The sequence below is a fragment of the Actinacidiphila acididurans genome (genome assembly GCF_016918855.1).
GTDB classification, from domain to species: domain Bacteria; phylum Actinomycetota; class Actinomycetes; order Streptomycetales; family Streptomycetaceae; genus Actinacidiphila; species Actinacidiphila acididurans.
Genome location: NZ_JADKYB010000010.1, coordinates 114,937 through 172,607, shown reverse-complemented (window position 1 = coordinate 172,607; position 57,671 = coordinate 114,937). Strand labels below are relative to the sequence as shown.

The following is a 57,671-nucleotide window of genomic DNA, read 5'->3' as shown; positions in this document are numbered from 1 at the left end:
CCAGCACCCGCGTCGCCAACGCCGGCAGCAGCAGCAACTCGGACAGTCCCTCCATCAAAAAGGCCCGGGAAGAAAACAGCAGGGCACTCTTGGTGGCATCCAAGTAGCGATCGAGGTGCTGGACTTGGCGACTGTCCAAATTCAGCTCGGGTACGGGCAAGGGCCGTGCCTGCCATCCATCGGAGGGTTTCGCCCGCCACCTGGTCATCACGACTAGGTCCTCCACGCTGGCCGCAGCAGACAAGATGGGGGAGTGGGTCGTCACCACGATCTGGATGTGGCCAGCAGGCTGTGAGGGATCCTGGATCTGCTTCTCTCGTGACTGGTGGGCACGGCGCCGCAGATAGCGCAGCAGCAGCGTCTGCAGTTGGGGGTGGAGGTGGGCTTCCGGCTCCTCCACCAGCAGCACCGTCAAGTCCGCCTCCGCGGCCGCGTCCAACTCGGCCATCACCGTGGCAATGAACAACGTGTTGGCATACCCCAGGCCGGATGCCGCCAACGGAGACGCGGCAGTACCGGCGTCACCCAACAGCACACGCAGCGAGCGGGCGATCGACGCGAAAGTCGGCTCCGCCAGGCCCAGGTCGCTCTCCTGAGGATGGGCCCCTGCCGTCAGCTCACCCAGCGGGCGGTTGATCTTGTCCCGGACCGCTGTGACATCGCTGTCGGCAGCGACCCCCTTCATCTGGCCGGCGATTCGCTCCACGAATGCGTCGACGCGCTGGTTGTCGCCCAGCAGACCGCGCAAGATCATTCTTACTCGATCCCCACCCGCCGAGGCCAATTCCCTTTCGGCGTCCCGCAGGGCAGGCAGGTATACGTGCCGCACTCCGCCTCGTGCGCTCAGCTCGCCGGATACCGGCTGCCCTGCGCCCTGGACCCACACCGTGCTGCCGCGGCGACTGCTGGCCTGCGGCGGGGTATAGGACACCTGCCACCGGGCCAGGCGCTTGTCTGTAGATCCGCTCTGGTGGACCAGCGCTTCCAGGTAGGCGCCGCTCTGCGCGGGGACGATGTCGGCCACGTCCAACTGCAGGCTCGGACCGTTGGCCTCCGCCGTCGCCCAACGGATGAGGTCGCCCTCTTCGAAATACCGCGATCGCCTGCCGTCCAGAGGATCAGTCAGCAGTCGCAGCGCGTCGATGACCGTGGACTTGCCGGCGTTGTTCTCACCGACGAGAACGGTGACGTCTTGCCGCAAAGGAATCCGAGCGCGCTCACAGGACCGGAAACGCTCGATCAGCACCTCAGATACGTACACCCTGCCCCCACACCCAACTTCAAACTAACGCAGCACCAGGGACCATGGCACGTCACAGGGCCGGACCGGCACGCCCCCACTGAGCGCCCGACACACGGACCTTAGTCCAGTCGCTCACCAGGCACGGCGTTCGGGGTGGATCACTGCGCTTGGTGACGTATACGGCAGATCAGCAATCTCCGGTCGCTATCTCACCCCCGATGCCCTCGCGCGGCAGGTATGAGCTTCCAACATCTGTGACCATTGGCGTCTGGACCCACGCTGGGGCGGCGCGTTCCCAGGCGCGCCCGTGGTCAGGACGGATCGTTGTAGCCGGGCAGGCCCAAGGGAGCAGGGACCAAGGGGGTGCCGTCGTCGGGAATCTCGGCGTGGAAGAGGCGGAAGTGTTCGCCGTTGCGGGGACGGAAGACCACCTTGGTTCCTGCGGCCTTCCCGGAGTTGAGGGCGTTGATGGCTTGGCGGCCGTTGTCGGCGACCACGCGGGTGTGGAACAGGTGAACGGGGCCGATGTTCAGGGTGTGATCCCCGATGGTCATCTCGAAATCAGAGGGGCCCCGTCCAGGCCGTCACCCATATGCACAACCTCACCCTCAGCGCATGACCACGCCGACCCACAATCAGGCCCCGACCTGCCTGGCCACACTCTTCTGCAACATCCTTTAGGTGTCGTTACCGTCCTCGGGTACGTCGACGCTGATGCTTGCAAGGTTCGCCTTGCGGTGCTTCGCACCGAAGCCGTCCTCGGGGATCAGGTACTTGTCCGGTGGGAAGTCCCAGGGCAGGGACCAGGTCATGGCCTTGCCGCGCATCCCGTTGTCGCGCGTGATGACGGTGATCTGGCGCGGTGCGATGGCCTGCTGCAGGTGGGCCGCGCGGGCCACGGCTTCGTCGTCGTTGTTCGGCAGGCGTCGGTGCCCAGGCTCGTCGCGTAGGACCTGGACGTGGGTGCCGTCGTGCAGTTCGAAGCGGCCGTGGGTGGACAGGCCCTTGAGGACGTCGCCCAGCAGCTCGTAGACCCCGCGTGCCCGTTTCCTGATCTTCTCGCTGCCCTCGGAGTAGGACTTGGTGTCGATCTCCTCCACCACCACGTGCGGGATCACCAGCGTCGCTGGGCCCTTCCCGCACACCCGAGACCACGGGATCTTGTCGAAGCGCTGACAGTGCAGCAGGGTGTTCGCGTCCACGACCAGCACACGCTGCCGGTAGCTGCGGTAGTCCTCCACGGTTTGCCGCATCTGGTTCTGCAGTTCCATGAAGTACGTCGCCAGCTCGTCCAACTCCCAGTGCAGCAGCAGCGCGGTTCGGTAGGGCGTCAGGGGGCTGTGCACGATGTGGCTGTAGTGCTCGCCGCGCAGCCGCGCCGGCACCGCCGGGTCGGCGAAGACACCCGCCAGTTGCCGGGCGGTTGTCGCGGTCCACTGGGCGTACTGCCGCAGCGTCACCACCAGGTCTGGCCCGGCCAGCTTTGAGGGATCCACGCCCGCCAGCGTCGGCTGGGCGAAATACGGGACGGAGTTACGGACGTCGTTGAGCCCGCCATGGACCAGGTCGTCGAGGAACTTGATCGCCTTCTCGCAGGTGACCCCGGGCCGCAGCAGCATGGACGACTCCCTTGCCTTTGGGTTGCCGCACCGTTGCGGGCGGCTTCGCCAGCCACATCGTGGCAGCCGATCCCCGCAGGCGGCCACCGAGATCCACGGGTCTGCCGCACCCTGGCGCTCGTTGAACCAGCCGAGACCGGGGCGAGGACTCTGACAGGTCGTTAGCGGTACCCCGGGTTGTGACTGGGCGGTTCGTGACCTTTTGGGTGGATCTGGTGTCGCCTGATGGTGTGGCGGTGGGGCGGATTCTGCCGATCCGTGGTTGTTGGTCTGGTGATGTGATCGGATGAGTGAACGCAAGCCGTATCCGAGTGACTTATCGGACGAGCAGTGGGCGTTGATCGAGCCTGTGATCACCGCGTGGAAGGACCGGCAGCGCTCGGTCAGCGGCCACCAGGGCGCCTACGACATGCGGGAGATCGTCAACGCGATCCTCTACCAGGGGCGGACCGGCTGCCAGTGGGCCTACCTCCCGCACGACCTGCCGCCCAAGAGTGCGACGTACTACGACTTCGCCGCCTGGCGGGACGACGGGACCGACCAGGTCATTCATGAACTCCTGCGCTGCCAGGTCCGTGAGCGCGCCCGGCGATTAGAGGACCCGGCCCTGGTGGGTCCTGGACACCCAGAGTCTCCATGTGGCCGCCGGGGTCCCCGCTTCCACGACCGGCCACGATCCGGTGAAACGAGTCCCGGGCCGCAAGCGCGGCCTGGCCGTGGACGTCCTCGGCCTGGTCATCGCGGTCGTCGTCCTGGCCGCGAACGTCTACGACAACACTGCGGGCATCGTCCTGCTGGACCAGGTCGCCGAGCACACCGGCCACAGCGTCCGCAAAGCCCTGGTCGACCAGGGCTTCAAGAACAAGGTCGTCGCGCACGGCGCCGGCCTGGGCATCGACGTCGAGATCGTCGCACGCAACCCGCAGGACAAGGGGTTCGTGCCGCAGCCCAAGCGGTGGAGGGTCGAGCAGACCTACGGGATCCTGATACTGCACCGGCGCCTGGTCCGCGACTACGAACACCGCCCCTCCTCCTCCGCCTCCCGCGTCTACTGGGCCATGACCCACGTCATGACCCGACGCCTCACCGGCGCGAACACCCCCACCTGGCGCACGGTGCAAGCGGTGGCAGCGTGAACATCCGGCCTCTGCTCGACGCCCTGGACCTCCAGGAAGACGCCGCCCGGGCCCTGGCCGACGACCTCCGCGCACAGATCGACGACCTGCAGACCCGGCTACGGGAGGCCGAGACGCACCTGGAGCACCTCACCATCACCCGCAAGACCCTCACCGGCCTCGCCGACCGGCTCCCGGCCGTCACGCCGGAGCTGCCCGAGCACCCGGACTACCCCCGCATCCTCGCCGCCTTCAACCACGCGGCCGGGCCGCTACGGGCCAAGGACGTCTGCGAAGCCCTCGGCCACGAACTGCTGCCCAAGAACGTCGAAGGCACCCGTGCCAAGCTCAAACGCCTGGTCAAACTCGGAATCCTCACCGAGGCCGACACCGGCAACTTCAGGAAGCAGTAGCCGACCGAGCACCACGACCACCGTCTTCGGCGTGGTTGCGTTGCGCCGCCTCCATCCCCCGCTCGTGAAGCGACCTGTTGAGTCTCCGCCGTGCGTGGACATCCGTGAAAGCGCGCTCTGCGAGTTCCGACAGTCGTTCCGCACGGGCGAGCAAATCCATATGCCACAGATGGTTGTCGTGCCTGTAGGGATCGGTGGAGTAGCACTCGGCGTGGGCGCTTACCAACGCGATGGCCTCATCCCAATCCCGGCGCCGTTCCGCTGCCCTGGCTTGCCCGTACCAGTCCACAGGACGAGTATCGCGCAACGCTGCCTCGTACAGCATCGTGGGAAGTGGTCGCCGATGCACGTCCGCCAGGAGCAAGCCCCCCACCGCCACTTGCCGAATACTCTCAGAACGCCCTCTGATGATCTGTTAGGCACAGAGTGTGGTCGCATTGGTCGTCTTTGTCAGCCGCACCGGCTGACCTCTCCGCTCGTAGGCGGTCCGGGGGGCGCCGAGCACTTTGAGTTGTACCTCCGGCGTCGTTCTGATTCCCATTACGAGTGCCTCCAATTCCCTGTCGATGGCCGTCACCGTGGCAGCGGCATGGCCGCGCTGTTCCAGCAGCAGGCCGCGCAGCCGGTGCAGGTGCGCGACCGCGTCGGTGGCTGGGTCGTCCACCAGATCCAGGAAGGACATCCCGTCCAGATCATCATCAATGCCCTGTGCGGCACTCATGGCTGAACCCCGCCGCGGGGCCGCTGCGCCCTACGCTGCCGCTCCCGGTGCGGGCAGTCATGCCGCGCCTCTTCTCTCGGTGAGGGCCTGCCAAGAGGCAGGTCCTCACCGCGCACACCGTCAAGCGGTGCTCAGGGGACCGAGACGGGGCACGCGGCCCGCGAAGCAGTCCGCTGGTCTCAGCCCTTCTCGCCGGGCCTCGCGGTGAGTCGGCGTACGGCGCGCCTGATCGAGCCAAGCTCCTTCAGCACCTGGTCCATCGCGGAGTCCATCAGCATGACCGGATCGTCAGCGGCCCAAAAGCGCACGACCTGTGCCACCTGATGCTTCCAGAACTCGTCCTCCTCGGCGGCTTCGAAGCCGAGCTGTGACGCTAGGTCGGCAAAGCCGGACCCAGGTCGGCCGGTTGCCTTGCGAATGACAAGCGCCGACAGCAGCGGCCGACCATGCTGGTGCTCGTACACGCTGATGTGGCCGAGCTTCGGGTAGAGTCCGCGCATCTGACCCCGCGACGTATAGGGGTCCAAGCCGTGCGGATCAACGCGCTGTACAAATTCCTTGTAGCCGATGCAGGCGGAAAGCGGGTCGACCGGATCGCCGGCCTTCGCAAGGGAACGCAGAAGGCGGTGCATGTCGCGTTCGATGGGTGTGAGCGTAAGCACGCAAACTCCTCATAAGGAGAGGACCCGTAGGTCCGGATGTCCGTGGACGCAGCGCCCGTGAGCGTACTTTGACGGTAACTTACTGCGTTCGGTCCCGCTAGTACTCCAGTTGCGGTTCTCCATTTGTCCTGGTCACAGGGCCCTTTTGGAGCCTAGTTGGCTGACGCGTTGTCAGGTCGGTGGTGGTTCGTGACTCACCCGATCGGGCTGCGTGCGGCGCTGGTAGTGGCAGTGTCGGGCGATGGCCTGGTGGCGGCGGCGCCAGCTGGACCAGTGGAGTTGGTGTCTGGGTGAGGAGTGCCGGGCTGCGCGGGGATGGGCAAGGTCCAGGAGCCTTCGGACTTCTGCCACGGTGAGGGGAACGAGGCCGCTCGAACCGTTTCTCCGGCCCCCCTTTCAAGGGCATGGGCTGCCATCGCGGCCAGGAAGGCGTGCGCGAGCATGGCCAGGGTGATGTGGCGGTACCAACCGACGTAACGGCGGACCTCGTACTGGTCCAGGCCGCACTCGTTCTTCGCGGCCTGGTCGGGTAGGACCGCCGCATTGCTGCGGCGGTCCCCCCTCAGAACCGTGCGGGCCCGTTGTCCGAGCACACGGCTCAAGCAAGCCCTTCAGGCTCGCCGGCAGGTCGAGGCGCTGGCCTGCGTCTGCGACGTCGTTCGGCCCAGTAGTCGGTCAGGGCGGGGTCGTCGACGGACGCTGTTCCCTTGACCATCTGATGCCGGACGATCTTCGTCCAGGAGAACTTGGTGAGGTAGTGGCCGCTGTCGCGGTCACCGAAGACCCACCGGTCCCGCCTGGCCTTGTTGAACATGCCGAAGTAGCGGGTGATGACCCAGCGTTTCGGCTTGTTCGCGTGCGTGTGGGTCGCCCATTTGTAGATGAGTTTCCACATGTAGGCGTCCAGCCCGTGGAAGACCCGACTGGACACCACGCTCCGGTAGTAGGCCGCCCATCCCCGGATGATCGGGTTGAGCTTGTGAATCACCGCTTCAGCGTTGGCTCCTCGCAGAGCCTTGACTTCGGCGGCCAGCCGTTTCCGGATCCGTCGCACGGCTGCCGTGCTCGGCTTGATCAGTAGCACCGTCCCGCCGCGGTAGCGGCGGATGTTGAAGCCCAGGAAGTCGCAGCCGTCGTTGAGTTGGACAATGTTCGTCTTGTCCTCGTTGAAGACCAGACCTCTCGGCTTCAGCCAGGTGGCCAGTCGTGCCTTGGCCTGCTCCGCTTCGACTCTGGAGTGAGCGAAGACGAGCAAGTCGTCGGCATACCTGATCAACACCGGCGAGCCCGGTATTGTCTCACCGGCATGGCTCCCGCCGGTGTAGTAGCGGACTCCGGCAGCCTTCTCCATCCCGTGGAGAGCAATATTGAGCAGAAGAGGGCTGATCACGCCTCCTTGAGGTGTTCCTTCCTCGGTGGCGGTGAAGCACTCCTTCTCGATGACTCCGGCTTTCAGCCATCGGGTCGCCATTCCCTTTGCGGGGAACGTGCCCAGCATCGTGACGAGGTGCTCGTGATTGATGCGGTCGAACGCCGCTGCCAGGTCCGCATCCAGAACCCACTGTCGCTTCGGACTCTTTCCGTGCGCGACGGTGAATATTGCCTGGATCGCGTCCTGGCAACCCCTGCCCGGTCTGAACCCGTAGGACTTGGGCTCGAAACGGGCCTCCCATTCGGGCTCCAGCGCGTTGACCGTCCGTGCTTGCAGCACCCTGTCAACGATGACGGGAATCCCGAGTGGACGCCGCTTTCCGTTGCTCTTCGGAATGTAGACACGCCGGGCAGGCCGGGGCTTCCGCGAAGCCGAGCCGTGCTGGATCCAGGTGGCCAGTTCGGCCTTTCCTGGGGCCGTGAGCACGACTCTGCCGTCGACGCCCGCCGTCCGGCGGCCAGCATTGACCTCCGTCACCCGTCGCACGCTGACCAGCGTGTTGCTGCGGCTACGGAGCATCAGCTTCTGCAAATTGCGGACCCTCTTCAGGTCCCCTGCCTGCGACGCCGCGAAGATCCGCTGGCGCAGACGGCGTACGTTCTCCTCGGCCGCATCCCAATCGATGGCATGCCAGTTGAGGAAGTCGTCTTCCGGTCCGTTCACCGCGCCGACGTGTGGCGTGGCGTCTAACGTGCCCTTCAGTTCCGTCGTCTTTGTCATTGTCCTCTTCGCAGGCTCACCTGACCCACGTCAGCACCCTTGCGGGTCGGGTCACCCGGACCCTATCCGGCCAGTTATGCGGGACGACCGGTGGAGTTGCCAGTCGTACTGTCCCGGATTCCTGCTTCCTTTCGGCAACCGGCATTCGCTTCTTGGGCCATCCTGTTCCCGCCAGGGGATTCAGCGTTCCTTGCGGTCGGCCTACCCGGTGCGCGGGGCAACCGGGACCCTTGCGGGGTTTCCACGTTCTGCTTGAGCGAGATACGAGCGGGGTGGGTGCCCTCTCTACCCCGGGACGGCGGTGCTCTCCCGGCTGTCTGCTTCTCACCAGCCGGCGCCTGCCGCTTTCCAACGGCCAGTCCTGTACTCCGCTGAAACATCCCATCTGGCGGAGTTCGAAGTTACGAGGCATAGCCAAGGGTTCATTCGCATTCACCCGTCCGCTCATTCCCCTTGCCTGTAACCCCCGGATGGAACGGGAGTCCTTGGGCTTTTCCCCCGGGCTTCACACCCTCCCGTTACCAGGAACGCACGCCGGGGCGGGGACAGGCCCTGAGCACTGGCCCGGAACTACACCCTCTTCAACAGATCCTCCTCTCGGTGAGTTCACTCAGCTCAAGCAACCTCGTGTCGCACGAAGGCTTCCTCGATCGCCCAGCGTGTGCCGGCGATGCGCACCAACTCGGCCACCGCGGTGCTGGCGGGGGCGTAGGCCAGGTAGTAGGCGATCTCGTCCCGGGGGGCCAGGCTGCGGCGGGCCAGCACCCACCGGTGGTGGGCGGGTGTGTCGCCGTCGAAGTCGTCGATGGCGGGCAGGCGGGCGGCTGCCCGGTCGTAGACGCGCGGGCCCTTTGCTCCGTCGCCGCAGGAGTGGCGTTCCCACACCTCGCCGGGCGCCTGGGCGACAGCGAAGTCGATCCGGCCCACGGCATGGACGTGCTGGGACTTCGGCATCGCCAGGACGTAGCCGACGCTGGCTTCCTCCAGCATCCGGCGGAAGCGCCATTCCTGGCCGTAGGCGGAATCCGCGGTCACCCAGGCGATGGGCAGCGGCGAGGCCAGCGTCCGCCCGGAGCCGGCGGGATCGCCCCCACCTGAAGGGGCCAGACCACCGGTAGCTGGGTAGTAGCGTGCTCGTGGTGGTGGAACTCCTTGACGTATCCGGCGGCCACACTTCCGCCGGCCGCCTGCACGACGCTCGCGGGAGTTGCTTCGGCTGCAGGTCCCGTGCCGCGCGTCGACAGTGGGTTGAGGGTGCTGCCGGACTCGCTCAGCCCTGGGCCGGCGGGTCGGCAACGGAGGGTTTCCCAGCGGCACATCCCCCATCCGAACGGCCGCCGCGCTCGCGTGCAGTTCGGTGCACGCGGTTGCTGCCCCATCCGCGTCCCCGGCCTCTCCCTGCCAGCGGGCGACATCGCCTCGGGTGGTGAGGGTGTGGGGATGGTCGGGTCCGAAGATCCGCAGATGGTCCTGGAGCAGTTCAGCGTACGCGGCAGCAGCGCCCGCGGCATCGCCCGCTTTCCCGCGCCAGTGCCCCAGCTCACTGCGGGAGTCGAGGACGGCGGGATGGTCGCCCTCGGGATCCCCCCGCTCCCCACAGAACAAGGCGAGGAATGACCGGGTGCTGAGTGGTTCCGGTGAGGTGGTGTGCTGTTCGTCATGCCCATGGCGCGTTTGGAGTCCGTTACGTTACATTTGACCTATGCGCGCATCGGATTAATGATGATATGTCATTCTACTTGCGTTTTGCAATTGGATAACTTTACTTATTTATTCATTACTTTTTGTTAACCAATTATTTGCTGAGATCATTTGTCGGGCTGTCTTGGCTGTGTTGTTCGTGTGAAGATCCTTTGGTTTTGGGCCGTTGAGGCTCAACTGCTCTGAGCTACCAAGGGAGTTCGTCGTGGTCAGATGGTGGGGGGGCTCCGGGCGCGGTTTGCCCGGCGGCAGGTTGAGACGACCGTTGAGGTGGTCTCCGCGATGGTTGCGGCGGGTGTCCGGGGCAGTGGCCCTGGGGTTGGCGGTGTCGGCGGCCACGGTGGTGGGGGAGGCCGGGGCGGCGGTTGCCGTTGCCCCGGAGTACCAGGTGGTGGCCGAGGCGCCGGCACAGGCCCCGTCATATGGTCCTGCCGAGGCGTCTGATGAGGCGTCGGCGCGGCTGATGGCCAGGTTGCAGGGCCAGCGGATCGAGGTGCTGAACGAGCGGACCGCGGACTCCTCCACGTTTGTGGAGGCGGACGGTTCGCTGACGACGGAGGCGTACGCGGGCCCGGTGCGGGTCAAGCAGGGCGATGGTTCGTGGAAGGACGTCGACACCGCCTTGACGGATGCGGGGTCGGCGTTGAAGCCGCGGGCGGCCGTGGCGGATGTGGCGGTCTCCGACGGCGGTGACAAGGACCTGGCGTCGGTCAGTGACGGGTCGCGGACGTTCGGGCTGCAGTGGTCGAGCATGCTGCCCGCGCCCAGGGTCGACGGCAGCACGGCCACCTACGACATGGGCGGCGGTGCGTCGCTGACGGTGCAGGCGCTGGCGCAGGGCTTCGAGCAGTCGGTCGTACTCGCCCAGGCCCCGACGGGGCCGGTGTCGTACCGGATCCCGCTGACCCTCAAGGGCCTGAGTCTGTCGAAGGACGCGGGCACGGGGCATCTGCTGCTGAAGGATGCGGCGGGCACAGTGGTGGCCGAGGCCGCCGCCCCGCACATGTGGGACGCCTCCAAGGACCCGGTCTCCGGTGAGCCAGTGCACCAGCATGAAGTCGCCACCAGCATCGAAACCGGCAGCGACGGCTCCACGACGCTGGTGCTCACGCCCGACCCGGCGTTCTTTGCGCAAGATCTGACGTATCCGGTCACGATCGACCCGTCCTCGACGCTGGCGGTCACCACCGACACCTGGGTGCAGACCCCGGACTACCCAGACTCCCAGCTCGGGTCGCAGGAGCTGAAGGCCGGCACCTACGACACCGGTACGGACGTGGCGCGCTCGTACGTGAAGTTCGACGTGTCGAAGTTCGCGGGTAAGCACATCCTGGGCGCGACGATGTCGCTGTACTCGTACTACTCGGCGACCTGCGCCACGACCGGCCCGGGCACCCAGGCCAAGCGGGTCACCTCGCCCCTGGACACGACCACGCTCACCTGGGGTGCGCAGCCGTCGACCACGACGACGAACATGTACACCAACACCGGCCACTGGGGGTACGACGCCTCGTGCCCGGCGAACTGGTCGAACTGGACGCTGACCGGGATGGTCCAGGACTGGGCCAACGGCGCGGCCAACTACGGCATCCAGGTCCGCAGCGCGGACGAAACCGACCCCACCACCTGGCGGCGGTTCCGCTCGGCGAACTACACCACCCCGGGCTATGCGCCGAAGCTGGTGGTCAACTACAACTCCCACCCGAGCCAGGCCACCCTGGTCTCCCCTGCGACGGGCACGGCCACCAGGGACACCACGCCCACGCTGCAGGCCAAGGCCACCGACCCGGACGGTGACAAGCTCACCTACCACTTCGAGATCTGGAACTCCGCCGGCACCACGATGATCGCAAGCGGCGACTCGCCGCAGGTCTCCTCCGGCACCACCGGCTCCTGGACCGCGCCTGCGCTGGCGCAGGGCAGCTACAAGTGGCGGGCCCTGGCCCGCGATGGCACGGACGGCTCGACGACCTGGCCGGCGTGGAACACCTTCACGGTCGACACCTTGGCACCGGCCACCACGTCGATCGTCGCCCCCGCCTTCCCCGCAGGGGCGTGGTCGGGTACCCCGGACGGCAACGGCAACCTCTCCGGCTCGTTCACCTTCACCCCACCTGCCAGCGGCCTGACCGGCGTCGTCTACAAACTCGACACCGGATCTTGGACGACCGCCGCTACCACCGGCACCGCAGTGACCAAGACGCTGACCTTCAAGGCCGGATGGCACACTGTCAAGGTCCACAGCGTGGATGCGGCCGGCAACACCTCCGCCGACACGAGCTACTCCTTCGGCGCCGGGCAGGCCAGCCTCGCCTCCCCGGTCACCGGCGACGTGACCGACGACAGCGTGACCCTGAGCGGTCAGCAGGACGGCGGCTTCACCGGCGTCACTTATCAGTACCGCGTGGGTGACCTGGGGACCTGGCAGCCGGTCCCGCCCGCCGATGTCCGTACCTCTGACGGCGGCGCGGTCGCGGCCTGGCCGCTGACGTTCGCGTCCTCGCAGCAGCCCGACGACCTCACCTGGGCCGCGGCCACCACGTTCACCGACGACGGGTCTCTCCAGGTGCGCGCCGTGTTCACCAACGGCTCCACCACCTACACCACCCCTGCGGCGACCTTCACCATCAACCGCAAGGCGGACAACGCGCCCAGCAGCGACATCGGCCCCGGCTCAGTCAACCTGCTGACCGGCGACTTCACACTCAGCGCGACCGACGCGTCCGTCTTCGGGGTGTCGGTAGCGCGCAGCGCGTCCTCGCGCTATCCGCTCGACGGCGCCGACCAGAGCGGCCACCTGGCCATCTTCGGGCCGAACTGGGTCTCCGGTATCGCCGGCGCCCCCAGCGACTGGTCCTACGTCAAACCGACCTCCGACTCGCACGCCGTGAACCTGGTCGCCGCCGACGGCACCGAGACCGGCTTCACCCTGGCCTCCTCGACGTCCTCCGGTGACCTCTGGACGCCGGAGCCCGGCGCGGAGAGCCTCACCCTCACCGACACTCGGTCGGGCGGCGTGGTCTCCTCGTTCGCCCTGGTCACCACCGACGGGGAACGGGACACCTTCACCCGCACCAACACGGGTCAGTCCACCTGGCAGCTCACGACCTCCTACACGGTCAGCGGCGGTCCGGCGACGGCCACCACCGTGGTGTCCAACGAGATCCGCCAAGCGGACGGTGTCAGCTACCTCGCCGAACCCCGCTACGTGATCGCCCCGACCGGGGCCGTGTCCGCCGACCAGTGCGCGGCCCAGCCCGCCACTAAGGGCTGCCGGGTCCTGGAGTTCGACTACGGCCCCGCCACCACCGCCACCGCATCCGCCCCCGGGGACTTCGCCGGACAGGTGCAACAGCTCAGGCTGTGGGCCACCGACCCCGGCGCGGGCGCGGCGACCAGCTCGGTGCTCGCGACCTACCTCTACGACGCCAGCGGGCAGCTGGTCTCCGTGACCGACCCGCGCAGCGGCCTTGCGACCGCGTACTCCTACGACGCGGCTGGGCACCTGCGTACGCTGACCCCGCCGGGTCAGCTCCCGTGGACCTTCGCCTACGGCCAAGTCGGCACCGGCGGCGACAGCGGTCCGGGCATGCTGCTGTCCGTGTCCCGGCCGACCCTGGCGACCGGCACCACCGACACGGTCGACGGCACAGCCACCACCTCGGTCGTCTACCAGGTTCCCGTCTCCGGCGACGGCGCCCCCTATCCGCTCGACAGCGCGACCACCAGCACGTGGGACCAGACGGACAACCCCGTCTCCGGAACCGCGATCATCCCGCCCGGCGGCGAACCCGCTTCCCACGACGGCACCCAGCTCACCGCTGCCGCCTACGCCACGGCCACGATCGACTACTCCGACGCCAATGGGCGCGCGGTGAACACAGCCGGGCCCGGCGGGGCCATTACCACCACCGAGTACGACACGGACGGTAACGTGGTGCGCGAGCTGACCGCCGACAACCGCGCGCTCGCCCTCGGCACCACCACAAGCAGCGACTCGCTGCTCGCCGACCGGCTCGCGAAGGCTGACGGCACCGCGGAACGTGCCGACCTGCTCTCCAGCGAGACCGACTACACCGTCTCCGCCAGCAGCGGCGACGAACTGGACACCGGCGACTACGGGCCGCTGCACACCGTCGTCCTGACCCATGACCTGACCGGTCCGCTGGGCATGCTTCCCGCCGGCACCTCCGTTGCGGCCCGCGCCCATACGGTGCAGAACTACGATGAGGGCCGCCCCTCCGACGCCGCGGTCTCGGACATGCCGACCTCCCGGACCAGCGGGGCCGCAGTCGAGGGTTATCCGTCGGACGGTGATTCGCTGCGGACGGTGAGCGTCTATGACTGGGACACCGGCAACCTGCTCAAGGACGTGGACGACCCGGACGGGCTCGATCTGACCGCCGCCTACACCTACGACGACAACGGCAACCAGCTCACCGAGACCCAGCCGGACCAGGACGCCACCAACACCACCGACACCCTCTACTGGTCAGCCACCGGCACCGGAAGCTGCCAGGGCCGCCCCGAGTGGGACGGGTGGATCTGCCAGACCAGCCCGGCAGCGCCCGCCACCGGCGGCGCCAACCCTGGCGAACTGCCCGTCAAGTCCTTCACCTACGACCGGTACGGCAACACCATTTCCGAAACCGACACCGCCAACGGGCAGACCCGGACCGTCACCACCGCGTACGACCCCGCGGAACGGGAGAAGTCGGTCCAGGTGACCAGCACCACCGGAACAGCCCTCGCCGAGGCGGACCAGACCTACGACCCGTCGACCGGCCAGGTCGCCACCCAGTCCAACGGCACCCAGACCATCACCAAGCACTACGACGCCCTCGGCCGTCAGGTCTCCTACACCGACGGCAACGGCAACTCGTCCACCACCGGTTACGACGCACAGGACCGCCCCGTCACCTCGGCCGACTCGGCACCCGGAACCACAACCTGGACCTACGACCCCACCACCGGCCGGACCCTGTCGATCACCGACTCCGTCGCAGGGACCTTCACCGCCACCGGCTACGACGCCGACGGCAACCTCCTCGGGGAGAAACTGCCCGGCGGCTACACCCTGACACGGACCATCGACACCGACGGCCAGCAGACCGGCAGGACCTACACCGACGCCTCCGGCGAGGTCGTCCTGTACGACCAGGCTGACCTCGCCGTCACCGGTCAACAGACCGACCACGTCGAAAACAACGGCACGACGCTCACGACCGGCTTCCAGTACGACGTCTCCGGCCGGCTGACCCGGGCGCAGGACGACACCGGCGACTCGTGCACCACCCGCTCCTACACCTTCGCATCGGCGGCGCGCTTCGACCGCACCGGGCTGAGCACCGGCCGCAGCGCCACCGACTGCGCCGACGCGACAGCCGACACCACGACCACCACCACCGTGAATCACGGTTACGACAGCGCCGACCGTTTCACCGACGCCGGCTACACTTACGACGCGTTCGGCAACGCCGTCACGGCCCCCGGCGCCTCGCTCGCGTACTACGCCAACAACCTCCCCCGGTCCGAGACCACCGCCACGGCCAAGCAGATCTGGTACCTCGACGCGGCCCAGCGCTTGGCGAGCACTGACAACCAGACCAGCACCGACGGCGGCTCGACCTGGACCGATCAGGGCACCACCGTCAACCACTACGACGGCGACAGCGACAGCCCGGCCTGGACCCAGGACCCCAGCGGCGGCGTCACCCGCTACGTGGACGACCTGTCCGGCGGCCTCGCCGCCGTCACCGGCAGCAGCACCTCGCTCCAGTTCGCAAACCTCCACGGGGACATTGCCACCACGGTGGACCTCTCATCCGGCGCGATCAGTGCCGCCTTCTACGACGAGTTCGGCAACACCGCCAACACCTCCCGGTTCGGCTGGCTCGGTACCGCCGAGCGGCGGGCCGACACGCCCACCGGGCTGATCCTCATGGGTGTCCGCCTCTACGACCCACTCGCCGGCGCCTTCACCTCCATCGACCCGGTGGACGGCGGCAGCGGCAATGCGTACAGCTACTGCTCTTCCGATCCCGTGAACTGCAGCGATACGACCGGCACCTACTCCGAGAGCGAGAACAACAATTCCACCCATGCCGAACGGAAATGGTGTCGGTGGCCTTCGCGCTGGCGAGTTTGCGACATCATCCTGAGCGACGCCCACGCGGCCCGCTCGACGGCCCTGCGAGTGTTCCACGTGACGCTCAAGTCGATGGGCCGCAGCTACGCCGACGCATTCCAGCACATCCTGTGGATGACACTGCTCAGCTGGGACATCGGCCCGGGTTCCGCGCTGGCGGCAGGGCGACGACACGAAGATTACCCGGGCAATCCGTCCTCGGCGAAGAAAATGGCTTACCACAACAACCAGTTGGGGGCGGACATAGGCTCCTGGATGAAGAGTACCTTCCACTATTCCAGGCACGGCGGGGTCTTCGCCAATACCGTCGTGCAGTACGCGCTCCTGTACGCTTGCTACGATAGCCGCGTCGGGGTACCAAAATACATTGCCAGCCAGTACAAGGTCTGTATCCGGTACGGCTACTACTGACCGGCCACCGCCCGACAGGTGGCGGCCCCTTGGTAAACAGCAGATGTCCGGCCCGCCCGTTTGTCCGGGCGGGCCGGATTCTTGGGGGAGGGATGCGGGGCATGCGGATGGTTTTCAAGCGACGAAGGTTCGGGTACGTGGTCGCGGCCGCCGTCGCGGTAGTGGCGGCGACTGGACTTTCGGTCCATGAGATACACAAACACCGCCAGGACGAGCAAATCGACGCACGGCTCGAACAATTGCAGGCGGACCCCATCATCCCGGCGCTCGACCGGGTCCTCGGGCCTCACAAGACACTCCATCGTTACAAGGTCTGCAGGTTCGAGGATGCGCCGTACGTGGAAATCCACTATACGGTGGCGAACACTGAGTCCGTGCGCGAAAAGATCCTGCGGACCGTTCGGGCCGCTGGGTGGCACGCTGACGGCTGGATTGGTGTGGGTAACGACTATTACGCCGTGGACATCGACCGCCAACTCAAAGGCTGGCACAGCAGCCAGTCCTTCCTAAATGTGCACACAGGCGACCTCCTGGTCAATCTGGAAACCATCGACCACTCCGGGTGCCTCTGAGAGGCGTCCCCTAAACGATCTACGGCATGCTCGTACCGTACTTCCCCCGCTTGGGCGACGCTCCGTAGCCGTGCTGCTCCGGGAGTTGCCGGCCTTACCTCCCTACGCAGAGGCGTTGACAGGCCGGTCGGGGCGGCAGTTCGTGCTGCGGGGCACGCTCCGGGCTGGCCCCGGTCGAAACGTCGAGGCAACTCGGCGTGCTGAGTCGAGCTGACCCGGGCCGGGTCTGGGGCGAAGCGGGCACGGGCGGCAACCGGCCGCGCCCGGGAGGCTGGTCTCGGTCTGGGCTGCGGTGTACGCCTACGCTCGATGTTCTGCGGGCGGGTTATTCGAGACCGAGACGGTCCAGGGCGGTCGTCCAGTCCTGCACGAGTGCCTGCTGGGCGGCGGCCAGTGTGACTTTCCCGTCGCAGACGGCGGTCTTGAGTTTGGTTTCGACGGGGTCTTTGAGGTTGTTGATGCCGTGGGTGTGACCGGGGTCGGGAGGCTCCGGCCACAAGTTGCGGGGGTCGTTGGGGTCGCCGCCATCCTCGAGGCTGAGCAGGTGGTCGTACTCGGTGACGCTGGGGCTGCTCGCGGTGCCGTAGGCCTTTTCGCTGAGCTTCTTCTCGGCGCCGGTGATCGAGGCCGGGGGCCGGATCGTGGCGGTGTAGCCCGACCTGCAGATGGTCGTCTTGATCGTTGCCTGCGTGACCGCGGGATTGCGGGCGCCTGGGGTGCACGCTGTGTCGGGGAGCGGTTCGCCCTGCTCGTACCGGTAGTGGCACGACCCGGCCGCGGGCTGTGGCTGCACACGGTAGGTGGCCTGCGGTCCGGGCCCGAGTGGGATCGGCCCACCGCCCGTTTGGGCGGGTCCGCCGGTGGTGGTGCGGGCCGGCGGCGCCGCAGCCCCCGAAGGGCTGCTGGTCCCCGTCACGGTGTGGGGGTTGCAGGCCGCGAGTAGCAGCGTTGCAGCGGCGAACGGAACGAGGCGGACAGTACGGCGCACAGGAACTCCTTCGGGCATGCGGCGCCGACACACTGCCCAACTCCGCGCCGCGCCAAGCCCGGGAACAGGGCACCGCCCCGGCGGCTACTACCGGCTCTGTGTTCGATTGTCAGTGGTGGTTCGTATGCTGCCGGGCATGCCCGATACCCATAAAGACCCCCTTGACCTGCACAGTAAGCCCGAAGTGCTGGATGCTCAGCGGGCCGCGGACGCGGCCTGGGCCCGTGTGGAGGCGTACCGCATGGAGGTGGACGCCGCGCGGAAGGCGAGCGCCCAGCCGCCGGCCGAGCGCGGGGAGCGGCCCGTCCTGCGGCCGTGGACACAGGAGGAGAACGACGAGTTCGCCAGGCTGCATGCCGCGGCGGTGGCTGCCGGTCAGGAACGGCGCCGGATCGTGGACGCGGCCGGCCTCACGTCGAGCTTCGAGCTCGAGCACGAGATGCGGACGCACTCGCGGGAAGATCCGGAGGGCGCCGTCTGAGCGGTGTTCCGCCCCGGGTGGCGGGGGAGGCCGAGGCGGGGGAGGTTCTGCCAGCGTCGTGGACCGGGGCGCCTTCCCGTGTTCGACGGGCTGCTCGGGGGCCTGGGAAGCGGCAGCGTGGTCAGGTGACGGCCTTGCTGAGGCGTTCGACGTTCTGGCGGGCTTGTTGCAGGTCGGCTTCGGCGCGGGCGAGGGCCTGGTCGGCGGTGTGGAGTTCGTCTTCTGTTTCGTGTTCGGTCCAGGTGACGTGTTCGGCCTCGTCCTCGGCCTGACGGAGCTGTTCGTGCAGCTCGCGGGCTTTCGCTTCGGCGCGTTCGCGGGCGTCGTGGGCCCGGTCGTACGCCTTCTTCGCCTCGCGCTGGTCGGCCTGCTGCTGGCGTACGCGGTTGCTGGCGTCGGTGAGGGCCTGGCGGGCGCGCTCCAGCTCCGCCTGATGCTGCCGCCGACGGCGTTCGGCGAGTTCGTCCTCGTGCTCGTCCCGGCCGCGGCCGGCCGGTGGCGGGGCGGGGACAGGAGCGGCGACCTCACGGGCACCGCTGGCGGGGGTGAAGCTGGCGGGCGGCGTGAGGGGTGCGGCCAGGGTGCCGGTGGCCCACTGCCGTGCGGCGTCGGGGTCGGCGATCACCGCGCGCAGTGTGCTCTCCACTTCCCGCAGCACGGTCTGGCTGAGGCGGTGGCCGGCGTCGGCGGCCAGGCGGGTGGCCTGGCGGGACAGGGCGGTGATGACGCGCCACTGCTGTCCGGACAGCTCCCCGTGGGTTTGGCGCAGGGCTTCACCGAGCTCGAGGAACGCGCGGGTCTCGTCCGGTCGGCGGCGGACCAGGAGGTTGCAGGCCCAGGCGGACAGCGTCGGCCGACGCAGGGCGGCGATGGCGCGGGCGGCGTCCCGGTCGCCGGCCCGCCGGGCGACCGCGGCCTTTTCGTCCCGCAGCGCGGTGAAGTCGCCGGGTGGGGCGGTGTAGAGGTCGTCGGTGACGGTCTGGACGTCGACCGGGGTGTCGGCCGCCCGGTCCTTGCTCTCACGGCCTCGCCCGGTCTTGTCACGCGGCGGCATGGCTCCCGCCCCGGCCCGCCGGGTGCCCCTCCGGCACGGTGACCTGCTCCATACCCCCAGCCTCGCCCCGGCCGGCCCCGGGCGCATGCCGGGGTCCGGGCAGCTCGGCCTGGGGCCGCCGGGACGCGCGGCAGGGGTCGAGCCACCGACGGAATAGCGCGTCTCCGGATAGCACGGGGGTGTTCTCCCGGCCTCGCGCCAATGCTGTAACGGATGGGAGGAAGGCCCGTTCCGGCCACTGGAGGTGCGCTAACACCGGGACATGGCTACCGCCCCGCCCCTTTCGTGGGCCCACTGCGGCGATGGTGCATCCGCGAGCGACCCGGTCGGGTGCCGTGGTATCACCGTCCCCGGCTCAGTTCGGTGCCTCACCCACGCCGCCCCCGCGGAGCAGCACGCCTACCTGACGTCCCTGTCCCCGGGGGACGACCTGGACCTACGGGGTACCACCATCGCGCAAGCCTTGCTCGACCAGATCCTCTCCCGGCTCACCGATCCCACTACGAGCCTCGCGAGGATCGGCACCGCCCAGTTCGACTCGGCGATCTTCACCGGGGATGCCTCGTTCGGCTCGGCCACCTTCACGCGGGATGCCCGGTTCAACTCGGCAACCTTCGCCGGGACCGCCTGGTTCGGCTCGGCGATCTTCACCGGGGATGCCTCGTTCGGCTCGGCCACCTTCACGCGGGATGCCCGGTTCAACTCGGCAACCTTCGCCGGGACCGCCTGGTTCGGCTCGGCCACCTTCAACGGGGATGCCCTGTTCGACTCGACCACCTTCGCCGGGACCGCCCTGTTCGACTCGACCACCTTCGCCGGGACCGCCCTGTTCTATTTGGCAACCTTCACGAATGCCTGGTTCGACTCGGCCACCTTTACCCAGGATGCCCAGTTCGACTCGGCCACGATCACCGGGCAAGCGCGGTTCGGCTCGGCCGTCTTCGCCAAGGATGCCTGGTTCGACTCGGCCACCTTCATCGGGGAAGCCTCGTTCATTTCGGCGTCGTTCGAGCGGGCTTCGTCCTTGGGGCCGCTGGTCTGCGGGGGTGTGCTGGATCTGTCTGCCGCCTCCTTCGGGGCTCCGGTCACCGTGGAGGTGGCCGCGAGGCGTCTGGTGTGCCGACGGACCCGGTGGTCGGAAACGGCCACGCTCTGGCTCCGTTACGCCGAAGCCGACCTGAGCGACGCGGTCTTCGAGTACCCGTTGGCCGTTGCCGACCGCCAGCGTCCCTTCACCGCGCGTGCGGGAACGACGCTGGACGAGAGCGTGCTGGCCGGTCTGCCGGAGCAGGCCCGCGTGACGTCATTGCGAGGCGTGGACGCCGCGCACCTGGTACTCACCGACCTCGACCTGTCCAGCTGCCTGTTCTCCGGCACGATCCACCTGGACCAGTTGCGCCTGGAGGGCCGCAGCCAGTTCCGCACGGCCCCGATGGGCGTCCACCGCCATGGCTGGCTGCCGGTGCGTCACACGCACCGCAGCACGCTGGCCGAGGAGCAGCACTGGCGCCACACCAGGCCCGATGCCGCTCCGGGATGGCTGGCGGCTCCGCCCGGTGTCGACGTGGTTCAGCCAGGGGCGCTGGCGGCCGTCTACCGGGCGCTGCGAAAGTCCTACGAGGACTCCAGCAACGAGCCCGGTGCCGCGGACTTCTACTACGGCGAGATGGAAATGCGCCGTGCGGACCCCGGCACCGACCGTGCGGAGCGCGGGCTGCTCACCGCCTACTGGGCCCTGTCGGGCTATGGCCTGCGCGCCGCGCGCGCTCTCGGCTGGCTCCTGGCCGCCGTCACGTTCACCGTGCTGGTGATGATGCTGTGGGGGCTGCCCAAGGACGGCACACCCTCCCGTACCACCGGCACCATCACCGGCCAGCACATCACGTTGACCACCCACAGCCCGGACCCGGCGAATCCCGCAGGGTCGGTCAGGAAGCGCCTGACGAGCGACCGGTTCGAGAAGAGCCTGCGCGTCGTCGTCAACAGCGTGATCTTCCGCTCCTCCGGCCAGGACCTCACCACCGCCGGCACCTACACCGAAATGGCCTCGCGCTTCACCGAACCCGTCCTCCTCGGCCTCGCAGCCCTCGCCGTCCGCGGCCGCATCAAACGCTGACCCGCCCCGATCCCGACGGACCCGCCGATCACCGTCCCGGTCGGCACCGCCCGCCCGCAGAACAAGGCGAACCCTGGACCGATGTCCGCCACCTACGTTGCGAGGGGGTCACCCGGGCGCGGGCTGTCCCGGGCGGCCTGGTGGGGGCTACGCGCCGCAGGGGGTGTCGTTGTTTCGCAGGGAGTGGGTGGTGTCGTTCATGCCGTAGGAGCGCAGGTCGTGGATGGTGCCTCCGTCGCGGCCGACGCACACGTGGCGGCCGAAGTAGTTGTCCTTCTGGTAGACCCGTGCGGTGCGGCTGCTGTTGTTGATGATGGAGCTGCCGTGGCCGCGGATGTAGTCGGGCAGGTGCCTGACGCTGCCGTCGACGGCGCGTTTGACGTAGGGCTGGCCGCCGTAGTTGATGTCGGGGTAGATGCACACGTATCCGCGGGGGCACTGGATCTGGTCCCGGGGCTGTGCGGTGACGGCTGCCTGGCTGGTGTGGGCCGGTGCGGGGGTGTAGACGATGTCCTGGTCGGGGCAGCCGTCGGCGAGGCGGGTCAGGGCGTCTCGTTCGGCCGGGTCGACCGACAGGCCCCAGGTGAGTTTCACGCTGAGCCAGTCGGCGGTGTAGCGGCAGGTGGCGTCGGGGGAGGGCGGCATCCAGGTGGCGGGGTCCTGATCGGCTTTGCTCCGGTTGGAGCGGGCGGTGACGGCGACGAGGTGGCGCGGGTCGGCGAGGTAGTTGGCGTAGGCGACCCGATGGGCCTTGGTCCAGCGGGAGGCGCCGGAGTCCCAGGCTTCGGCGAGCGGGACCAGGTGGTCGATGTCGAGGGCGCGGGCGCCGGTCACGGTGGTGTCGTCGTACCAGGAGTTCCAGGACCCGCCGGTCAGGGTGCAGGTGCCGGCCACGGTCGGCGCGGTGACGGCTTCCTCCAGCAGAACCTCGGCCCTGGTGTTGCAGCCGTTGTGGTCGGCGTCGATCCAGCCGCCGAAGCTCGATTCGCGGTTGTAGCCGGTGCGGTCCTCGGCGGCCAACGGAAGTGTCGCTACGGCCTGGTGGAGGGCGACGCTGTGCTGTGCCGGGGGGTCGGCGGCGTGGGCGGGGGCGGTCACGGTCACGGCGGCGCAGGCCAGCAGGCCGGCGAGCGCGGTACGGATCACGGATGGCATGCCCGTCGTCTACCGGCCGCGGAGCATCGCGGGTTCCCGGTCCGAGCGGGAAACCACACGGCAGGATGAAGCGGCCCATGCTTCCGGGTGAGTTGGCGTCGCATGGCCGTGACGGACAGGCAGGCGGCTGTGCTGGGTGTTCGGGGCCGTCCGCCCGCCCTGTTCATGGCAGGGCGCCCGGGCCTCTGGCGGCTGTCCAGTGGCCGTGGCGCGGCGCGGGACAGGGCGACCTGATCGGGAATGCGCCCTGGACACCGATCCTGCGGTCTGGAGTACAGCCGGGAATGCATTGCCCGGACTGCCGCCCGCACTGCCGCTGTCGTGGCCGGCATGCGCAAGGACAACGCCGCCGCCCTTGCTCGTCCGAGCCCCACGATGGCCGGGCGGCGGTCGCGGCTGCGCATCCTGCTTCACTCCGCGCCCTGGGGAAAGCACGGTGGCACTGCCGTTGTCCGGCGCCCTGGAGCGCAGACACGAGCGCCTGCAGCGGCAGCCCGGGGTGGGATCGCCACAGCCGGCCGCCGCGAGGAGCGAGGCGGCTACGGCCTCATGTTGCTGATGCGCTCATGCGCTCGACGTCCTGACGGGCTTCTTGCAGGTCCGCTTCGGCGCGGGCGAGGGCCTGGTCGGCGGCGTGCAGCTCGTCCTCGGCCTCGTGATCCTGCCAGGTCGCGGACTCGGCATCGTCTTCGGCCTGGCGCACTTGTTCGTGCAGCTCGCGGACTTTTCGATCGGCGCGTTCGCGGGCGGCGCGAGCCCGGTCATGCGCCTTCCTGGCCTCGCGTTGGGCGACTTGCCGCTCGTGGACCTGGGCTCCGGCGTCGGTGAGGGCCTGGCGGGCGCGCTCCAGCTCCGCCTCATGCTGGCGGTGGCGTCGCGCGGCGAGCTCGTCCTCGTGCTCGTCCGGACGGCGGCGCCGCCGGTCCCGGCCTGGCGCGGGACCGGCCGGTGATGGGGCTGGCGCGGGAGCGGCGCCCGTACGGCCGCCGCCGGTGGGGGTGAAGGCCGAGGGAGGTGTGAGCGGGGTGGTGAGAGTGCCGGTGGCCCATTGCTGGGCGGCGTCGGGGTCGGCGACCACCGTGCGCAGCGTGCTCTCCACTTCCCGCTGCACGGTCTGGCTCAGGGGGTGGCCGGTGTCGGCGGCCAGGCGGGTCGCCTGGCGGGACAGCGCGGAGATGACGCGCCACTGCTGCCCCGACAGCTCCCGCATCCGCTCGGCATCGAGTTCCCCGTGGGCCTGGCGCAGGGCTTCTCCCAGCTCGAGGAACGCGCGGCTGTCGTCCGGCCGGCGGCGCACGAGGAGGTTGCTCGCCCATGCCGACAGGGAGGGTTTGCGCAGGGCCGCGATGGCGCGGGCAGCGTCCCGGTCGCCGGCCCGCCGGGCGTCTGCGGCCTTCTCGTCCCGCAGCGCGGTGAAGCCGCCGGGTGGGGCTGTGTAGAGCTCGTCGGCGACGGCCTGGACGTCGACCGGGGCGCTGTCGGCCACCTGGTCCTTGTTGCCGTGGTCTCGCCCGGCCTTGTCACGCGGCGGCACGGCTCCCGCCCCGGCCCGCCGGGTGCCGGTCCGGCACGATGACCTGCTCCATACACCCAGCCTCACCCCGGGCGGCCACAGACGCATGCTGAGTCCGGCCCGGCAGCCCTGGCGAGCCGTGCTCGCCGTAACTGCCGTTGCGCCGGCCCTCGCACGCTCAACGCGGCAGGAGTGAGCGTTTCGACCTGGCATCCTTCGGACAAGGGCGTTGCGTCCGGTGCCCGTCCAAAACCCATGAGAAGCATGGCCTGATGGCGAAGCGAAGGACTGACTACTGGAGTGAAAACTACTGTGACCGGCGGTTCCATCCGCCCCACCTGACCGGCTTGCCCTACTGGTTCTTCTGCCGACGCGAACCCGGCCACGAGGGAGCTTGCGACTGCGAAGCAGCTCACGAAGCGACGAACACGACGGACTGAACGAGAGGCCTACGTCGGACATCCCTTCCGGCGTACCGGTCCATCACCCCGCATACAGCAACTCAGAGCACCGGCGTGAACGCGATCTCCACAGGTGGCAATACCCCAAGCTGCCGAAGTAGGAAGCGAATCGTCGGCCCGGCTGGCGGCTGAGGGCGAACCAGCGCAGGTGCCACCTGCGGGCACGACCGCCGCGTCGGCTCACCCGGGTTGCGTCGCAGGACGCAACCCGCGCCGAACGGGTAGATCAGCACAGCGGTGTGCAGAACCTGCACGCGGTGCTCGTCCCGGTGATAGGTCTCGTTCCGACGGCGGGGTCCAGGACGGCGGGGATGGGCAGGGACTGGCGGAAGACGACGAGCGCGGCGAACGGGTAGTCGGTGGTGAAGTGCTCGCTGCGCGCGAGCAAGTCGGCCCAGAGGGCCGAAGCAGGAACTCCACCGGGGAACTCGAGGCCGCCGCACCGCTTTCGGCCGTTACTGCGCCTGCTCACGGGGCGGAGCGCCAACTGTCCGGTATGGGGGCCTCGTCGCCCGCAGCGGCTGCGTGCGCTGCCGTGCCGGAGCCGCCCGGCGGGTCGGCGGCGCTGTCCGCCTGGGCGCGGGCCTGGTCGCCCGAGAGCGTCCGCAGCGGCACTTCTTTCAGGCGGGTGGAGAGCACGACGGCTGCCAGCAGCAGGATGGCGACGACCGCGAACACCACGTCGCCGGCGTCGGAGAAGCCGACGAGGAAGGGGTGGCTCAGCGGCTTGGCGAGGCCGTTCAGGAACGACGTGTCGTCCAACCCGCCAACCGCGTGCCGGTGCAGCAGGGCGAGCTGACCGGGGTGGGCCTGGCCCGCGGCGACGAACGCCGGGGCAGCGGCCGCCTTGGCGTACTCGTGGCCGATCGTCGAGCCGGCCCGGGAGAACAGGAGGGACAGGAAGACCGCGGTGCCCAGGGTTCCGCCGATGGAGCGGAAGAACGTCGACGCGGCCGATGCGACGCCCATGTCCTTGGCGGGTACGGCGTTCTGCATGGCCAGCACCAGGCTCTGGATGTTCAGCCCCAGGCCGATGCCGAAGGCCCCCATGTAGAGGTCGGTCCGCCACAGGGCGGTGTCGGCGCCGATCGTGACCATCAGGCCCATGCCGATGACCATGAGGACCGACCCGGTCACCGGGAGGATCTTGTAGCGGCCGGTGCGGGCGATGAACTGGCCCGAGCCGAGGGAGGCCAGCATCAGTCCGGCGATCAGCGGGAGCAGCAGCAGCCCGGACCTGGTCGGCGAGGCGCCCTTGACGATCTGCAGGTAGAGGGGGATCACCGAGAGGCCGCCGAACATCGCCATGCCGACGATGGTGATCTGCCCCGCCGCGACGGAGAAGGTGCTGCTGCGGAACAGCCGCAGCGGCAGCAGCGCGTCCTCGCCCATCCGCTGCTGGACCTGTACGAACAGGGCGAGACCGGCCGCACCGGTCACGTAACAGGCGAAGGAGCCGGCCGAGGCCCAGCCCCAGCTCTGCCCCTGTTCGGCCACGACCAGCAGCGGCACCAGTGCGACCGCCAGCAGCGCCGCGCCCCACCAGTCGATGCGCCGCTCGCTGCGGACGTGGTCCAGGCGGAGGACCTTGGCGACGACGACCAGGGCGAAGGCGGCGACGGGGACGTTGATGTAGAAGATCCAGCGCCAGCCCGCGGCGCCCAGGAAGCTGTCAGTGCCGGACAGTAGGCCGCCGAGCACCGGGCCGAGGACGGAGGCGCTGGCGAATACGGCCATCATGTAGCCCTGGTAGCGGGCACGCTCGCGGGGCGGGATGATGTCGCCGATCACGGCCAGGGCGAGCGGCATGATGCCGCCGGCGCCGATGCCCTGGAACGCGCGGAACGCGGCCAGTTCGTACATGGACTGGGACAGGCCGCACAGGGCCGACCCGATCACGAAGATCACGATCGAGAGCATGAACAGCCGCTTGCGGCCGTAGATGTCCGAGAGCTTGCCGAACAGCGGCGCGGCGATCGTCGAGGTGATCAGGAACGCGGTGGTGACCCACGCCTGCGCGGACAGCCCGTTGAGGTCGTTGCCGATCGTCTTGATCGCCGTGGAGACGATCGTCTGGTCCAGCGCGGCCAGGAACATGCCCAGGACCAGTCCGGACAGGATCGTGAGGACCTGCCGGTGGGTCAGCGCGGTCTGCGGCGGCGGGTCCGCCGGGCGGTCTGCGGTGGCACTCATGGGCGTCGCCTTCTTCCCTGGCTGTCGGTGGAAACGGAGCGCGCGGCCCCCTCGTGGCCCTGACCGGACTGTCGGGAATTGGCCTAGTCCAGCCGGGGAAGTTCCACGACGAAGACCTCGACCGGGCCGTCGTGGCGGCAGGCGAGCGGGACCTGCTCCTCGCGCGGGCTGTACAGGCAGGTCAGCTCGGGATACGTCCGTCCTCCGATGGTCATCCCGGGCCCCACGGACCAGGCGACCTGGGCCCGGTCGGCTCCGAGGGCGAAAACCCCCCGGCCGGACAGGCGCAGGACCGACATGCGCACGTCGGCGTTGGGCCCGGAGTAGTCGAAGTACCGGCCGAGGTGCTTGACCTCCACGCCGGGTTCGACCTGGTAGTAGGCGAAGGCCGCCGGGTGCATCAGGATCGGGGCGCTGTAGGCCTCGGGCGGGATCACCAGCCTCTTTCCGGCGTACTCGTCGTGGAGGGCCTCCACGCCGTCACGCACCCGCTGCTGCCCCGTCTGCGGATCGGTGTCGATGTACTGGCCGTCCCTGAACTCGCCCTTGAGCCGGAGCCTTTCGGTGGCCTCCTTGTACTTGGCGGCCCAGTCCTTGCCGCCGACCGGGTAGTCGTTGCCGAAGCCGTACTGGAGGAGCAGTTGCGCGCCGTGCTCCTTCATCTGGGGGCCGTAGTAGGCGCCCTTCGGGAAGTAGGCGATGTCGCCTGCGACGATGTCCTGGCCAGGCGCGTAGTTGACGGCGCCGAACTCCGTCCACCGGATCTGCTGGAACCCGTGGTGGTGCCGCGGGTAGCGGGCGGCCGTGCCGCCGTCGAGGCTCTCCTGGTTCCGTACGAACCTGAACCTCATGTCGTCCTTGCCGACGTCGCCGAGCAGGGACTTGTGCTCGGTGTCGGACGCGGGACGGGCTCCTGGCCTGTCGTCCTTTGGCTTCTCGCTCGCGGGAACGTCGGCGATGACTGCTATGTCCATGGGTACATCTCCCTGTCCGGCGACCGTGACCCCTGCGTGGGCCTGTCGCCGTGATGGATGGTTCCGGCCCCGGCGCGGACGCCGGGCGGGGCGGGCTCCTCACATCTGCTCGGCCCACCGCTCGATCAGCGGGGCCGCGGCGCGCAGCGCCTCGATCTCCTCGTCGTCGAAGGCGGCCAGCAGGGAGTCGGTGAACCGGTCGGCGATGGCGCTGCTGCCCGAGCGCAGCGCCTGCTCACCCTCCTTCGTCGGGGCCAGCAGCATGCGGCGCCCGTGCTGCGGATCGGGCGAGCGGGCCACGAAACCGCGCTGTTCCAGCAGGGCCACGGTGGCGCCCATCGCCTGCGGGGTGATCTGCTCCTGCCGCGCCAGATCGGCCGTCGTCGCCGGGCCGTCGCGATTGAGCCGGGAGAGGACCCGCAGCTCAGGGCTGGTGAGAGCCGCCTCGCCCGCGCCGTCCCGGATACGCCGCTTCAGCAGGCTGACGCTCATCAGCATCGCCGCCGCGACCTCGTACGCCTTCGCTCGCTCCATGAATAGAAGCCTAATCTTGCAATGCAAGCTTGGCAATATCAGGCTTGCAAGGCTAGGTTGTCATAGTGCGGACGGACGCCCGTCTCCGCGCTATTCGCGGCGCCAGCGGGGGTTACGGCGCCAGATGCCTGCCGCAGCCGGGGGCGGGCGCGGCCCCGCCCCCGGCGCCCGGCCAACCGGTGCGCCGCGGGCGGCCGCTCCTCCCGCGTCCGCGTCATCGCCCTCGGCGCCGCCCGGCGTCGTCTGCCGGCCCCGTGCCCCACTCCGAAAAGAGGAACCATGACCGTCAGCACCATCGATCCCACCTGCGCCCTGGTCGTCATCGACCTGCAGAAAGGCCTCGCCGGCCTGGCCCCGGCGAGTGTCATCGAAGGCGCCTCTCGTCTGGCGGGGGCTTTCCGGCAGCGCGGCCTGCCCGTTGTGCTGGTGAACGTCACGGGCGGCCCCGCCGGGCGCACCGAGTTCCCTCCGGCCGGAGCCGGCCGGCCGTTGCCGCCCGACTTCGCCGAGCTGATCGACGAACTCGACGCCGCGCCCACCGACATCCGGGTGACCAAGCGGCGCGTCAGCGCCTTTCACGACACCGGCCTGGACACTCACCTGCGCGACCTGGGCGTCACCCAGCTCGTCCTCGCGGGAGTGGCGACCGGCTCCGGTGTCGAGTCCACCGCACGCTCGGGCCGCGACCACGGCTACCACGTCGTGGTGGCCGCCGACGCGGTGAGCGACCCGGACGAGGCCGTCCACCGCCACAGCGTCGAGCGGATCTTCCCCAAGATCGCCGAGACCGCAACGGTGGACGAAATCGTCTCCCTGCTGCACGAGCGCTGAGACGGCGAGGGCTTCCGTGAACGTCCCCGGGCCCCGAGGGGCGTTCAGCCCTTCGCGGCCGCGTCGAAGATGCCCTGCAGGAAGTCCATGACCTTCCGGTGGGCTTCCCGGCTCTGGCCGGCGTGCCGCAGGCTGCCGATGTAGGCCGCGAGGACGGCTTTGATGGCCGCGCTGTAGATGGTCAGCATGAAGTGGTCCTCGGGCAGGCCGGCGTGTGCGGCGAGCGCGGCGCCGGCGTACTCGCCCGCCTCGGCGACGTGGGCACTGCTGATGGCCTTGAGTTCGGGGTTGGCTTCGTGCATGGCCTCGGCGAGTGCGAACAGTTCGGGGTCGGCGAGCTCCTCCTCCTGTGCGAGCCAGGTGTCCAGGATCGTGATGAGGTCCCCGTCCGGTTCGGCGTTCATGGCGGCGGTGAGCCGGCCCGCGATGGAGTCGGCGAAGGACGTGGCGATGTCGATCTTGGAGGGGAAGTAGCCCGACACGGTGCGGGGCGCGACCTCGGCGGCTTCGGCGATGTCGGCGATCGTCGTGGCCGCGTAGCCGCGCTCGGCGAACAGGCGCATGCCGGTGCGCTGGATGAGTGCGTACCTCTTGGCCCTGGAGCGTTCCCGCAGCCCGGTGCGGGGCGCGGGAGCGTCGGCGGACGGGGGGAGAGCGGTGGCGTCCATGCGTGGATTCTAGCGCGAGCAGCATTTTTGCCGTTGATGGCAATTAAGCATACCGTTGCATCGTTGTGGCCGGAGGGGGATTTCCTCACCGGCCGTCGTCCCGGAACGCCGAGGAGACCCGTGTCGACCCTCCTGTACCGACTCGCGCGCTGGTGCTTCCAGCACCGGCGGCGTGTCCTGGCCGTCTGGTTCGTGCTGGTCATCGCCGTCATCGGCGTCGCCCAGGCGTCCGGCGGCAAGACCAGCGACACCTTCACCATCCCCGGCACGGAGTCCCAGCGGGCGACCTCGGTGCTGAAGAAGGACCTGCCCGCCGCCTCCGGCGGCTCGACCCAGGTGGTCTTCGCCGCCGGCTCGGACATCACCGCCGCCCGTTACGAGAAAGCGATCGACACGGCCGTCACGGAGCTGGGCACCCTGCCCCAGGTCGCCACGGTCGCCAACCCGTACCGGGCCGGGACCGTCTCACCGGACAAGCGGATCGCCCTGGCCACCGTCTCCTACATGGTGCAGGCCGGCGACGTGAAGAACAGCACCGTCGACGGACTCGGCCCCGCCGTCCGGGCCGCCCGCTCGGCTGGCCTGCAGGTCGAGTTCAGCGGCACGGTCTATCCGAAGCCCGGGAACGCGGCAAGCCCCGAACTGGTGGGCTTGGCAGTGGCGTTGATCATCCTCCTGCTCACCTTCGGCTCACTGGTCTGCGCCGGCATGCCGATCGTCACCGCCCTGTTCGGCGTCGTCATCTCCATGATGGGCATGACCGCGCTCGCCGCCGTCACCGACATCGCCTCCGCGGCCACCTCGGTCGGCGCCATGCTCGGCATCTCCTGCGGCATCGACTACGCCCTGTTCATCCTGTCCCGGTACCGCACCCACCTGCTGGCCGGACACCATCCACGCGAAGCCGCCGGACGGGCGGCCGGCACCGCCGGCAGCTCGGTCGTCTTCGCAGCCCTGTCCGTGGTGATCGCGCTGTGCGGTCTGGCCGTGGCCGGCATCCCGTTCCTGACCACGATGGGCCTGGCCGCCGCCGGATCGGTCCTGGTGGCGCTGCTGATAGCCCTCACCCTGCTGCCGGCCGCCTTCGGATTCGCCGGCCCCCGCGCCGCCCGCTTCTCCCGCCTGCCCGTGCTGCGCCGCGCCCTTCCGGCCACCCGCACCGCCGTGGAAGGGCCCGAGAAACTGACCGGCACCCGCTGGGCGACCTGGGTCGTACGGCACCGCGTCGCCGTCCTGGTGACCGGCGTCATCGCCCTGGGCGTCCTCGCCCTGCCCACCGCGCACATGGACCTCGGTCTGCCCGGCGCCGGCTCCCGCCCCACCAGCGACACCTCCCGCCGCGCCTACGACCTCACCAGCGAACACCTCGGCGTCGGCTACAACGGCACCCTGTCGGTCGTGGCAGAGAACATCACCAGGACCGCCCAGGCCCAGCAGATCGCCACCTCCCTGGGCAAGGTCCCCGGCGTCGCCACCGCCTCCGTCGCCACCATCACCCACCGCATCGCGCTCATCAGCGTGGTCCCCACCACCGGCCCCAACGACCCGGCCACCACCGACCTCGTCCACCACATCCGCGACGACCGCACCGCCATCGAAGGCGACAGCGGCACCCGCATCCTCGTCGGCGGCCCCACCGCCACCAACATCGACGTCTCCACCAAACTCGGCAACGCCCTGCCGGCCTTCCTGATCACCGTCGTCAGCCTGGCGTTCATCCTGCTGACCTTCGCCTTCCGCACCATCCTGGTCCCGATCAAATCGATCATCGGGTTCCTGCTGTCGGTGGGAGCCTCCTTCGGCGCCGAAGTCGCCGTCTTCCAATGGGGCTGGTTCAAGGACGTGTTCGGGATCGACAAGAGCCAGTCCCTCAGCTTCCTGCCGATCATCGTCCTCGCGATCGTCTTCGGCCTGTCCAGCGACTACGAGGTCTTCGTCGTCTCCCGGATCAAGGAACACTTCACCAGGCACGGCGACGCCCGCCAGGCCGTGATCGTCGGGACCGGCCAGTCCGCCCGCGTCGTGACCGCCGCCGCCCTGATCATGGCCGCCGTCTTCGCCTCCTTCCTGTTCACCCCCGACCCGATGATCAAGTCCATCGGCTTCAGCTTCGCCGTCGGCGTCCTCATCGACGCCTTCGTCGTCCGCCTCACCCTGGTCCCCGCGGCGATGGCCATCGCCGGCAAGCGCATCTGGTACCACCCGCGCTGGTACGGCCGCCTCGTCCCAGACCCCGACATCGAGGGCGAACAACTCGAACGCCACCTCGCCCAGCACCGCGAGCCGACCACCGTCTGATCCGTCGTGGCGCCCGCCCGAACATTGAGCAGGACCAGGCCGCGCCCGAGCAGAAGGGCACCAACTGGTTCTCCCGCCTACGCGGCTGACGCGGGCAAGCCTCCGGCAAAAGCGGGCAAGCCCAAGTCCATTCGGGCAAACCGCGCCGTCGATGGAGAAGAGGTCACCCTGCTTCACAATCCACTCGTTCCTGGCCAGGACGGTCGCCTAGAGTTCGACCGCTACACCTGGAGTCAGGAGTCGAGATGGATACTCAGCCAGCAGTTCTCAGCGCGGTGAACAGCGGAGTCGACTCCTGCGAACCACTGCACAAGGTCGGGCGGGAACTGTGCGCTGGCAGCGAGTGATGGCGCCGGCCGGCTGCCGGTGTCAGTGCAGACCTCTGCCCGGCGCACACCGCTCGCCCGAGGCGGCCGGGCACGGGCGTTCACCTCGGTGGTGTGGGCGCAGCGGTGTATGCGGCGGCGGCGCGGCCGTGCCGGTCGCGGATCAGCCGCCGGACTATGGGCGCAGCGCCGGCGTTCGGCTGGGCGCCGGCGTCCTTGCCGGCACGGCAGGCGGCCGCGGTCTGCTCGGCCAGGGCGCGCAGCTGGACCCGGGCCGAGGCGGGGCGGTGGTCGGCGCGCAGCCACCACGGGTCCAGCCCGAACCCGCGCGGATCGTGCTGGCCGCGGCGGATGCGGGTGAATGCGCCCATGCAGTCCAGCAGCGGCCCGGCGTGCAGCGGCCCGCCCAGCACCAGCCCCCGCTGCGGGGCTTGGTCAACGTCGGCCAGCCAGGGCCTCCCCAGCTGGGTTGCGAGTTCGCGGAAGAACGCCCTGTCCGGCCGGAACGGGCGTACCGGCCGCCCGCCCCGTGGTCGTCCCAGATCCACTCCTGCATGCCGGGGTCGAGCAGCACGCGCGCGAGCGCCACCGTCTCGGGGAAGACGACCGCGTCGCGGGCGATGACCCGCCACCACCAAAACCGCGGTCCGGCGTCCCCGCCCGCGACCGCATGGAGCCGGGCCGGCCAGATCCGCTCCCGCTCCCACTGCAGGGCCTGCTCCCACCACGCACACACCACTGCATGGGCCATGGCGAACACCCGGCCCGGATCCGCCCCGGCTGCAACTGCGGTCCGGGCGACCTTCGGCCAGGCCCGCTGCGCTGCGGCAATCTCCAGGACGGCGCGCAGGTCCAGGTGGTGGTGGCGGTGGCCGTCCCCGGCGGTGAGCATCCACCGCTGGTGGCGGGCACAGGCTCGCTGCCAGGGCGCGACGTACCGCACCACCGCGGTGTCCTGGCCGGTGCGGGCCGCGGTGCACAGCGCGCACCCGTACGCCACAGGCCCGTGCTCCCCGGCCGAGGCGACCTTCCACCGGCCTGCCGGTCTGCCGGACCCGGCGGTCTCGCCGGTCCGGTCCGGCGTGCCTGATTGCGGCTCGTCGTTGAACGCGGGCAGGGCCCGGGCCAGATCGCGCTCGCTGACTCCGCCCAGCTGGGCGAGTAACTGCCAGCCCGCCGGGTTCAGCAGTACCTCGGCGTCGTCGCGCGGGCCGAGATCGTCCCTGGGCCGAGACCCGGACCAGGTCCACCAGGGCAGCAGTGCGGCGGGTTCCATGCCGTAGCGGCAAGCCAACCGGGACAGATACGACCACGTTGTCTCCCCGGCCACCGGGGCAACGCGAAATAGCACGGACCGGAGGGCCGGTTGGGCTTGGGCAGCGCTGCGGGGACCGGCGGCCTGACTGGTTTGTGCCGGGCGCCGTTCCCGCGTCCTGGCACCGGGGACACGGCCCGGGGAGGGGGCTCGGTCATGATTCACCTGTTTCTGCGCTGGTGCCGGGAATGTGCCCAGGACGACGGGCGGGCCGGGGAGGGCTGTGGCTGGACGGGATCCCCGGTGTGGCGGATGAGTTGCTCGGTGCGTTCGCGGTAGGCGGCGAGGGCGTCTGCCCGGCCGGGCAGAAGGAGGGTGAGCGCGCTCTGGTAGGCGGCGACGGTGGGCCAGGCGGGGCTGTCGCCGTGGAGGGGCATGTGGCGGCCCCACTCGTCCCACATGGGGTCGGTCAACGCCGTGGTCATGGCGTCCGGGACTGCTTCGACATCGAGTCCAGTGGGCGGTGCGGGCAATCCGGCCTGGGCGGCGGGGCCGAGGTGGACGAGGACCAGTTCCAGGGCCGCGGAGGTGGCGGTGGCCAGTTCCACTGCGCGGCGCAGGGCCTGGTCGGGCGCGGCCTGGACCGCGTGCTGCAGTACCTGCCAAAGCCCTCCCACGTACCGCCGTGCCCAGCTGCGTCCCGGGCTGCGGCTGCGGTACGCATTGCCTTGGCCTGCTCGGGGAAGACCCGGCACAGCGCGTCCAGGAGTTCGTCCTCGCCGACGTCCTCACCGCCGCCGGCGAGCAGCCGGCCCAGGACGAGAGCGAGGCCGCGGTCGAGGCGCGGCAGGGGCACGACCGCGGCCGGGTCGCGTGCGGCGGTGGTGACGATGGCCCGCAGCAGGGCGTGCTGGTCAAGGCCCGGCACGCGGCGCGCGGCCGCCTCGGCCGCGTTGTGGCGCCGCTGCCAGCTGTCGTCATCACGGGCATCCCCTGCCGCAAGCCGTTTCCCGTACCGGTCGAGCTCGTCCGTAACCGCGGTCCGCAGCCGGGCCACGCCGCCCGGGGAGCCTTCGGCTGCCCAGCAGGCCCAGGCCGCCGCCACTGGCAGCGCCCTGCCCTGACGGGAGGACCTGGCCAGCAACATAGCCCGGCTCACGGTCTGGGGCAGCAGGTGCGAGGCGGTGCCTCGGCCGCGCCCCAGGTGCTCGCGGGGGTGGGGTGGCAGATAGTGCGCTGCCCGCCACCGCTCCAACTGCGCCTGGGAGACGGTCAGTCCGAGGTCGGCGAGTGCGGCGATGAGCGCAGCATCGGCACCTGAGGGCGCGGAGCGGGTCACCTGCCTCAGGCTACAGCCCCGCGAAGTTTCAGCCGGAGGCCGTCCAGCGGTGTGAGGAGATGGCACCCGGCGCCGCGCACAGCGGCGCCGGGAAGGAACCGATCACCATGCCGGTCAGTACGCCGACCGCCTTGACAGCCGTGCTCGCCAGCCTGCCGCCTGCCGCCATGGCGCTGTTCCTGCTCGCGCGCTGGGGCCGGCCGATGGTCCTGCTGCTCGGACTGCTGGTGTCCCTGCGCGGGGTCCGCGGCGCTCACCGGGCAGCGATGTTCGGCCAGTTCGCACAGGCCCTCCGCCGATGCCGGAACCGCCCGCCGGGCACCTGACGCGAGGATCCGATGCCGCTGTCTCCTGCGGCGGAGAGGCTCGCCGGGGCCGACCACCGGCGGCCGAGAAGCTCGCCGGGCAAACCGGGCTCTGGCTCCTCGCGCCCACGACCGGTCGGCGATCCGCGCCCGAACTGGGCATACAGCGCAGAGGCCTTGATCGACCGCACCATGGGTCATTACGGTGTGTCAGTGGACGATGACGAGGGGGATCGCTTCTCCGACGCGATTCGGCTTCTGCTGCTCATAGCGGCGGTCTCCGATCCGTTGAAGGAAGCAGAGCAGCTGGTCGCACCGAAACACGCAGTGGCCGTGCTCCGCGCTGAGGGCCGGCTGCAGAAGCTCGACTTTTGGCTGCGCAATCCGGATTACCTGGCCGATGAGCTTCTCAACGACTACGAGCGCCAGGGGGAGGCCATCAACCTGGAGCTGGCCGGGGGCATCCTGGACTCGGACGAGCCGGAGATCTGCGCCATCCCGATGCTGCGCTACCTGTTCGGGGCGTTCGAGTACATCGACCAGGCGATGAGCATCCTGGCCGCCCCAGGGCTGGTGGTGGTCGTGCCACAGCGCACCGTCCAGCGGGTGCTGCAGGACAACTACTACCTCACGGCGAAAGGGCGCGAGATCGCCGATCGGGCAACCGAGCAGTTCCCGGTTCTGGCCTGGTACACCGAACGCGCCCGCCTGGTCCGGGCGCTGGCCGAGGCCACCGGTCACTCCGCCCTGGCCCTGCGAAGACGGCAGTACCTGCAGCGCGACTACGCCCAGACCCCGCTGAATGAGATCATCCCGTCGATTGCCGACCGGGCCCGCGCGCGCCTGGCCCGGTTGCGCGCCGAAGCCGAGCAGGGGGACGCCGCGTGACCACAGAGACTTTGCCGGTCCCGTCAGACGGTGAGCTGTACGAGCAGATAGCCGCCCGGGTGCCGTCGGCTGGTGCTGCAAGGGTCCGCGACGCTCTGGCCGCCCACGGTGTCCAGCTCACCAGTCCGCTGCCCGCGCGACGGCAGCTGGTCGTGCACCGGCTGTACTGCGAGGGCACCAAGACCGGCACGGACGACAACGACGGCGCTTTCACTATCGACATGACGCTGGGCCCGGGCCCGTGGGCGATCGCCAGCACCCTGAACAACGTCGGCAAATCGAGCCTGTTGTGGGCTCTGAGCTTTGCCCTGCGCGGGGACGGCTTCGATGCCTTCAAACGACCCGAGACGGTGGGCTGGTTCTCCTACGTCCGCGCCGACATCGAGGTCGCCGGCGTCGCGGCCTCTATCCGGCTGACGTTCGACAAGCCCGACCGCCCCAGTTGCAGGCTCCTGAGCGCAGACACCCTCCAGTACCTCGTCGCCCTCGACGGCTCCCAGGAGAGCGGACCTGGAGTGAGGGTGGCGGCGACCGCGCAACCGGACGGGGTCAAGGAACTCATCGACCGCTTCATGCTTGACCGTCTCGGGCTGCGACCGCTGTCCTTGTGGGGGGCCGAGGCCGGCGCCCCGAAAGACGCCGACGGGAACCGTGACAGCGCCGAGCAGGTACACGGCTGGGCCAGCTACTTCTACGCCGTCGCACTGAACTCGGGTAACTCCAGCATCCTGCTGGGCCCGACGGGCTACAACCAGCTCCCCGTGAAGCTGATGCAGCTTTTCCTCGACGTCCCCTACGCCTCCGAGCTGACCCAGATCACCACGGCCCGCAAGAAGGACACCCAGGAGAGCAACCGCGTTCAGCGTCGGGCCCGAGAAGATGCCGAGGCCCGCGAGCTGCAGACCGATCCGCTGCGCCGGGCACTGAGGGCGGCCGAGGAGAAAGTGACGACCCTGGAAGCGGGCCAACCGGACCTGTCCGGCCTGCTTGCCGACGTCGACGCGGCCACACGCCGGCTCGCCCGCGACCAGGCAGCCCTCCAGGAGGCTGAGGAGAGCCACGTCCTTGCCCACAAGGCGCGCGTGAAGGACGAGAGAGCAGTCCGACGGGCCGAGCAGAGCAGCGCGGCCCGGCTCCTTCTGGGAGCGCTGGAGCCGGAATCCTGCCCGCGCTGCGACCACGAGATCGATGACGCGCGACGCAGCGCAGAAGAAAAGGAACACCGGTGCTCAGTCTGCGCAAGCCCTCTGCCCGAGGTATCGGACGACCCGGACGCGCGGGTCGCGCGCCTCAGCCGACTGCAGGATCGGGTGAACGCCTCTCGCGTAGCTGAAGACACAGCTCAGCTGGCCGTCGAAAGGGCCACAACCAGTTGCGACAGCAGCCGTGCCGCGCATGACCTGGCGAGCGCGCACCTGACCTCTGCACGCTCCGGCAGTTGGTACACCCGTCTGGAATCAGCAAGGGAGGCCGTCTACCAGCTGCGCGGAGCTCTGGCAGTGGCCACCGGCAACAGCACGGGACTGCCGGAGGTGGTCGGCCAGTACGTCACCGCGACAGCGAGCCCGTCGGACACCGAGGACGACCCCGACGATGACGATGCCATCCTCGCGGCGGCAGTCGAGGTGCTGACGAAGGTGGTCGCCGACCACAGCAAGGCCCTGTTCGCGGAACTGAACGTCGAGATCGTCAGCATCGCCCACGACCTGGGCGTGGCCAACTTGACCAGCGTCGATCTGAGCTTGAACGGTAACCTCAACGCCCGCAAGACCGGCGCCAAGCACCCCTTCAAGTCCTTCAGCCCCACCGACCGTCTCCGCATGCGCATCGCCGCCGTCGTGGGCATGATCAAAGTCGGGCGGAAACGCGGCATCATGTCCCATCCCGGGCTGCTGCTCATCGACGCGCCCACGGCCGAGGAACTCTCCCATGACAACGCGCGCCAGGCCATCAAGACCCTCTACGACACTGCGGCGGACGACCCCGGCATCCAGATCGTGATCACGTCGATCGATGACGCCGTTTGGGAGTTCTTTCCCGAGGACCGTACCGTGACCGGTCCCGACAAGCGCCAGTTGTTCTAGGTCAGCCGCCGAGTATCCAACGGCGCCAAGGGGGAGGTGAGGCAGCGTGCACGTCATCGACGAGCGACTGGTCCAGTGGGCCGCACGCGCCTCCCGCCCCCAACTGCGCGCGGGCCCGACCGTGGAAGAACTCGGAGGCTTCGATGCCGTTGTCGCCGCTGTGGACCACCTCGCCCTGGGACCCTTCCTCCACCACCTCATCCAGGTGACAGCAACCCACCTCGACGCGGTGGGAACCGAAGTGTGCAAGCCGCTGTACGACGCCGTCCTCAACGGCCTACGGTCCAACAGCAACCACGCTGCCATCGCAAGCGCCACCCAGAGCCTGGCTGTCCGGCCGGCCCTGGCCCGTGAACTCGGCCCCTCCTTGACCCGCGTGTTGCTTGCCCGTCTCCGCCAAGCCCAGGACGCCGGCGACGACCTGGCCCTGGCTCTCATCGGGGTGGAAGCCGCGGACTGCCTCGTCCAGCTCACCTTGGCCGGCGTCACTCAGGCCGCGCGTCTCCTGGGCGCCATGGACGAAGCAACCGAGGATCCGGCTGCACTTCCCGAGGCGATGGCCACCCGTCTGCCCCGCCTCCTCGGCGTCCTCGATGCCCATCATCCCGGCGCCGGCCTCCGCGAAGCCCTCGAACGCTGCCTGATGCTCGACCACACCTGCCGCGACGCCGCGTTCGAACTCGCCCTCGGAGACCTGCGCCAGGCACTGGAACAAGACCAGTACACGCCGATGGCGGCACAACTACGCAAAACCCAGGATCGCCTGGCCGAACTGATCACCATCGACCCCGACCGCCTGGACGCCCAGCTCTACCATGCGGCCATCGAGGCTGTCCTCGGGATGTCCGCTCCTGACGCCCCCTCACGCGTCCACACCGCCGCTGTCACCCTGCGCGACGCCCTCCACCTCTACCGGGACTATCGCTATCGCACCCACACCCCGGCCTGGGCGCTGCCAGGCCAGAACGACCTGATCGCCTGGTCGGAACTCACAGTCGTCCTCGACGGCGCCGCGGCACACCTCGCCCACGACGACCCCTGGTACGACGACGGCCACACCATCCTCATCTCGCTGCTTCGCGCATACACCGCGCACCACACGGTCGCCGTCGTCAGGAACACCCCCGCGGCCGCAGCCGTGGAGACCCTTGTGGCCCCCGTTATCGAGGACGCTTTCCTACAGCACGAGCACCGCCAACGCTTCCTCGAGCACGCCCTGGCCCACGACGAGAAACTCCGCGACGATCCCGCGGTCCAGCAACTGCGCGCCGCCCTTCTCCAGCGCACCAAGCAGACCGGGAACCCCACCGACCAGCAGGCGGATGATCCGGGAAAAGCACGCCGCTGGCAGCGGCTGGCACACCAACTCGAAGACGACTTCGCCGTGTTCGCTGACCAGACCTCCGAAGACGTCCTTGACCGCCTTGAGCTCGGCCTGCGCACCCACGACGATGTCCTCGCGGCCATCGCCGACCCCAAGTACGGCCGCCTCCGGGCACGCCTTCTCAGACAGCTGGAAAACTCCCGCGATTGGCTTCCCGGCATCGCCGACGAATTTACTGCCCTCCTGGAAACCACCCTTCGCTATGCGTACCTCTGCTACGACATCGGCCGGAAGATGGGTGGCTCCTATACTGAATACCTTCGCAAACGTGATAAGGACGGCAAAAAGCAGAAAGTAGACGAAGCTCTGTTCCACCAGCACTACAGGGAAGTGCTGCAGTTCTCCGCACTCTTCGGCGTCATCAACTCAGAAGTCATCGACAGGGCAGGCGGAAGAACCGACGTCCTCGTCTCCTTCGGCGCCGTGCACTTCAACGTCGAATGCAAGATCGAAGAAGACGACGCCTGCGAAACCGCACTACGTCACTACGTCGCCCAAGCCGCCGAGTACCAAAACGCGAACGCCGGGTTCGCCATCCTGCTCGCACTGGACAAGACCGTCGACGCCGAAGGCGCCGTCAACCTCTTCGACAGCATCTGGATCGAACCCGTCCAACGTCCCGGCGAATCCGAACCCTGCCTCGTCGTCATCATCCGCATTCCAGGAGGGCGCGACAACCCCAACCTGCTGCGCCCTGCCCCGGTTTCGTAGCGGCAGTGACAGCCCGCAGACCCGTCAATATTTTGAGTGCGCATGTGTAGTGGTCAGCGGGTGGGGCGGCGGACACCCCATGCGTAGGCGAGGTCGTCCAGGTCCGTGTGTTCCAACTCTACGTCCCACAGCCCGTACGGCAGCAGCCGCGCGTACTCCATCCGTTCACAGACCACCAGCGTCTCGGGCTGCCCGACCAGGGTGTAGCGGCCGTGTGCGGCGGGGGCGCTGCCCGACCCGTAGGCGCGCATGGGTTCGGCCAGGCGCTCACGGTGCCGGTCGGCGAACGCCTCCAGGCTCTGCACGTACCCGTCGTGTTCTTCCTCGCGCACAGCGGAAGGGCCACGGCCAGGATCTCGCTGGACGCCTCGGGGGTGAAGAACTGGTCCGGGGTGTCAGGGCCCACGTGCACCGCAGCGCCGCCGCCAAGACGTCACCCGGGTCGGGAGTCGGGGGAGCGGCAGCCGCAACCTGCTGCGGAACCGGCGGGACCGGCCGCATAACAGGTCACCTACAAGGGCCGTACCCTGACCGGTATCCCTGCCCGCTCCTACGGCGTCCCCGTCGTCATCGTCGGCGAGTACACCCCCGGCACCCCGGCCACCGAGCAGCGCAGCGCCACGGTGACCGGTGCCTACGGTCAGCAGCTTGCCGAGCTGCTCGGCCGGGTCCGCGCCGGGATCGACGCACTCGATGCCGCGTCGCTGGATGCGATGCGGGCGCGGCGCGAGCCCTGGTGGTACGACCCGGCCACCATCGAGACGTGCCCGCGTTCGGCCGGGCTGGCCCGCCCCGGCCCGCTCGGGCACCTCGACCTGCACGCCCGCCGCAAAGGCGAGGACTGCACCGGCCCGGAATGCGTCACCCGCCGCTGCAGGGCCGGGCGCCGCAAGGCGACGTCGTACGGGATCACCGGCCCGTCGGTTTCTGCGCTGCTCGGTGCGTCCGGGTTCCAGGCCCGCACCGACCGCAGCCCCGGCGGTTTCGCCGCCGAGGGCGACGCGCGGGCGCGGTGTGTGTGGCTGCACCCCGGCCGCCACGATGCCGCGGCCCTGGCCGCCGTCCTCACCGGCCGCGGTCTGGCCGTCACCGACGGCCCCGGCGCCGGCGTGCTGCGCGTCCTGGCCCGAGCCGAGGCCGAGCGCCAGGGCCTCGGCCTGCCCGCGCCGGCCGCCGTCCCGGTGCCCGCGCTGCCCTCGGCCGCCGGTATCCGCGCCGCACTGCGCCGGGCCGGTCTGCCTCTCGCCTCCCGCCGGGAGGGGGCACCGGCCGCCGGCAGCGGCCTGGCCGTCGGCCGTGGCCGGCCCGGGGAATGGGTGATTGGCTGGAGTGCCGGCCACGATCGCGACGGGGCGACGCCTGGCGCGCCCGCGACAGCCGGCGGGCCGGGATGGTCGCCGCGGCGGCCGCGACGCTGCGCCCCGCCTATGAACTGACGGTCGAGCAGCGCGACGGGTGGACGCCGAAGATCACCGTTACAGGGCTGTGCCCGGGCACCTGACCCCCGGGCGGGGTGTGTCCATTTAACGGGTCTGGCCTGTAGTCGGTGGTGACTGTGGGTAGCCGTCAGTGCAGGAGGATGCGGTGGCGGAGGAGGTCGAATCCGGCGCGGCCGTGCATCTGTCTCATGATCCGTTTGGTTCTGGTGTTGACGCCTTCGGTGCGACCGTTGTGGTAGGGCAGGGTGAGGCCGGCGTCGACGGCTGAGCGGTCGAGTTCGAGGCCGTTGGTGAAACTGTGCAGGTGAGGCAGGGCTGCGGCGCGGGTGGCGGCGATCCACTCGGTGAGCTTCAGATTGTTGCCCTGGGCCGGTGTGAGCAAGGCGGCGAAGCCGCGCACGAGGTCGGAGAGTTCAGTCATCTCCGGACAGGCCGTGGTGATCTTCTCCAGCAAGGTGGCCTCTTTTGGGCGCAAATTCTCCGGATCGGTGAGGAGTAGCCGCGCGGCTCGGCGTGGGGTGGTGACGGGCCGATCGCCGTCGGCGCGGCCCTGGTTAAGGTATTTGTGCAGGCCGTTGAGGCTGCCGGTGTAGCCGAGTTCCTTGATCTCGTGGAAGAGGTGGAGAACGGGGACGCCAGGCTCCTCGGTCCGGCGACGGTGCAGGTGTTCGCGGTAGGGCTCGACAAGAGTGGGCCGGTAGGCCGGGGCGATGCGCAGACCTGTGGGCTCGGGCATGCGGGCGTAGCGTTTGACAGTGTTCAACGCGAGGCCGAGGCGGCGGGAGCAGTCCAGCAGGCCGACGCCTTGGCCGAGCAGGGTGTGGACCTTGTTCCAGCGTTCACGGGTGGTCTGTTCGCGGATGCCGCCGGGCAGCGGCGGGTTGAGGACGGTGGCCCAGCAGCCGGCGTGCGCGCGAACCTCGTGCTGGACCTTGTCGCACAGGTTGCGCCACAGGTGCCAGCGGTCGCTGACCTGCACCGCGTTGGGCAGGGCGCGACGGACAGCCTCGGCATAGGTGGCCGAGCCGTCCCGGCATACGACCTCGATGCCGGGATGCTTGCGAAGCCAGGCTTCCAGGGGATCGGCGTCCCGGCCAGGCAGGACCTCAAGGCGCCGGCCGGGACGGCATCGATAATGATCGTGGCGTAGCGGTGACGGCGCCGCAGCGCGAAATCGTCCACGCCGATCACCCGCGGGACCGGCGCCTCGGGCACCGGCAGATGCCACAGCCACCTCAGCACGGTACTGCGGGAGACCGGCATGGCCAGCAGGTTGGCCAAACGGGCGGCTGCCCGGCCGCACAACTCCCGTGCCACCTCGGCAATGTGTCCGGCCAGCCGCACCGTCCTGCGCTGATGACGCTCCAGCAGCCCGGGAATCTGCTCACGGAAGGTCTGCCGCGCACACCCAGTACCGGACAGACCAACCGCCGTACCCGCAGCCGGACGACGACCTGCCGACCGTCGACCGGCACGTCCGCCACCGTTCGGCCGTGATACCCGTGCACCTTCGTCGTCGGCATCCCGCACACCGGACACGGCACCGCGACACCCTGGGTACGGGCCGTGACCACGACGGCGTCCCCGCCGTCCGTAACCCTCTCGACCACCACCCCCGACAGCCCAGAACACCGCAGCGACAAGCGAGTTGACATCGATCACAAGATCATGATCCCGATGACCACCCACCGTCACCACCGACTACGGGCCAGACCCGTTTATTAGACACTCCCCGCTGACGGGAAGGTGGTCCATGCGCTGTCGCCCCAGTCGCCGAGAGCCGTCTCGGCGACTCCGCATCCGTACGTGGGAAAACTGTCGTTCGCGTACCACGGGTCGCGGCCGGAGAAAGAGACGATCAACCAGGTCCTCGACATCAAGAACGACGACCAGCAGTCCGTAGTCCCTGTGCTGGCCTTCACGGCGCTGGACAAGCATCACACGGTGTTGTCGCAGGTGAAGGTCAGCACGGTGTACGGGTCCGACCGGGGCAACCTCGTCGTGCCCGACGGTACGGCATGGACATCCTGCGCTTCTCCGGCCCCGGCGCCCACCAGGTCGCAGACGTACGGGTGCGGATCGTCAGCGTCGTGCCGACCCGGATCCGGGCCGGCGTCCATGACGTCTCGGTTCAGCCCCTTGACGGTCAGGGCCGCAAGGTCAACAAATTCAGCCGGTTTACGGCGCTTCGGCTTTCGAACGTCGTCGAGAAGAACATGACGGCGGTGTCCGGGCGGCTGGGCATCCAGGTGTGTTCCGCATGGCGCTACTTCGATGCCTCCGCGCTCGCCAAGCGTCTTGCCGGCAGGGCGCGTGCTTTCGAGCAGAGCAGCGCTGCGGAGTCCGCCGGGCATACGCCGATGCCGCCGGTCGGCAACCCGGAGCTGGCGCTGGTCCTCGCGGGTGTGCCCGATTCCCCCGCGCAGAGCAGCGGTGACCTGCGTCCGCAGCCTCCCCTACCTCATCTGGCAGACCGGTGTCCGTGTTGACCGTGCAGCCCAGGGCAGAACAGATGTCCTGGGCTGCATAGCCCGCCTCGTAGGCTTTCCTCGACAGGTTCCAGACGGCGCCTGCCGCCGACAGCACGAAGGGGGGCGGGAGCAGATGATCGACTTGGACGACCTGGTGAACCGGGTAGTCAACCCAGACGTACGCCCGCTGGTGAAGGAAGCACACCGTTGCTACGCCTCCGGCGCCGCCCGGGCCGCCATCGTGCTGACCTGGACCGCCGTGTGCGCCGACCTCATCCACAAGATCGAGGTCCTTAAGGAAGAAGGCGAAGCGGACGCCCGCACCTTGATCCAAGACGTTGAGCGCGCTCAGCAGCCCGGCGAGGCCGACGCGGTACCCCTCATGCTCAACATTGAAAAGGTCATCCTGGACGTCGCGGAGAAGCTAGAACTCATCGATCGCACCCACAGGACACAGCTCGAACGGCTGCGTGAGGATCGGCACCTATGCGCCCACCCCTCCCTGCGCCCCATGGGCGAACTGTACGTCCCGACCTCCGAATACGCCCGCGCCCATCTCGCCGCGGCTCTCGATGCAGTCCTGGTGCACCATCCGAGCCAGGGCCGCAGGGTACGAGATAGCTTCATCGCCCACGTCGCCGATCCCGCATTCACGTTCGAGGCCAGCTACCTCGGTCACACCTTCTTTGACCGTGTCCGCCCCGCCTCCCGGGCCAGGCTGGTTGAGTTCGCCGCCAAGTTCGCCCTGCTGCAGCTTGAAGACGACGCCATGCCCATCGCAGCGCCGATGTTCGCCGACCGGATGGCACAGTGCCTGCGCCTGTTCGCCGACCGCGACCAGTCCCTGAGCGAGGAGTATCTGGATCGGCAGATGCGAAGGTTCGAAACAGCTGAGCCTGCGGTCCAGCTCGCGGCTCTCGGACGCCTCGGCGACCTGCCAGCGTTCTGGAAAAGCCTGCCCGACCCCATGCGCACGCTCTACAACACCAAGGTCACCAGCATTGCCGCCCAGGTCGCGGCGAATGGCTATCTCCGACCCGACGAGACCAGGGCCCTCGCTCTGGTGGCCTCCCCTGAGGTCCGTACGAGCCTGCCAGCCCTGACGAGCGCATTCGTGGCGCTCCCGGTATCCGAGCGGTCTCGGGTGATCGGTGTCCGACCCGACCCCTATTTCCTCCCATACCTGCCTGGACTGCTCACAGAGGTGCGTAGCTTCGACCAGGGCGAATACGTCACCCGCACCGCCATCCTGCCCAGCGCTGGCCTGATGGGCCTGGAGGACACGAAAGCAGTCCTCAGGGCATGGTGGGATAACGAAAACGGCCAGACCTGGGGCCGTGCCATGCCCGGCTACCTCGTTGACCTCTACTCCACCACCGCCCACCTCGGCGAGGCGAGGAACGAGGTCTGGAAGGCCAGTCTGGAAGAACTCCGCCCGTTCCCGGACCTGTTCAACGACATTGCCCGCGGGACGGGCTTGGCGGCGACGATCGTCCCGGGCTGACCACCACCGTGGCCACCGGGAATGCAGAAGCAGCCCGAGTCGGTTGCGAACTGGTCCATCAGCGTCTCCTACAGCGTGTCAACGCTGCTGCGGTCTCCCAGATACGACCGGGAGCGGCCCGGCAGAGGCCCTCTACGCCCGTGTGCCGCTCCGGAGTCAGCAGCCCGGCCCCGTCGCCACCTCGTGTCAGGGAGGCAGCCACGGCAGCGCGCAAGGGCCGGGCCCGAATCCCGAACGGACTGCGCTGGCACGGCCCTTCGCTGCGTGCTGCTACCAGCGCATGCCGAGCTCGGTCAGCTCCTGGCGCCGCTGGGGGCTGAGCTTGTCGGCCCGGCGGCGGGTGTTGTCGACGAACATCCCGATCTTGTGTTCGACGCCGTCCACGACTTCCATGGCCTTCCTGTACGGCTGCAGGTGGCCCTCGCGGGCGTGGAACTGCCGGGCGGCCCGGACGTTGGCCGCCCACTTGTAGGCTTGCGTGCGGGGCGCTGGCGCGTGCTCGTCAGGCTCCACCGGGCCGATGTGGAGCATGTTCTTCAGCATCCATGCCTGCGCGGGCAGCAGATGGTCCCAGCCGAGGCGCTGTGTCTGGACCCACGTGTAACCCCACCGGTACTCCTACCGGAAGCCAAGGATCCAAGGCGGAGCCGGGGCGGGTGGCTTTGGCGGTCCGATCCCCGGTAGGTGTGGGCGCTGGTGGCGAGCAGGGGCGCCCACAGCCACACTCGGAGATCGCGGGGGCCCGCCAGGAGCACGGCGCCGACGTGCCAGTCTTCGTGGCATCCTGCGTGTTCACCCCCCTGCCCGCACGCTCGCCGCCAAGCACGCTCTGGCCCTGGTCGATGTCGATCTGCTGGGCTTCTGGAACAGCGGTACACCGCTGACATCGCTGCTGGACCTGGACATCGGCCGCTCCGGCAACCACCGCAAACTCGCTACTGACCACTGAAGGGCTGCCGAGGACGCCCTTCGGCGCTCTGCCGCGGCGGGTGCTCAGGCGCGGGGGATGGTGCGGTCGGCGCTGTATCCGCGTCGGGGGCGGTCCGTCTACGGTGGTCTGAGCGATGACTGGGCTGATCGGTGCGAGGAGGACGCGTTGGACTCCGAACTGGCGGCGCTGGCGTCATCAGGGGCGACGACGCTGGTCGGCTTGATGGTCTCCGACGCATGGGCGCAGGTCCGGGATCGGGTGACGGGGTTCTTCACCCGCAGGGGACAGACGAGCACCATTGCTGAACAGCTGGCCGCGTCACGGCAGGAGCTGATGGCTGCCCAGGAAGAAGGAGACCCGGACGTTGCAGCTGATACGCAGGCCATGTGGAGGACACACCTGCGCAGAGCCCTGCTCTCCGACCCGGATGCAGCCGGGGAACTGCGGGCACTGCTGGCGGACCTCGAACCGATGGCCGGTCAGGGCACCACCGCGATCCACATCGTTGTCAGCGGCGGAACCCAGAACGGCCCGGTTGTCCAAAGCCAGAATATCTGGGGCCTGACGTTCCACAGTGCGCCACCCAACCTGCCAAGCGTGAACCCGGATTACGAGTGAAGAACTTCGCTCCCGCAAGCGCGTGGCGGCCTGCGACTCCCCCTTTACCTGTCGCTGCTCTGCAGGCAACCTGGGGCCGGCCACCTCCGGCAGCCGGTAGAAGCCGACGGCGCGCGGCGTTGTCCAGGCCGATGCGGCGCCCCCCTCTCGCTCATCCCCCCGACGGGGATCACTGGAGCAGCTGTGGGTGAGCCACCCCCGCGCCAACCGGGCTGCTGTGCCTCGAATTCCGCCACTTTCGAACTCCGTGCACGGGCGAAGCAGCGTGGGCGTCGTGCGGTGAGGGCTGGTGCAGGATTTCTGCAAGGGTGACGCAGGGCTTCCGCCACCGTTCCGGGGCACGTCCGACTGCGGAGCGAATCCGCTTCGAGGGGCACGGGAGTTTCGGGGGTCACATGATACCGCTGGAGGTCGGGCCGTCGTCGCCTGCACCTGAGCCGCGGGAGTGGCAGACGGTGCTCGGCTGCAAGACAATCTTGGTCGTTGTGCACACCGTCGCCTACGGCAAGCGACTGGTGGACGTTATTGCGCTGCTGGAGTCCGATTTCCGGATTCAGGTCAGCTTCACCGCGCCTCCGCACATGTTCGCAAGCGGTGTGCCGGAGTACCTGGCGCGGCTTGGCGGGACGGTGGTCGCGTGGGAGGAGGCGGTGCGGACGCGGTTCGACCTGGTGCTGGCCGCCGGTCCCCGGGGAGTGGAGCACCTGGACGCGCCGCTGGTTGCCCTCCCTCACGGGGCGAACTTCATTAAACGGGTGATGGGCACGCCTGACGACGGTGTCGCCGGGCTGCGGCGACGCGACCTGACCCCGGGAGGCAAGCTGCCAGCCGCAGTGGTGCTCGCTCATGACGACGACCTGGCGGAGCTGAAGCGCGCCTGCCCGGAGGCTGCCCCGGTGGCCGAGGTGGTAGGGGACCCGGTCTTCGACCGGATGACGGCCAGTTTGGCCGGCCGCGGTACGTACCGCCGGGCGCTTGGCGTCGGGGAAGGCCACAATCTGGTTGCCGTGGCCTCCACATGGGGCCCGGGGTCGTTGTTCACCAGGTTCGAATCGCTGCTGCCCAGGCTTGCACATGAGCTGCGGCCGGATCAGTTCATGATCGTGGCCCTGCTGCATCCCAACATCTGGGCGACGCACAGTGTGTGGCAAGTCAACGCGTGGCTTGCGCGGTGCAGGCAGATGGGCGTGCACGTGATCGCTCCCGAGGCGGACTGGCGGAGCGTTCTGGTTGCGGCGGACTGGATCATCGGTGATCACGGATCGGTGACCGTGTACGGCACGGTCACCGGCGCGCCGATCCTCCTGACCGGCTCACCGCACCAGGAGATCGCCCCTGACTCTCCGGCAGCCGACCTTTCCCAAGCCGCCCCGGTGTTATCGCCGATGCACGGCATCGCCGAGCAGCTGGCGTACGCCGCGGCGGAGTACCGGCGCTCGGACTACCAGGCGATCGCGGCGCGGATCACCTCGCATCCCGGTGAGTTCGCCCGCCGGATGCGCCGCCTGATCTACCGGCATCTCGGCCTGGGCCAGCCCGCTCATCCGCCCGCCACACTGCCGTTGCCGTTGCCGCCGGCCTTAAACGCGTGGGGCACAAGCCCGGGGGAGGCATCGGCGTGATGGGCTGGATGACCGTAGAAGTACGCCCGCTGTCCACGCCGACGCAAGTCCAGGCATCGGAAGGCTCCGTGACAGTACCGGCGGCCGCCTGCCGGGTGGTGGCCTACCCCAGTGGCTGGCGTACCTCCCGCGGTGGGTTCGTCGATGAGCACTTCGCGGTGGATGCCGACCAGTGCCGGCAGGTCACATGGTTGCGTTGCGCGGACGTGCTGTACGGGAGTCATCGTCGCTCCTGGGCTGAGGCGGTCGCGTGGCTGGCGCAGGTCATGGCGGACTTCGAGGCCTGTCGGCTGGCGGCGAGCGCGCTTGGCGGAGGCAGGTGGGCAGTCCAAGACGGTGTCGGCCGTTGGCCGGTCTGTGTCGCGGCCGACTCCGAGCAGGCCGCGGTGGTTTCGTGTCTGCACGGATGGATGGTGGCCGGGGGCTCACTGGACGAACTGGGCGCGGTTCCGAGCTGTGCGGGGGATGCTCCCACTTTCACAGCCGGGGCTGGCCGGTATCCGGACTGTCGCCGGTGGGGGTGAGTCTGCGGGCATCGCGGGGACTGGTGATTGCGTACAGGTCGACGGCTCGCGCCCTGTACCGGGAGGCATCGCTGTAGTCGCCGTGGTGCTCTGCGCCGGCGGCGAGCATCTCCAGGGCGCGGGCCTGCCAGTGCATGGCGCCCGAGGCGGTGAAGGCTGCTAGGGCGGATTCCATGGCGGTGCGGCCTTCACGGTAGCGGCCTGCTTGCGCCTGGGCGCTGCCGAGGAACACCAGCGCGCGGGTGGCGTCGTGTGCATCCTCCAGGCGCAGCAGGTCCTGGTACGCCTGAGTGAAGTGGGCTTCGGCCTGTTCCGGATTGTGCAGGGCCAGCGCGATCTCGCCCAGCACGATCCGGGACAAAGCCACTCCCCGCGGGTAGCCGCAGCGCTGCCAGACGTCGATGGCCCCCAGCAGATGGGAACGTGCCTGGGGCCAATCGCCGACTTGCTGGTGGCAGGTGCCCAGGCCGTGCAGGGCCTGCCCTTCGTCGCGGGCGTCCGCGGCATCCCGGGCAGCCTGCAGGGATCGGGCGTACCACTGTGCGGCCTTGTCAGGCTGGCCAGCGGCAACGAGGCCGATGGCACCGGAGTTGAGCATCTGACGCTGTGCCACGGCGTTGCCGGCCTGCTCGGCACCGCGCAGACCGATCTCGTGCGCCCTGATCCACAGGTCGTAGTGCCTCATCCGAAGAAACAGCGGCCACATTGCATCGACCAGCTGCCACGCGGTGTCGTGCCAGGCATTGTCCGCGGCGCACTGCAGCACGACCATCAACTCCTCGCGCCGTTCGTCCAGCCACGCCAGCGCGCCTGCATCGTCATCGAACGGCAACGGAACTGCGCTGGAAGAGGCGTAGGTGCGCGGCAGCGTGTACTGGATCGGGGTGATTCGCTGCTGGGCCGCTGTGGCGGTGCGCAGGTGCCAGTCGCACATCGCGCGCAGGGTGTCTTGCCGTACCGAGGGTGGGTCGTCGCTTTCTGCTCGTGCGCGAGCATGAACGCGCACGAGGTCGTGGAATCGCGCGGTGACCGGCCCGGTGTCCTCTAGAAGGCTGGCCTCGCGCAACTCGTCCAGGTGTTGCTGTGCCCACGGCAGGTCGCGGCCGCACACGGCTGCGGCGATGTGAGGATCGAACAGGCGCAGCGGCAGCAGGCCCAGCTTGCGATACAGGAACCTCGCCTGCTCAGACAGCACGATGTAGGAGGCGTTGAGGGTGTGGCTGATTGTGATTTCTCCTTCGACGTTCAGTGCGGTCAAGCGACTGGAGTCGTCAGCCAGGGCACGGGCCAGCGTCTCCAGCGGCTGAGCTGGACGAGCCGCAAGACGCGCTGAGGCAAGAGCGACCGCAAGCGGTAGGCCTGAGCACAGGTCGACGATGTCGGCAGCTGCGGCGCGCTGCCCGGCAACCCGGTCGCGGCCTATGACCCGAGTCAGCAGCGTCAGGCTGTCGTCAGCGTCGAAAGGCTCCACGCGGTGGAAACCGGCCCCGTCCATCACCAGCCCGGTCAGCAAGCGGCGGCTGGTGATGACGACCAGACTCGACGGGTCTCCGGGAATCAGCGGCCTGACCTGTGCTGCGGAGAAGGCGTTGTCGAGCATCACGGTGACCTTCCGCCCAGCGGTTAAAGTGCGCCACAAGGCCGCCTGCTCCTGCGGGTCGGAAGGCACCGTCGGGGCGCCCAGGTCGCGCAGGAAACGCCCCAGGGTCTCAGAGGGCAGCGCCGGCCCGTTGGCTGCATGTCCGCGCAGATCGGCATACAAGTGCCCCCCGGGGAAGTGGTCCTGGAACGTGCGCAGCCACTTGGACGCCAAGCTGGTCTTACCCACCCCGGCAGGCCCCGTCACGACGATCAGCGGCTGAGCCGACCGGCTTTCGGATGCCTGAGCGAGCAGCGCGTCCAGCGCCGCCAGATCCTGGACACGGTTGACGAACGTGGACGGCACCGGAAGCAACTGGCGGGGAGGCTGCAGGAGCCCGGCGGCACCAGAAGTATGGAAGTGGACGCCACCGTGTATGGCGCCCGCCTGGACTGTCGGGCCATGCAAACGCGCATCACCGGAAATGATGTTGTCATAGCGCTCTGATTCCGCCACTCTTCCGCCCCCCACGGGTTGCTGCGTCCTCGCACCTTTTGCAGTCCTACCCCGCAGCTGCCCGCACCGATATACCCGCCACGCACCCGATGGGTGTGGGATGGCCCATTTGAGCCAGCCTCGGTGCTGTGTATGGAAGTCGCATCGGCGGTGCTGGCATGCTCATAGAAAAAGGTTGGACCGACCAGCGGGGGAGGCGCGCTGGTGGAGATCCTCTTACTGGGCCCAGTTCAACTGTGCATAAATGCGCAGACGGTGGACCTGGGATCCGACAAAGAGCGGATTCTGCTTGCCGTTCTGGCAGCAGAGGCGGGTCAACCGGTTTCGATCGAGAAGCTGATCTTCCGTTTATGGGATGAAACGCCACCCGACCACGCCCGCGACAGCATCCACTCCTACATCTCCCGGTTACGCAAGCGGCTGCGCACAGCTGGCCCGGACGGCCCACGCGTCGACGGACGCGCCCACACCTATGTTCTTAACGGCCCTGCCGAATCCGTCGACTGGCTCTACTTTCAGCACCTAGTGGCGACCCGGCCGGTCCAGGACGACAGCGCCGCAACCCGAACCCTGCGACAGGCAGAAAGCCTCTGGCGAGGAGAACCGCTGGCCGGGCTCGACGGCGCATGGGCAGACAGCACCCGCCAGGCCATGCTCGAACAGCGCCTGCGAGCAGCTGTCCTGCGGATCACCGCAACACTGCGACTGGGCGACTTCGCCGGTACCATCAGTGAACTCTCCCGCCTCGCCGGCGAACACCCCACCAACGAAACCGTCCAAAGCCTGCTCATGCTCGCCTACCACGGCAGCAGCCGCTCCACTGAGGCCTTGCACGTCCACCAGCGGCTGCGCCAAACCCTGGCTGTGGAGTACGGCACTCGCCCCGGAACGGAGATCACCCGTCTCCACCGCGGTATCCTCACCCAGGTCCCCGCAGCCGACCTCCTACGCACCCCCACCGCCACCACCGTCGCCGGTGGCGGCTCGGCAGCCAGCCCGGCCACCGCCTCGATCACGCCGCGAAACCTGCCTCACCAGCCCCCCCTGGTGGGACGCACCAGGGAGCTGCGCCTGCTCACCGACAACGCCGCAACGGCCGAGGCGGTCGCGGTGATCACCCTTGAGACCGTGACAGGCATGGCCGGCGTAGGGAAGACAGCCCTGGCCGTGCACACCGCCAACCGCCTGACTACCCGCTATCCCGACGCACAGCTCTACCTCAACCTGCGAGCCCACGCCCTGGGACAGACGCCACTGCCCCCCGCTGAGGCCCTGCCCAGGCTGCTGCGCCTGCTGGGCGCACCAGCCGATCAGATCCCACCCGACCTCGACGAACAGATCTTCTTGTGGCGCCACATGCTGGCCCAACGCAAAGTCGTCATCATCCTCGACGACGCCGCCAATGCTGGCCAGATCACCCCCCTGATACCCGACAACACCTCTTCCCTGGTCATCATCACCAGCAGACGCCACCTCGCCGGCATCCCCCACGCCAGGGCCATCCCGCTCGACATCCTGCCCACCCCCGATGCGATCGACCTCTTCCGCAGCTTCGCAGGAACCCAGCGCACAACAGACATCAAAGCCGTCCGCCACATCGTTGATCTCTGCGACCACCTGCCCCTGGCGCTCGAGGTGGTTGCCACCCGCTTCAAAGCACGCACCGCATGGACCTTGAGCACCCTCGCCGACCGCCTGTCGCGACACTCCGGCCGCCTGGGCGAACTCCAGACCGCCGACAAGAGTGTCCGTAGCGCATTCGACCTGTCGTACCAGGCACTCGCCCCCGAAGAGCGACGCGCCTTCCGTTTGCTGAGCCTGCATCCAGGAAGCGACTTCACCCCGGATGCGGCCGCGGCCATGCTCGACCTGTCCCACGCTGAGACCGAACAGATCCTGGAAGAACTCCTGGCGTGCCATCTGATCACCGAACCTGTGGCAGACCGCTTCCGCTACCACGATCTGCTGCGCGAATACGCTCACTCACTGGCCGCCGCAGACCCCGAACGTACCCTGGCCCTGCACCGCATGATGACCTACTACACCCACACCGCGACCGCAGCCGACCGGTGCGCCTACCCCCGCCGCCTGCGGCCCGCACCCCAGCAGGAGCCCCGCGAACCCTTCGTCGATGCTGCACAGGCCAGGGCATGGCTGAAGGCCGAACGCGATAACCTCCTCGCCGCAATCGACAACGCCCACATCGCCCCCGAGGCGGCGCTGGCCGCACACCTCGGCTACTCACTTGCCGGATTCCTCGAAGCCGACTGCCACTGGCAGGAAGCCGAACACGTCCTGCGACGCACCGCTGCCCACTGGCGCACCAACCGCCAGCCGGACCCCGATGCCCATAGCCTCGCCCTGCTGGCCCTCGCCGCCCTCCAGACAAACACCAGCGCATACACCGAATCCGCCGCTGGCATCGAGCACACCCTGGCTTATGCGCGCACAGCCCACCGGCCACGGATCGAAGCCGAGGCGCTGCGCATCGAGGGAATGCGATTGTGGCACCTGGGAGAGCACCAGAGCGCACTTGCCGCATTCCGCCGCTCCCTGCGGCTGCAGGAGGAAATCGGAGACCAATGGAACCAGGCACGCGTCAAGAACAACATCGCCGTCGTCAACCTCTTCCTCCGGCGCCACAACGACGCCATGCACTACTTCCGAACCGCTCTCGAAGGATTCGCGGCGACCGGTGATGAACTCTCCTCCGCGCGCATCCTTAACAACGTCGGCGACATGTACTTAAGAAAGGGAGACCTACTGGCGGCCAGGCAGTCATTCGAAGAATCCCTCACATTTCTGACCAAAGTCGGAAACCGGTTCGACCAGGCAACGGCACGCTCAAGCCTCGCCGACACGCTGACGGAAATGGGAGAGCCAGGGGCCGCACTGGATCTGTATGAGCAGTCTCTCCAAGAATTCCAATCGCTCGGCGACCGCAAAAGCTGCGCCCAGACACTCATCGGGTTTGCGGAAGCCCACCACAAACTCGGCGACACCGACGAAGCCATCCGCCGCCAAACCGCCGCCCTGAACTTCGCCGCCGACATCGGTGCCCATCCGCTCATCGCAGAGGCCCACCTCCGACTCGGGCGCTACCACCTTGCCCGCCGAAGCCCCGAACAAGCCGCCCTCCGCTGGGAGGCGGCAACGCACGCTGCAGCGCAGGCTCACGACCTTGAGCGGGTCACGGCCGCCCTGAGTGCTATCCTCCGTCTAAGATCCACTATAGGCCGCAGCGATCCGCAGGCCCTGCTCTCCGCGGTACGTGCCTCCATGTCCCCACTTGATCCAGGCGAAATGGACACAGTGAGGGAAAACTTGCAAAACTACGCACGAAACCTGCAGGCCGCGTCGGACGAATAGTGCGTGTCGCGATGCTGTAAAATGCTTTCACGTAGGCAGCGGGTGCGGATTTCGTCCAGTGCGGCCGCTGCTGTAGTGTCCGGTGCATGAAGGATCATGGGAAACGGACGCACCGCCGCCTGCTGGTGGGGGCCTTTGTCGTGTGTGCACTCATAAGCATGTGGATGGCTCCGGACCACTGCATAATGCTCTATGCGCCCGCATGAGTAGAGCAGAAATCCCTTAACGCGTGTACTCGTCGACCTTCCTGCGTACGGGGTCACTGTTGTAGTGGCGTCCAGTGGACAAGGAGGTCTCTTTTCTTAACGCTGGGAACCGCCCCCGCTGCGTACATCTCGGGGAGAGTAAAGCGTCGGACAGTGTGCATGCCTTTGTCAGGGATCCCGGCTGGTGCCCAGCGAGTCCGCCGACACCGTCGACGACCCTCAACGCCAGGAGCCTTTTCCAACCTCAGCCTGACGTGGCCAGGTGAAGGGTGAGGACGGCCTTGACCAGGTTGGTGATGCGGGTCGTGCTGCAGCGGAGCTTGCGTAGAAGCCGCCAGGTCTTGAGGGTGGCCATCGCCTGCTCGCCCAGGGCGCGGATCTTGGCATGGGAAGCGTTGACCGCCTGCTGACCTGCGGAGAGCTTGTCCCAGCGGCCCCGGTAGGGGACGCGGATCGTGCCGCCGGCCCCCTGGTACCCCTTGTCGGCCCAGCAGGGCACTTCGGCGTCCGCCAAGGCACCGATGATGCCGTGGGTGCGGGCCGCCTTGATGTCGTGGACCGCGCCGGGCAGGGCGGGCGAGGCCCACAGCAGGCGGCCGAAGGGATCGGCGATGACCTGCACGTTCATCCCGTGCTTCTTGTGTTTGCCCGAGTAGAAGGGCCGGTCGGCGGCGATCCGGTCGATCGGGAGCAGTCTGCCGTCCAGGATGACGAACGCCTTGCGGGCGGCAGTCCGCATTGCTGTGGTGAGGTCGAGGGCCAGGGCCGCCAAGACCTCGACCGCCTCCCCGATGTACCGGTAGGCAGTGGTAATCCCGACGCCGAACCCGGCGGCGAGCTGGGCGTAGGTGTGGCCCCACCGCACATGGGCAAGGACCAGCAGCGCCTGCCGGTCAGTGCTGAGCCGGCGCCACCGCGTCCCGCGCTCCCGGCGCCGGGCGGCCAGAAGAGCGGACAGCTACCGCAGAGTTGCGCTGGACAGATCGATCCCCGATGGGTAGACAAGCACATGAAGCTCCGGGCGGACAGGTTGATCTTGGTCGACAACCCATCTACCAGGAGCTTCACTACTTCCTCAACACCACACCTACGCCAACTGACCTGCTGCCCAGCCAGGTTGAAAAAGGCTCCAGGACTGGCAATTCAGAGCCAGCACCGATCTTGGCAGACGCAGAGGCTGCGCTGGCAACGGAACCTCTGCGCATGGGGTGCTCCGCTGCCCCGCAAACGGGGGAGCGGGGGCCGTTGATCGGCACCCGATCCCCCGTCCACGCATCGGGCCCGCGGGTTCTGATAAGACCAGGACCCGGCGCCAAGGCATGACGTCTCTCCGGCGCGCCGGTCAGCCCACGGCTGCACACCCGGACGGCGACGGCGTGCAGGCTGAGGGAGATTTGCGGCGTACGGAGCCGTGGGTAGTGGCGGGAATGGCCACGCAGTCGGCGCCGGGGGGAAGCCGAGTGCTGCGGGCCTTTGCAGGTCATGCCTTGGCCGCGACCTCGTCCTGCTGTTCTGTTTCCGCGGTTTCGGATGCGGCCGGCGCCGACCCGGCGGTGGCGGTGTAGTAGACGGACCGGCCCTGCCGCTCGCGCGCTGCCAAACTGGCGGCTACCAAAGATTCCAACGACTGGCGCACGGCCTGCGGCGTGACAGCGTGCCCCGGGTCGGCCTGGGCCAGCGCCGCAACGACTTCGCCGGCCGAACGGGGCTGACCGAGACTTTGCAGCAGGACGGCTCCCACACGCTCCCGCAGCGACGGCTCGGTGTTCTTCGCGTCGCCCTGCGCAGTCTTTGCAGGGGCCTTGGCGCGCGCGGACCGTGCCTCGGCAGTCGAAGCGGCTCGTTTGCGAGGGGTGGCAGCCGCCTTTTTGTGTCCGCTCTGCTTGCCTGCACCTTTCCCGTTCGCGGGAGCACTAACGGCCTCAGGAGCGGGGGCAGCATCCCGCTGTTGCGGCAGAGCCGTGTCCTGCGAGGCCGGATCCGCCGCTGCGTCGGCTTCCTGCGTGTCGGAGGCGTCGGACTGTGCCCCTGCAGACGCAACCTGCAGGCCTACCAGGTACGTCTCGTCATCCTGGAGCTGGGCCAGGCGTTCCTTGAGCCGCTCCTGTTCGGCGCGGTTGGTCTCGATGTCAGTGGCGATCTGCCGCGTGTACTGGCTTCGCAGAGGGATCGTCTCCGAGTCGACTTTCATGTCAGCTCACTTTCTTGCGTTCAACGTTGCTCCGGGATGTTACTCACACGAAGGCCCGGGAGCTTTCAAACGTCACCCGGCCCAGTGCTACGCGGTCAGCCCGTCATGGCAAGAACAAGCCGCCCACCCTGCTGTTATCGGAACCGCGGGCCAGGGCGTGCGGGTCCGCCACCTGGTTCAGCGGGTCTGCGGACGGCGGGTGTAGTGGTCGGTCAGGCGGCGCTACACAGGCGCCGGCCGGCGGTGTGGCCCGGCCACGGCCGGGCCACCCGCAAACCCGCCTGCCAACCGCGCAACCAGTCCCGTATCCTGACCCGTTGCCCACCTGGAGGTAGTGACCATGGCCGGTCTGATGGACCCGCTTACCGAGGATCAGTTCGCGCTGC

Annotated in this window: 42 protein-coding genes and 4 pseudogenes (2 of these 46 only partly in view); 20 read left to right on the top strand and 26 right to left on the bottom strand. The window is 68.7% G+C overall.

The window, feature by feature from the left end; all coding sequences use genetic code 11:
• From ITX44_RS20085 to ITX44_RS20075, 3 genes are all read right to left on the bottom strand, one after another.
• A protein-coding gene (locus ITX44_RS20085; RefSeq protein ID WP_205358675.1) for an ATP-dependent nuclease crosses the window boundary here: on the bottom strand, positions 1–1,246 show its 5' portion. It extends 626 nt beyond the left edge of the window; 1,246 of the gene's 1,872 nt are visible here — the first part of the coding sequence; its start codon is at positions 1,244–1,246; its stop codon lies off the left edge, out of view.
• A 308-nt stretch (positions 1,247–1,554) separates the two neighbouring features.
• Positions 1,555–1,797, bottom strand: a complete 243-nt coding sequence (locus ITX44_RS20080) for a hypothetical protein (RefSeq protein WP_205358674.1) — start codon at positions 1,795–1,797, stop codon at positions 1,555–1,557.
• Between the two features lie 123 nt (positions 1,798–1,920).
• On the bottom strand, positions 1,921–2,862 hold the full coding sequence (locus tag ITX44_RS20075) for a PIN domain-containing protein (RefSeq protein ID WP_205358673.1): 942 nt from the start codon (positions 2,860–2,862) through the stop codon (positions 1,921–1,923).
• Positions 2,863–3,148: 286 nt separating this feature from the next.
• On the opposite strand from ITX44_RS20075, the pseudogene ITX44_RS20070 reads away from it, so the two are divergent.
• Together ITX44_RS20070 and ITX44_RS20065 are read left to right on the top strand one after the other, a co-directional pair.
• Positions 3,149–3,998 (top strand): annotated as a pseudogene (locus tag ITX44_RS20070) (IS5 family transposase).
• Positions 3,995–4,390: a hypothetical protein gene (locus ITX44_RS20065; RefSeq protein WP_205358672.1), complete on the top strand. Its 396-nt coding sequence runs from the start codon at positions 3,995–3,997 to the stop codon at positions 4,388–4,390. The pseudogene ITX44_RS20070 and the gene ITX44_RS20065 overlap by 4 nt, the downstream one beginning before the upstream one ends.
• 415 nt (positions 4,391–4,805) lie before the next feature.
• On the opposite strand, the gene ITX44_RS43065 is transcribed toward ITX44_RS20065, so the two are convergent.
• From ITX44_RS43065 to ITX44_RS20045, 5 genes and pseudogenes are all read right to left on the bottom strand, one after another.
• Positions 4,806–5,111 (bottom strand): hypothetical protein, encoded by a 306-nt coding sequence (locus ITX44_RS43065; protein WP_372440948.1) that lies wholly within the window; start codon positions 5,109–5,111, stop codon positions 4,806–4,808.
• Between the two features lie 179 nt (positions 5,112–5,290).
• On the bottom strand, positions 5,291–5,773 hold the full coding sequence (locus ITX44_RS20055) for a hypothetical protein (protein ID WP_205358671.1): 483 nt from the start codon (positions 5,771–5,773) through the stop codon (positions 5,291–5,293).
• 389 nt (positions 5,774–6,162) lie between these two features.
• Positions 6,163–6,297: pseudogene (locus ITX44_RS43060) on the bottom strand (IS701 family transposase); the annotation flags it as partial.
• Positions 6,298–6,371: 74 nt separating this feature from the next.
• Positions 6,372–7,925 (bottom strand): group II intron reverse transcriptase/maturase, encoded by a 1,554-nt coding sequence (ltrA, locus tag ITX44_RS20050; protein ID WP_205358670.1) that lies wholly within the window; start codon positions 7,923–7,925, stop codon positions 6,372–6,374.
• Between the two features lie 636 nt (positions 7,926–8,561).
• Positions 8,562–8,993 (bottom strand): annotated as a pseudogene (locus ITX44_RS20045) (transposase); the annotation flags it as partial.
• A gap of 372 nt (positions 8,994–9,365) precedes the next feature.
• On the opposite strand from ITX44_RS20045, the gene ITX44_RS20040 reads away from it, so the two are divergent.
• The 3 genes from ITX44_RS20040 to ITX44_RS20030 all read left to right on the top strand — a co-directional run bounded on the left by ITX44_RS20040 (position 9,366) and on the right by ITX44_RS20030 (position 16,757).
• Positions 9,366–9,542, top strand: a complete 177-nt coding sequence (locus tag ITX44_RS20040; RefSeq protein ID WP_205358669.1) for a hypothetical protein — start codon at positions 9,366–9,368, stop codon at positions 9,540–9,542.
• A gap of 379 nt (positions 9,543–9,921) precedes the next feature.
• Entirely contained in the window at positions 9,922–16,185 is a 6,264-nt protein-coding gene (locus tag ITX44_RS41230; RefSeq protein WP_205358668.1) for a DNRLRE domain-containing protein, read from the top strand.
• A gap of 137 nt (positions 16,186–16,322) precedes the next feature.
• Positions 16,323–16,757: a hypothetical protein gene (locus tag ITX44_RS20030; RefSeq protein ID WP_205358667.1), complete on the top strand. Its 435-nt coding sequence runs from the start codon at positions 16,323–16,325 to the stop codon at positions 16,755–16,757.
• A 325-nt stretch (positions 16,758–17,082) separates the two neighbouring features.
• Here the strand turns inward: ITX44_RS20030 and ITX44_RS20025 are convergent, their stop codons facing one another.
• Entirely contained in the window at positions 17,083–17,550 is a 468-nt protein-coding gene (locus ITX44_RS20025; protein WP_307795388.1) for a hypothetical protein, read from the bottom strand.
• 331 nt (positions 17,551–17,881) lie between these two features.
• Here ITX44_RS20025 and ITX44_RS20020 point away from each other — a divergent pair, with 331 nt between their 5' ends.
• Positions 17,882–18,226 (top strand): hypothetical protein, encoded by a 345-nt coding sequence (locus tag ITX44_RS20020; RefSeq protein WP_205358665.1) that lies wholly within the window; start codon positions 17,882–17,884, stop codon positions 18,224–18,226.
• A gap of 121 nt (positions 18,227–18,347) precedes the next feature.
• Here the strand turns inward: ITX44_RS20020 and ITX44_RS20015 are convergent, their stop codons facing one another.
• Positions 18,348–19,280, bottom strand: coding sequence for a hypothetical protein (locus ITX44_RS20015; protein ID WP_205358664.1), 933 nt, complete (start codon positions 19,278–19,280; stop codon positions 18,348–18,350).
• A 463-nt stretch (positions 19,281–19,743) separates the two neighbouring features.
• On the opposite strand from ITX44_RS20015, the gene ITX44_RS20010 reads away from it, so the two are divergent.
• Positions 19,744–21,396: a pentapeptide repeat-containing protein gene (locus ITX44_RS20010; RefSeq protein ID WP_307795387.1), complete on the top strand. Its 1,653-nt coding sequence runs from the start codon at positions 19,744–19,746 to the stop codon at positions 21,394–21,396.
• Between the two features lie 147 nt (positions 21,397–21,543).
• Here the strand turns inward: ITX44_RS20010 and ITX44_RS42685 are convergent, their stop codons facing one another.
• The 6 genes from ITX44_RS42685 to ITX44_RS19975 all read right to left on the bottom strand — a co-directional run bounded on the left by ITX44_RS42685 (position 21,544) and on the right by ITX44_RS19975 (position 28,226).
• Entirely contained in the window at positions 21,544–22,551 is a 1,008-nt protein-coding gene (locus ITX44_RS42685) for a peptidase inhibitor family I36 protein (protein ID WP_307795386.1), read from the bottom strand.
• Between the two features lie 547 nt (positions 22,552–23,098).
• Positions 23,099–24,085 (bottom strand): hypothetical protein, encoded by a 987-nt coding sequence (locus tag ITX44_RS19995; RefSeq protein WP_205358662.1) that lies wholly within the window; start codon positions 24,083–24,085, stop codon positions 23,099–23,101.
• A 666-nt stretch (positions 24,086–24,751) separates the two neighbouring features.
• Positions 24,752–24,913 carry a hypothetical protein gene (locus tag ITX44_RS19990; protein WP_205358661.1) on the bottom strand — a complete coding sequence of 54 codons (162 nt, stop codon included), beginning with the start codon at positions 24,911–24,913 and terminating at the stop codon, positions 24,752–24,754.
• Positions 24,914–24,993: 80 nt separating this feature from the next.
• Positions 24,994–26,718 (bottom strand): MDR family MFS transporter, encoded by a 1,725-nt coding sequence (locus tag ITX44_RS19985; RefSeq protein WP_205358660.1) that lies wholly within the window; start codon positions 26,716–26,718, stop codon positions 24,994–24,996.
• Positions 26,719–26,801: 83 nt separating this feature from the next.
• Positions 26,802–27,692, bottom strand: coding sequence for a hypothetical protein (locus ITX44_RS19980; RefSeq protein ID WP_205358659.1), 891 nt, complete (start codon positions 27,690–27,692; stop codon positions 26,802–26,804).
• Between the two features lie 99 nt (positions 27,693–27,791).
• Positions 27,792–28,226, bottom strand: a complete 435-nt coding sequence (locus tag ITX44_RS19975) for a MarR family winged helix-turn-helix transcriptional regulator (RefSeq protein ID WP_205358658.1) — start codon at positions 28,224–28,226, stop codon at positions 27,792–27,794.
• A 279-nt stretch (positions 28,227–28,505) separates the two neighbouring features.
• Between ITX44_RS19975 and ITX44_RS19970 the strand changes: the two genes are divergently transcribed.
• Positions 28,506–29,057: an isochorismatase family protein gene (locus tag ITX44_RS19970; RefSeq protein WP_205358657.1), complete on the top strand. Its 552-nt coding sequence runs from the start codon at positions 28,506–28,508 to the stop codon at positions 29,055–29,057.
• Between the two features lie 44 nt (positions 29,058–29,101).
• On the opposite strand, the gene ITX44_RS19965 is transcribed toward ITX44_RS19970, so the two are convergent.
• The gene (locus tag ITX44_RS19965) at positions 29,102–29,725 is read right to left on the bottom strand and encodes a TetR/AcrR family transcriptional regulator (protein ID WP_205358656.1); all 624 of its coding nucleotides are present in this window, start codon (positions 29,723–29,725) and stop codon (positions 29,102–29,104) included.
• Positions 29,726–29,845: 120 nt separating this feature from the next.
• Between ITX44_RS19965 and ITX44_RS19960 the strand changes: the two genes are divergently transcribed.
• Complete coding sequence (locus tag ITX44_RS19960) at positions 29,846–32,023, top strand: MMPL family transporter (protein WP_205358655.1); 2,178 nt, start codon at positions 29,846–29,848, stop codon at positions 32,021–32,023.
• A gap of 501 nt (positions 32,024–32,524) precedes the next feature.
• Here ITX44_RS19960 and ITX44_RS19955 read toward each other — a convergent pair.
• From ITX44_RS19955 to ITX44_RS19945, 3 genes are all read right to left on the bottom strand, one after another.
• Entirely contained in the window at positions 32,525–33,700 is a 1,176-nt protein-coding gene (locus tag ITX44_RS19955; protein ID WP_307795385.1) for a TniQ family protein, read from the bottom strand.
• A 125-nt stretch (positions 33,701–33,825) separates the two neighbouring features.
• Positions 33,826–34,089 carry a hypothetical protein gene (locus ITX44_RS19950; RefSeq protein ID WP_205358653.1) on the bottom strand — a complete coding sequence of 88 codons (264 nt, stop codon included), beginning with the start codon at positions 34,087–34,089 and terminating at the stop codon, positions 33,826–33,828.
• Positions 34,086–34,943, bottom strand: a complete 858-nt coding sequence (locus tag ITX44_RS19945; protein ID WP_205358652.1) for a hypothetical protein — start codon at positions 34,941–34,943, stop codon at positions 34,086–34,088. The genes ITX44_RS19950 and ITX44_RS19945 overlap by 4 nt, the downstream gene beginning before the upstream one ends.
• A gap of 107 nt (positions 34,944–35,050) precedes the next feature.
• Here ITX44_RS19945 and ITX44_RS19940 point away from each other — a divergent pair, with 107 nt between their 5' ends.
• The 4 genes from ITX44_RS19940 to ITX44_RS19925 all read left to right on the top strand — a co-directional run bounded on the left by ITX44_RS19940 (position 35,051) and on the right by ITX44_RS19925 (position 40,315).
• On the top strand, positions 35,051–35,269 hold the full coding sequence (locus ITX44_RS19940; RefSeq protein ID WP_205358651.1) for a hypothetical protein: 219 nt from the start codon (positions 35,051–35,053) through the stop codon (positions 35,267–35,269).
• 192 nt (positions 35,270–35,461) lie between these two features.
• The gene (locus ITX44_RS19935; protein ID WP_205358650.1) at positions 35,462–36,136 is read left to right on the top strand and encodes a hypothetical protein; all 675 of its coding nucleotides are present in this window, start codon (positions 35,462–35,464) and stop codon (positions 36,134–36,136) included.
• Positions 36,133–38,220 (top strand): hypothetical protein, encoded by a 2,088-nt coding sequence (locus ITX44_RS19930; protein ID WP_205358649.1) that lies wholly within the window; start codon positions 36,133–36,135, stop codon positions 38,218–38,220. The genes ITX44_RS19935 and ITX44_RS19930 overlap by 4 nt, the downstream gene beginning before the upstream one ends.
• A gap of 46 nt (positions 38,221–38,266) precedes the next feature.
• Positions 38,267–40,315: a hypothetical protein gene (locus ITX44_RS19925; RefSeq protein WP_205358648.1), complete on the top strand. Its 2,049-nt coding sequence runs from the start codon at positions 38,267–38,269 to the stop codon at positions 40,313–40,315.
• 53 nt (positions 40,316–40,368) lie between these two features.
• On the opposite strand, the gene ITX44_RS19920 is transcribed toward ITX44_RS19925, so the two are convergent.
• Complete coding sequence (locus tag ITX44_RS19920) at positions 40,369–40,647, bottom strand: hypothetical protein (RefSeq protein ID WP_205358647.1); 279 nt, start codon at positions 40,645–40,647, stop codon at positions 40,369–40,371.
• Positions 40,648–40,938: 291 nt separating this feature from the next.
• On the opposite strand from ITX44_RS19920, the gene ITX44_RS19915 reads away from it, so the two are divergent.
• Complete coding sequence (locus ITX44_RS19915) at positions 40,939–41,751, top strand: hypothetical protein (protein ID WP_205358646.1); 813 nt, start codon at positions 40,939–40,941, stop codon at positions 41,749–41,751.
• Positions 41,752–41,881: 130 nt separating this feature from the next.
• On the opposite strand, the pseudogene ITX44_RS19910 reads toward ITX44_RS19915, so the two are convergent.
• Positions 41,882–43,416 (bottom strand): annotated as a pseudogene (locus ITX44_RS19910) (ISL3 family transposase).
• Between the two features lie 356 nt (positions 43,417–43,772).
• Here ITX44_RS19910 and ITX44_RS19905 point away from each other — a divergent pair.
• Both ITX44_RS19905 and ITX44_RS19900 read left to right on the top strand, forming a co-directional pair.
• Positions 43,773–44,243 (top strand): hypothetical protein, encoded by a 471-nt coding sequence (locus tag ITX44_RS19905; protein ID WP_205358645.1) that lies wholly within the window; start codon positions 43,773–43,775, stop codon positions 44,241–44,243.
• 115 nt (positions 44,244–44,358) lie between these two features.
• Positions 44,359–45,729 carry a hypothetical protein gene (locus tag ITX44_RS19900; protein WP_205358644.1) on the top strand — a complete coding sequence of 457 codons (1,371 nt, stop codon included), beginning with the start codon at positions 44,359–44,361 and terminating at the stop codon, positions 45,727–45,729.
• Positions 45,730–45,999: 270 nt separating this feature from the next.
• On the opposite strand, the gene ITX44_RS19895 is transcribed toward ITX44_RS19900, so the two are convergent.
• Complete coding sequence (locus ITX44_RS19895; protein ID WP_205358643.1) at positions 46,000–46,260, bottom strand: helicase associated domain-containing protein; 261 nt, start codon at positions 46,258–46,260, stop codon at positions 46,000–46,002.
• Positions 46,261–46,825: 565 nt separating this feature from the next.
• On the opposite strand from ITX44_RS19895, the gene ITX44_RS19890 reads away from it, so the two are divergent.
• Both ITX44_RS19890 and ITX44_RS19885 read left to right on the top strand, forming a co-directional pair.
• Positions 46,826–47,278, top strand: a complete 453-nt coding sequence (locus tag ITX44_RS19890; protein WP_205358642.1) for a hypothetical protein — start codon at positions 46,826–46,828, stop codon at positions 47,276–47,278.
• Between the two features lie 485 nt (positions 47,279–47,763).
• The gene (locus tag ITX44_RS19885) at positions 47,764–48,900 is read left to right on the top strand and encodes a hypothetical protein (RefSeq protein ID WP_307795384.1); all 1,137 of its coding nucleotides are present in this window, start codon (positions 47,764–47,766) and stop codon (positions 48,898–48,900) included.
• Positions 48,901–49,377: 477 nt separating this feature from the next.
• Here the strand turns inward: ITX44_RS19885 and ITX44_RS19880 are convergent, their stop codons facing one another.
• Positions 49,378–51,519, bottom strand: coding sequence for a tetratricopeptide repeat protein (locus ITX44_RS19880; protein ID WP_307795383.1), 2,142 nt, complete (start codon positions 51,517–51,519; stop codon positions 49,378–49,380).
• A gap of 204 nt (positions 51,520–51,723) precedes the next feature.
• Between ITX44_RS19880 and ITX44_RS19875 the strand changes: the two genes are divergently transcribed.
• Positions 51,724–54,888 carry an AfsR/SARP family transcriptional regulator gene (locus ITX44_RS19875; RefSeq protein WP_205358640.1) on the top strand — a complete coding sequence of 1,055 codons (3,165 nt, stop codon included), beginning with the start codon at positions 51,724–51,726 and terminating at the stop codon, positions 54,886–54,888.
• A gap of 450 nt (positions 54,889–55,338) precedes the next feature.
• Here the strand turns inward: ITX44_RS19875 and ITX44_RS19870 are convergent, their stop codons facing one another.
• On the bottom strand, positions 55,339–56,052 hold the full coding sequence (locus tag ITX44_RS19870) for a transposase family protein (protein WP_236061151.1): 714 nt from the start codon (positions 56,050–56,052) through the stop codon (positions 55,339–55,341).
• A 522-nt stretch (positions 56,053–56,574) separates the two neighbouring features.
• Positions 56,575–57,285 carry a hypothetical protein gene (locus ITX44_RS19865; protein ID WP_205358639.1) on the bottom strand — a complete coding sequence of 237 codons (711 nt, stop codon included), beginning with the start codon at positions 57,283–57,285 and terminating at the stop codon, positions 56,575–56,577.
• A gap of 340 nt (positions 57,286–57,625) precedes the next feature.
• On the opposite strand from ITX44_RS19865, the gene ITX44_RS19860 reads away from it, so the two are divergent.
• Positions 57,626–57,671, top strand: the start of a protein-coding gene (locus ITX44_RS19860) for a hypothetical protein (RefSeq protein ID WP_205358638.1). 1,070 nt of this gene lie beyond the right edge of the window; only the first 46 of its 1,116 coding nucleotides appear in the window; the start codon lies at positions 57,626–57,628; its stop codon lies beyond the right edge, outside the window.

Coding starts and splice junctions, on each gene's coding strand:
- ITX44_RS20020 (WP_205358665.1), top strand. CDS start 17,882: ATGCCCGATACCCATAAAGACCCCCTTGACCTGCACAGTAAGCCCGAA.
- ITX44_RS42685 (WP_307795386.1), bottom strand. CDS start 22,551: ATGCCATCCGTGATCCGTACCGCGCTCGCCGGCCTGCTGGCCTGCGCC.
- ITX44_RS20080 (WP_205358674.1), bottom strand. CDS start 1,797: ATGACCATCGGGGATCACACCCTGAACATCGGCCCCGTTCACCTGTTC.
- ITX44_RS20015 (WP_205358664.1), bottom strand. CDS start 19,280: ATGCCGCCGCGTGACAAGACCGGGCGAGGCCGTGAGAGCAAGGACCGG.
- ITX44_RS19895 (WP_205358643.1), bottom strand. CDS start 46,260: ATGCTCCACATCGGCCCGGTGGAGCCTGACGAGCACGCGCCAGCGCCC.
- ITX44_RS19970 (WP_205358657.1), top strand. CDS start 28,506: ATGACCGTCAGCACCATCGATCCCACCTGCGCCCTGGTCGTCATCGAC.
- ITX44_RS43065 (WP_372440948.1), bottom strand. CDS start 5,111: ATGAGTGCCGCACAGGGCATTGATGATGATCTGGACGGGATGTCCTTC.
- ITX44_RS19980 (WP_205358659.1), bottom strand. CDS start 27,692: ATGGACATAGCAGTCATCGCCGACGTTCCCGCGAGCGAGAAGCCAAAG.
- ITX44_RS20040 (WP_205358669.1), top strand. CDS start 9,366: ATGGTCGGGTCCGAAGATCCGCAGATGGTCCTGGAGCAGTTCAGCGTA.
- ITX44_RS19905 (WP_205358645.1), top strand. CDS start 43,773: ATGGACATCCTGCGCTTCTCCGGCCCCGGCGCCCACCAGGTCGCAGAC.
- ITX44_RS19965 (WP_205358656.1), bottom strand. CDS start 29,725: ATGGACGCCACCGCTCTCCCCCCGTCCGCCGACGCTCCCGCGCCCCGC.
- ITX44_RS19985 (WP_205358660.1), bottom strand. CDS start 26,718: ATGAGTGCCACCGCAGACCGCCCGGCGGACCCGCCGCCGCAGACCGCG.
- ITX44_RS19900 (WP_205358644.1), top strand. CDS start 44,359: ATGATCGACTTGGACGACCTGGTGAACCGGGTAGTCAACCCAGACGTA.
- ITX44_RS19865 (WP_205358639.1), bottom strand. CDS start 57,285: ATGAAAGTCGACTCGGAGACGATCCCTCTGCGAAGCCAGTACACGCGG.
- ITX44_RS20075 (WP_205358673.1), bottom strand. CDS start 2,862: ATGCTGCTGCGGCCCGGGGTCACCTGCGAGAAGGCGATCAAGTTCCTC.
- ITX44_RS19940 (WP_205358651.1), top strand. CDS start 35,051: ATGCCGGTCAGTACGCCGACCGCCTTGACAGCCGTGCTCGCCAGCCTG.
- ITX44_RS19975 (WP_205358658.1), bottom strand. CDS start 28,226: ATGGAGCGAGCGAAGGCGTACGAGGTCGCGGCGGCGATGCTGATGAGC.
- ITX44_RS19950 (WP_205358653.1), bottom strand. CDS start 34,089: ATGACCACGGCGTTGACCGACCCCATGTGGGACGAGTGGGGCCGCCAC.
- ltrA (WP_205358670.1), bottom strand. CDS start 7,925: ATGACAAAGACGACGGAACTGAAGGGCACGTTAGACGCCACGCCACAC.